The 57,059-nt window shown below is 73.6% G+C and carries 50 protein-coding genes (1 of these 50 running past the window's edge); 29 read left to right on the top strand and 21 right to left on the bottom strand.

All coding sequences use genetic code 11. The annotated features are described in order from the left end of the window. Together OG802_RS35335 and OG802_RS35330 are read left to right on the top strand one after the other, a co-directional pair. On the top strand, positions 1–1,405 hold the 3' portion of the coding sequence (locus OG802_RS35335; protein WP_329417822.1) for an FAD-dependent oxidoreductase. 98 nt of this gene lie to the left of the window's left edge; the window shows 1,405 of its 1,503 coding nt (coding positions 99–1,503); its start codon lies beyond the left edge, outside the window; its stop codon occupies positions 1,403–1,405. 110 nt (positions 1,406–1,515) lie between these two features. After that, positions 1,516–3,015, top strand: a complete 1,500-nt coding sequence (locus OG802_RS35330) for an FAD-dependent monooxygenase (protein ID WP_443055479.1) — start codon at positions 1,516–1,518, stop codon at positions 3,013–3,015. A 122-nt stretch (positions 3,016–3,137) separates the two neighbouring features. Here OG802_RS35330 and OG802_RS35325 read toward each other — a convergent pair whose 3' ends face one another. Then, entirely contained in the window at positions 3,138–4,220 is a 1,083-nt protein-coding gene (locus tag OG802_RS35325; RefSeq protein ID WP_329417817.1) for a methyltransferase, read from the bottom strand. A 566-nt stretch (positions 4,221–4,786) separates the two neighbouring features. Between OG802_RS35325 and OG802_RS35320 the strand changes: the two genes are divergently transcribed. The 8 genes from OG802_RS35320 to OG802_RS35285 all read left to right on the top strand — a co-directional run bounded on the left by OG802_RS35320 (position 4,787) and on the right by OG802_RS35285 (position 13,454). Then, positions 4,787–5,116, top strand: coding sequence for a 4Fe-4S ferredoxin (locus OG802_RS35320; protein WP_329417815.1), 330 nt, complete (start codon positions 4,787–4,789; stop codon positions 5,114–5,116). Beyond that, positions 5,113–7,071 carry a hypothetical protein gene (locus OG802_RS35315; protein ID WP_329417812.1) on the top strand — a complete coding sequence of 653 codons (1,959 nt, stop codon included), beginning with the start codon at positions 5,113–5,115 and terminating at the stop codon, positions 7,069–7,071. The genes OG802_RS35320 and OG802_RS35315 overlap by 4 nt, the downstream gene beginning before the upstream one ends. A gap of 11 nt (positions 7,072–7,082) precedes the next feature. Next, a complete protein-coding gene (locus tag OG802_RS35310) occupies positions 7,083–8,471 on the top strand; it encodes an amidase (RefSeq protein ID WP_329417809.1) in 1,389 nt (462 codons plus the stop codon). A gap of 27 nt (positions 8,472–8,498) precedes the next feature. After that, positions 8,499–9,992, top strand: coding sequence for a glutamine synthetase family protein (locus tag OG802_RS35305; RefSeq protein WP_329417806.1), 1,494 nt, complete (start codon positions 8,499–8,501; stop codon positions 9,990–9,992). Positions 9,993–10,043: 51 nt separating this feature from the next. Continuing rightward, positions 10,044–11,330 (top strand): adenylosuccinate lyase, encoded by a 1,287-nt coding sequence (gene purB / locus OG802_RS35300; protein WP_329417803.1) that lies wholly within the window; start codon positions 10,044–10,046, stop codon positions 11,328–11,330. After that, positions 11,314–11,718: a GNAT family N-acetyltransferase gene (locus OG802_RS35295; protein WP_329417800.1), complete on the top strand. Its 405-nt coding sequence runs from the start codon at positions 11,314–11,316 to the stop codon at positions 11,716–11,718. Before purB ends, OG802_RS35295 begins: the two co-directional genes overlap by 17 nt. Positions 11,719–11,973: 255 nt before the next feature. Then, entirely contained in the window at positions 11,974–12,639 is a 666-nt protein-coding gene (locus OG802_RS35290) for a response regulator transcription factor (RefSeq protein ID WP_329417911.1), read from the top strand. A gap of 398 nt (positions 12,640–13,037) precedes the next feature. Then, positions 13,038–13,454 (top strand): enediyne antibiotic chromoprotein, encoded by a 417-nt coding sequence (locus OG802_RS35285; protein ID WP_329417797.1) that lies wholly within the window; start codon positions 13,038–13,040, stop codon positions 13,452–13,454. Positions 13,455–13,580: 126 nt separating this feature from the next. Here OG802_RS35285 and OG802_RS35280 read toward each other — a convergent pair whose 3' ends face one another. Continuing rightward, on the bottom strand, positions 13,581–14,198 hold the full coding sequence (locus tag OG802_RS35280; protein WP_329417795.1) for a glyoxalase: 618 nt from the start codon (positions 14,196–14,198) through the stop codon (positions 13,581–13,583). A 490-nt stretch (positions 14,199–14,688) separates the two neighbouring features. Between OG802_RS35280 and OG802_RS35275 the strand changes: the two genes are divergently transcribed. Next, positions 14,689–15,621 carry an AraC family transcriptional regulator gene (locus OG802_RS35275; protein ID WP_329417793.1) on the top strand — a complete coding sequence of 311 codons (933 nt, stop codon included), beginning with the start codon at positions 14,689–14,691 and terminating at the stop codon, positions 15,619–15,621. Here OG802_RS35275 and OG802_RS35270 read toward each other — a convergent pair. The 3 genes from OG802_RS35270 to OG802_RS35260 form a co-directional block, all read right to left on the bottom strand. Continuing rightward, a complete protein-coding gene (locus tag OG802_RS35270; protein ID WP_443055478.1) occupies positions 15,582–16,769 on the bottom strand; it encodes a nuclease in 1,188 nt (395 codons plus the stop codon). The genes OG802_RS35275 and OG802_RS35270 overlap by 40 nt on opposite strands. Before the next feature lie 138 nt (positions 16,770–16,907). Beyond that, positions 16,908–17,747 carry an ABC transporter permease subunit gene (locus tag OG802_RS35265; protein WP_329417788.1) on the bottom strand — a complete coding sequence of 280 codons (840 nt, stop codon included), beginning with the start codon at positions 17,745–17,747 and terminating at the stop codon, positions 16,908–16,910. Then, positions 17,744–18,670 (bottom strand): ABC transporter ATP-binding protein, encoded by a 927-nt coding sequence (locus tag OG802_RS35260; RefSeq protein WP_329417909.1) that lies wholly within the window; start codon positions 18,668–18,670, stop codon positions 17,744–17,746. Before OG802_RS35260 ends, OG802_RS35265 begins: the two co-directional genes overlap by 4 nt. Positions 18,671–18,895: 225 nt before the next feature. On the opposite strand from OG802_RS35260, the gene OG802_RS35255 reads away from it, so the two are divergent. Then, positions 18,896–19,666 carry a gamma-glutamyl-gamma-aminobutyrate hydrolase family protein gene (locus tag OG802_RS35255; protein WP_329417785.1) on the top strand — a complete coding sequence of 257 codons (771 nt, stop codon included), beginning with the start codon at positions 18,896–18,898 and terminating at the stop codon, positions 19,664–19,666. A 54-nt stretch (positions 19,667–19,720) separates the two neighbouring features. Further along, the gene (locus tag OG802_RS35250; protein ID WP_329417783.1) at positions 19,721–20,227 is read left to right on the top strand and encodes a carboxymuconolactone decarboxylase family protein; all 507 of its coding nucleotides are present in this window, start codon (positions 19,721–19,723) and stop codon (positions 20,225–20,227) included. Between the two features lie 91 nt (positions 20,228–20,318). Here the strand turns inward: OG802_RS35250 and OG802_RS35245 are convergent, their stop codons facing one another. From OG802_RS35245 to OG802_RS35235, 3 genes are all read right to left on the bottom strand, one after another. Further along, positions 20,319–21,701, bottom strand: a complete 1,383-nt coding sequence (locus tag OG802_RS35245) for an NDP-hexose 2,3-dehydratase family protein (protein ID WP_329417781.1) — start codon at positions 21,699–21,701, stop codon at positions 20,319–20,321. Next, positions 21,698–22,678: a dTDP-glucose 4,6-dehydratase gene (gene rfbB / locus OG802_RS35240; RefSeq protein WP_329417778.1), complete on the bottom strand. Its 981-nt coding sequence runs from the start codon at positions 22,676–22,678 to the stop codon at positions 21,698–21,700. The genes OG802_RS35245 and rfbB overlap by 4 nt, the downstream gene beginning before the upstream one ends. A 208-nt stretch (positions 22,679–22,886) precedes the next feature. Further along, positions 22,887–23,240 (bottom strand): VOC family protein, encoded by a 354-nt coding sequence (locus OG802_RS35235; protein ID WP_329417777.1) that lies wholly within the window; start codon positions 23,238–23,240, stop codon positions 22,887–22,889. A 164-nt stretch (positions 23,241–23,404) separates the two neighbouring features. On the opposite strand from OG802_RS35235, the gene OG802_RS35230 reads away from it, so the two are divergent. Beyond that, a complete protein-coding gene (locus OG802_RS35230) occupies positions 23,405–24,949 on the top strand; it encodes an alpha/beta hydrolase (protein WP_329417775.1) in 1,545 nt (514 codons plus the stop codon). Between the two features lie 145 nt (positions 24,950–25,094). On the opposite strand, the gene OG802_RS35225 is transcribed toward OG802_RS35230, so the two are convergent. Further along, complete coding sequence (locus OG802_RS35225; RefSeq protein WP_329417772.1) at positions 25,095–26,411, bottom strand: nucleotide disphospho-sugar-binding domain-containing protein; 1,317 nt, start codon at positions 26,409–26,411, stop codon at positions 25,095–25,097. 392 nt (positions 26,412–26,803) lie between these two features. Between OG802_RS35225 and OG802_RS35220 the strand changes: the two genes are divergently transcribed. From OG802_RS35220 to OG802_RS35195, 6 genes are all read left to right on the top strand, one after another. After that, entirely contained in the window at positions 26,804–28,213 is a 1,410-nt protein-coding gene (locus OG802_RS35220) for a formylglycine-generating enzyme family protein (protein ID WP_329417770.1), read from the top strand. Next, positions 28,210–28,989, top strand: coding sequence for a phytanoyl-CoA dioxygenase family protein (locus tag OG802_RS35215; RefSeq protein ID WP_329417767.1), 780 nt, complete (start codon positions 28,210–28,212; stop codon positions 28,987–28,989). Before OG802_RS35220 ends, OG802_RS35215 begins: the two co-directional genes overlap by 4 nt. Beyond that, a complete protein-coding gene (locus OG802_RS35210; RefSeq protein WP_329417765.1) occupies positions 28,986–30,353 on the top strand; it encodes an SUMF1/EgtB/PvdO family nonheme iron enzyme in 1,368 nt (455 codons plus the stop codon). The genes OG802_RS35215 and OG802_RS35210 overlap by 4 nt, the downstream gene beginning before the upstream one ends. Then, the gene (locus OG802_RS35205; protein WP_329417763.1) at positions 30,350–31,621 is read left to right on the top strand and encodes an MFS transporter; all 1,272 of its coding nucleotides are present in this window, start codon (positions 30,350–30,352) and stop codon (positions 31,619–31,621) included. Before OG802_RS35210 ends, OG802_RS35205 begins: the two co-directional genes overlap by 4 nt. An 85-nt stretch (positions 31,622–31,706) precedes the next feature. After that, positions 31,707–32,201: a TIGR03668 family PPOX class F420-dependent oxidoreductase gene (locus tag OG802_RS35200; RefSeq protein WP_329417761.1), complete on the top strand. Its 495-nt coding sequence runs from the start codon at positions 31,707–31,709 to the stop codon at positions 32,199–32,201. 67 nt (positions 32,202–32,268) lie between these two features. Continuing rightward, positions 32,269–34,020 (top strand): FAD-dependent monooxygenase, encoded by a 1,752-nt coding sequence (locus OG802_RS35195; protein WP_329417759.1) that lies wholly within the window; start codon positions 32,269–32,271, stop codon positions 34,018–34,020. A 75-nt stretch (positions 34,021–34,095) separates the two neighbouring features. Here OG802_RS35195 and hemG read toward each other — a convergent pair whose 3' ends face one another. Genes hemG through OG802_RS35180 form a run of 3 tightly spaced genes read right to left on the bottom strand, consistent with a single transcriptional unit; the run spans position 34,096 to position 38,691 of the window. After that, the gene (gene hemG / locus OG802_RS35190) at positions 34,096–35,574 is read right to left on the bottom strand and encodes a protoporphyrinogen oxidase (RefSeq protein WP_329417757.1); all 1,479 of its coding nucleotides are present in this window, start codon (positions 35,572–35,574) and stop codon (positions 34,096–34,098) included. Between the two features lie 59 nt (positions 35,575–35,633). Continuing rightward, positions 35,634–37,163, bottom strand: coding sequence for an FAD-dependent monooxygenase (locus OG802_RS35185; protein ID WP_329417754.1), 1,530 nt, complete (start codon positions 37,161–37,163; stop codon positions 35,634–35,636). Positions 37,164–37,167: 4 nt separating this feature from the next. Beyond that, positions 37,168–38,691 carry an FAD-dependent monooxygenase gene (locus tag OG802_RS35180; RefSeq protein WP_329417752.1) on the bottom strand — a complete coding sequence of 508 codons (1,524 nt, stop codon included), beginning with the start codon at positions 38,689–38,691 and terminating at the stop codon, positions 37,168–37,170. A gap of 344 nt (positions 38,692–39,035) precedes the next feature. On the opposite strand from OG802_RS35180, the gene OG802_RS35175 reads away from it, so the two are divergent. After that, entirely contained in the window at positions 39,036–39,764 is a 729-nt protein-coding gene (locus OG802_RS35175) for an SDR family oxidoreductase (protein WP_329417750.1), read from the top strand. Between the two features lie 98 nt (positions 39,765–39,862). Then, positions 39,863–40,741: an NmrA/HSCARG family protein gene (locus tag OG802_RS35170; protein WP_329417748.1), complete on the top strand. Its 879-nt coding sequence runs from the start codon at positions 39,863–39,865 to the stop codon at positions 40,739–40,741. A 6-nt stretch (positions 40,742–40,747) separates the two neighbouring features. On the opposite strand, the gene OG802_RS35165 is transcribed toward OG802_RS35170, so the two are convergent. Beyond that, positions 40,748–41,365, bottom strand: coding sequence for a mycothiol-dependent nitroreductase Rv2466c family protein (locus OG802_RS35165; protein WP_329417746.1), 618 nt, complete (start codon positions 41,363–41,365; stop codon positions 40,748–40,750). Positions 41,366–41,572: 207 nt separating this feature from the next. Here OG802_RS35165 and OG802_RS35160 point away from each other — a divergent pair, with 207 nt between their 5' ends. The 4 genes from OG802_RS35160 to OG802_RS35145 are packed head-to-tail and all read left to right on the top strand — an operon-like array spanning position 41,573 to position 44,404. After that, complete coding sequence (locus OG802_RS35160; protein ID WP_329417744.1) at positions 41,573–42,601, top strand: methyltransferase; 1,029 nt, start codon at positions 41,573–41,575, stop codon at positions 42,599–42,601. 52 nt (positions 42,602–42,653) lie between these two features. Beyond that, positions 42,654–43,100, top strand: coding sequence for a carboxymuconolactone decarboxylase family protein (locus OG802_RS35155; RefSeq protein WP_329417742.1), 447 nt, complete (start codon positions 42,654–42,656; stop codon positions 43,098–43,100). Between the two features lie 17 nt (positions 43,101–43,117). After that, positions 43,118–43,777, top strand: a complete 660-nt coding sequence (locus tag OG802_RS35150; protein WP_329417740.1) for a sulfotransferase family protein — start codon at positions 43,118–43,120, stop codon at positions 43,775–43,777. A gap of 18 nt (positions 43,778–43,795) precedes the next feature. After that, positions 43,796–44,404: a dTDP-4-dehydrorhamnose 3,5-epimerase family protein gene (locus tag OG802_RS35145; RefSeq protein ID WP_329417738.1), complete on the top strand. Its 609-nt coding sequence runs from the start codon at positions 43,796–43,798 to the stop codon at positions 44,402–44,404. A 90-nt stretch (positions 44,405–44,494) separates the two neighbouring features. On the opposite strand, the gene OG802_RS35140 is transcribed toward OG802_RS35145, so the two are convergent. Continuing rightward, entirely contained in the window at positions 44,495–45,508 is a 1,014-nt protein-coding gene (locus OG802_RS35140; protein ID WP_329417736.1) for a Gfo/Idh/MocA family protein, read from the bottom strand. 195 nt (positions 45,509–45,703) lie between these two features. On the opposite strand from OG802_RS35140, the gene rfbA reads away from it, so the two are divergent. Together rfbA and OG802_RS35130 are read left to right on the top strand one after the other, a co-directional pair. After that, the gene (gene rfbA / locus OG802_RS35135; protein ID WP_329417733.1) at positions 45,704–46,573 is read left to right on the top strand and encodes a glucose-1-phosphate thymidylyltransferase RfbA; all 870 of its coding nucleotides are present in this window, start codon (positions 45,704–45,706) and stop codon (positions 46,571–46,573) included. A 59-nt stretch (positions 46,574–46,632) separates the two neighbouring features. Next, entirely contained in the window at positions 46,633–47,709 is a 1,077-nt protein-coding gene (locus OG802_RS35130) for a nucleotide disphospho-sugar-binding domain-containing protein (protein ID WP_329417731.1), read from the top strand. Positions 47,710–47,947: 238 nt separating this feature from the next. Here the strand turns inward: OG802_RS35130 and OG802_RS35125 are convergent, their stop codons facing one another. Next, positions 47,948–49,123, bottom strand: a complete 1,176-nt coding sequence (locus OG802_RS35125) for a glycosyltransferase (RefSeq protein ID WP_329417729.1) — start codon at positions 49,121–49,123, stop codon at positions 47,948–47,950. Positions 49,124–49,366: 243 nt separating this feature from the next. Between OG802_RS35125 and OG802_RS35120 the strand changes: the two genes are divergently transcribed. Beyond that, positions 49,367–49,630 carry a hypothetical protein gene (locus OG802_RS35120; protein WP_329417727.1) on the top strand — a complete coding sequence of 88 codons (264 nt, stop codon included), beginning with the start codon at positions 49,367–49,369 and terminating at the stop codon, positions 49,628–49,630. Positions 49,631–49,803: 173 nt separating this feature from the next. On the opposite strand, the gene OG802_RS35115 is transcribed toward OG802_RS35120, so the two are convergent. The 6 genes from OG802_RS35115 to OG802_RS35090 all read right to left on the bottom strand — a co-directional run bounded on the left by OG802_RS35115 (position 49,804) and on the right by OG802_RS35090 (position 56,919). After that, on the bottom strand, positions 49,804–51,768 hold the full coding sequence (locus OG802_RS35115) for a multicopper oxidase family protein (RefSeq protein ID WP_329417725.1): 1,965 nt from the start codon (positions 51,766–51,768) through the stop codon (positions 49,804–49,806). Positions 51,769–51,863: 95 nt separating this feature from the next. Next, positions 51,864–53,642, bottom strand: coding sequence for an ABC transporter ATP-binding protein (locus tag OG802_RS35110; RefSeq protein ID WP_329417723.1), 1,779 nt, complete (start codon positions 53,640–53,642; stop codon positions 51,864–51,866). Positions 53,643–53,706: 64 nt separating this feature from the next. After that, a complete protein-coding gene (locus OG802_RS35105; protein ID WP_329417721.1) occupies positions 53,707–53,844 on the bottom strand; it encodes a hypothetical protein in 138 nt (45 codons plus the stop codon). Positions 53,845–54,008: 164 nt separating this feature from the next. Then, positions 54,009–54,902, bottom strand: a complete 894-nt coding sequence (locus OG802_RS35100) for an ABC transporter permease (RefSeq protein ID WP_329417719.1) — start codon at positions 54,900–54,902, stop codon at positions 54,009–54,011. Next, on the bottom strand, positions 54,889–55,776 hold the full coding sequence (locus OG802_RS35095; RefSeq protein ID WP_443055477.1) for an ABC transporter ATP-binding protein: 888 nt from the start codon (positions 55,774–55,776) through the stop codon (positions 54,889–54,891). Before OG802_RS35095 ends, OG802_RS35100 begins: the two co-directional genes overlap by 14 nt. A 36-nt stretch (positions 55,777–55,812) precedes the next feature. Continuing rightward, entirely contained in the window at positions 55,813–56,919 is a 1,107-nt protein-coding gene (locus tag OG802_RS35090) for an aliphatic sulfonate ABC transporter substrate-binding protein (RefSeq protein WP_329417715.1), read from the bottom strand. Positions 56,920–57,059 lie beyond the last annotated feature (140 nt).

The following is a 57,059-nucleotide window of genomic DNA, read 5'->3' as shown; positions in this document are numbered from 1 at the left end:
TCTGCTCCTCGCCGGTGAACTGGCCCTGCGCGGCATCCAGGTGACGCTCGTCGAGCGACGCCACGGCCCGACCACGCAGTCCCGCGCCTCCACCCTGCACGCCCGCACCATGGAACTGCTCGACAGCCGCGGCCTGCTCGCCGACCTCGGCAGCCCGCCGCGCGAGCCGCGCGGCCACTTCGGCGGCATCCCCCTCGACCTGACGCTGCCCGGCCCCTACCCCGGCCAGTGGAAGGTGCCGCAGGCCAAAACCGAGTCCGTGCTGGAGGAGTGGGCCCTCGGTCTCGGCGCCGACCTGCGGTGCGGGCACACCCTGCACGCCGTGGACGACCGCGGCTCCCACGTCGAGGCGGCCGCCACCGACCGCCACGGCGCCCTCGTCACCCTGCGCGCCGGCCATCTCGTCGCCTGCGACGGCCAGGACTCCACCGTGCGCGCCCTGACCGGCGCCGCCTTCCCCGGCGTCCCGGCCGTCCGCGAGCTGCTGCGCGCCGACGTCGAGGGCATCGACATCCCCAACCGCCGCTTCGAGCGGCTGCCCGGCGGTCTCGCCGTCGCCGCCCGCAACCCGGCCGGCGTGACCCGGGTGATGGTCCACGAGTTCGGCGCCGCGGCCCGCGCCCGCACGGACGACCCGCACTTCGACGAGGTCGCCGCCGCCTGGAAGCGGGTGACCGGCGAGGACATCACCGGCGGCACGCCCCTGTGGGTGAACCACTTCGACGACGAGAACCGGCTGCTGACCCGCTACCGGCACGGCCGGGTGCTGTTCGCCGGGGACGCCGCCCACCGGCAGATGCCCATCGGCGGCCAGGCCCTCAACCTCGGCCTCCAGGACGCCTACAACCTGGGCTGGAAGCTCGCCGCCACCGTCGACGGCGCCGCCCCCGCCGCCCTCCTGGACAGCTACGACACCGAACGCGCCGCGGTGGGCGCGGCCGTCCTCGGCAACATCCGCGCCCAGGCCCTGCTGCTGCTCGGCGGCCCCGAGGCGGAGCCGCTGCGCACGGTCCTCGCCGAACTCGTCGCGGGCGAGGAGGCGCGCGCCCGCCTCGCCGGGATGATCAGCGGTCTCGACGTCCGCTACGACGTCGGCGGCCCCGCGCATCCGCTGCGCGGAGCCCGCCTGCCGTACGCCCGGCTGCGCACCGGCGACATCGTCTGCACCCCGGCCGACCTGCTGCGCTCCGGGCGCGGGCTGCTCCTGGGACTGGACGGGCCGCCGCCGCGCGTGGGCGTCCCCGCCGACCGCGTCGACACGGTGACCGCGCAGGCGGCGCCCGGCTCGCCGCTCGACGGCGCGTCCGCCGTCCTGGTGCGGCCCGACGGCCATGTCGCCTGGGCCGGCGGCCGGGACGGGGACGGGCTCGCCGAGGCCGTCGCCCGGTGGTTCGGGTCCCCCTGAGGCGCCGCCCCGGCCCGCGCCGCGGCCCGCTGCGACGTCGCCGCCCCCCGCCCGCACCGAGCACGGACCACAGTTGAGTGAGAGGGATCCACGACATGCAGGACACCACGATGGACGCCGACGTCATCGTCGTCGGGGCAGGTCCGACCGGGCTGATGCTCGCGGGCGAACTCCGCCTGGGCGGGGCCGAGGTGATCGTCCTCGACAAGCTGGCCGAGCCCACCGGCCAGTCCCGCGGTCTCGGCTTCACCGCCCGCGCCATGGAGGTGTTCGACCAGCGCGGCATCCTCCCCCGCTTCGGGCAGGGCGAGAGCCTGGAGGTCAGTGCCGTCGGCCACTTCGGCGGCGTGCAGTTCGACTTCACCTCCCTGGAGGGCGCGCACTTCGGCGCCCGCGGCATCCCGCAGAGCCAGACCGAGGCGGTCCTCGCCGGATGGGCCGCCGACCTGGGCGCCGTCGTCCACCACGGCCACGAGGTCCTCGCCCTCGCCGACGGCTTCCTGGACGGCGACCACGCCGAGGTCACCGTCGGCACCCCGGACGGCGTGCGGCGCATGCGCGCCCGCTATGTCGTCGGCTGCGACGGCGGCAAGAGCACGGTGCGCAAGCTCGCCGGGATCGGCTTCCCCGGCACCGAGGCGACCCGCGCCATGTTCCTCGCCGACATCACCGGCGTCGATCTCAAGCCCCGCTACCTGGGCGAGACCCTGCCCAACGGCATGGTGATGGCGGCCCCGCTCAAGGAGGGCGTGCACCGCATCATCGTGTGCCCGCACGGGGCCGCCGCGCGCAGCGCCGACGACACGGTCACCTTCGAGGAGGTCGCCAAGGCGTGGGAGCACATCACCGGCGAGGACATCAGCGGCGGCGGCGCCGAATGGGTCAGCTTCTTCAGCGACGCCACCCGCCAGGCCGCCGAGTACCGGCGCGGCCGGGTGCTGCTCGCCGGGGACGCCGCCCACATCCACCTGCCCGCCGGCGGACAGGGGCTGAGCACCGGCGTGCAGGACGCCGCCAACCTCGGCTGGAAGCTCGCCGCCGTCGTCACCGGCCGCGCCGGCGACGCGCTCCTCGACACGTACCACGCCGAGCGCCACCCGGTGGGCCGCCGTCTGCTGATGAACACCCGCGCGCAGGGCATGGTCTTCCTCGGCGGCGACCAGGCCGAGCCGCTGCGCAGCATCCTGACCGAACTCACCGGTCACGACGTGGTCCGCCGTCACCTGGCGGGCGTCGTCTCCCACCTCGACATCCGCTACGACCTCGGCGACGACGGCGACGGGGCGCACCCGCTGCTCGGCCGCCGCCTGGCCAGGACCGCGCTGACCGGGCCCGACGGCCCGACCGACACCTTCCGGCTGCTGCACGCCGGCCGCGGTCTGCTGCTGGACCTCGCCGACGACGCCGTGGTGCGCGAGGCGGCGGCGCCGTGGTCGGGCCGCGTCGACGTCGTCACGGCGACGGCCTCCGCGCCGGACGGCGCGGTGTTCGCGGGCGCCGGGGCGGTGCTGGTGCGCCCCGACGGGCACGTCGCCTGGACCGGGGCCGGGGGCGCCGACGGCCTCGACGCGGCCCTCGCCCGCTGGTTCGGCACGCCCGCCGGGCGCTGACCGGGCCACCGGCCGCACGCGTACGCGACGAGGGGCGCCGCCCGGACCACGGGCGGCGCCCCTCGTCGTCACGGCGGCCCCCTACCTGCGGACCGCTACCGGCGGCCGTTACCGGCGGACCGTTACCGGACGCTCGCCTCGACGACCGAGATCGCCCCCGCGGTCTCCACCACCCGCTCCAGCCGGAAGCCCGCGTCGGCCAGCAGCCCCTTGTACTGCGCGGCGGTGCGCTCCTTGCCGCCCACGAGCAGCATCAGCCACAGGTCGACCAGCTTCGAGGCGTGCGCGGAGTTCGCCTTGTCCGGCACGACCATCTCCATCAGCAGCAGCGTGCCGCCCGGCCGCATCGCGGCCCGGACGTTGCGCAGGATCTCCAGGGCCTTCTCCTCGGGCCAGTCGTGGACGATGTGCTTGAGGACGTAGACGTCCCCGCCCTCGGGCACCGGCCCGAACAGGTCGGCGGCGACCACCTCGCAGCGGTCGGCGACCTGCTGCTCGGCCAGGTACCGCGCCGCGCCGTTCTCCGCCACCCGCGGGTCGGCGAGGATCCCGCGGACGCCCGGCGACTTCCGGAGGATGCCCGCGAGCAGCTCGCCGCGCCCGGCGCAGAAGTCCACGACCGTGCCGAACCGGGAGAAGTCGTAGGCGGCCAGGAGCGGTTCGGTCTCGGTGGCGGACATGGCGCCCATGCCCTTCATGAACACCTCGCCGTACTCCGGCTTGGCCTCCAGGAACTCGAAGGCCGTCATGCCGCGCAGCTTGGGCAGGCTGGGCTCGCCGGAGCGCACCGCGTCGACGAAGTGCGACCAGTCCTCCCAGTGGACGGGGTGGCCCATGAGCACCGCGATGCCGCGCATCGACATCGGGGCGTCCTCCAGGAGCGCCTCCGCCATGGGCGTCAGCGCGAAGCTGCCGTCCTTGCGCTCGGCGAAGATCCCGTTGGAGGCGAGCAGCCGCAGCAGCCGGTGCAGTGTCTCCGGGTGGGCGCCGACCCGTCCGGCGAGCCGCGCGACGGGCAGCGGGCCGTCGCGCAGCGCCTCGGCCACGCGCAGTTCGGCGGCGGCGTAGATGGCCTGGCTGAGCATGGCGCCCTGGACCATTTCGAGCAGCGAGAACGGTGCGGGGGCGAGCTTGCGGGCCAGCCTCTGCAGGGCGGTGCGCACGGCTTCGACGGCTCGGACGACACGGGCGGGCGGCAGCGGCATGGGTTCCTCCGTGTGGTGGGCGGCGAGCGGCCGGGTGGTCCGCCCGCGGCGGGCAGGTCGGCGCGCCCGCGGCCGGGCACGCCCCGGACACGAGGGTCCGGTGGCACGGCCGGGCCACACTCGCGGACGCCTGGAGCCGCACCAGTGCCCTCCGCCGCACGGCGCCGGCGCCAGTGCGGGGGCGGGGCCCGTGCGGGGCTGGGGGCGGAGCCCGTGCCGTGCGGGCGGGGTGCGGGACCGTGGGCGGCGGCCCGCCGGGGCGCACGCCCGGCCGGACGGCCCACCGCGACAGGCGAGCCCGCGCGAACGGGCCACACCCGCCGACCGCCGCGTCGGCGCCCGTGTGCCCCAGGCCCGCGCCTTGCCGCCGCGCCGGCCGGAGGGCGGGCGGGCCGCGGACAGCGATGCCCGACCCGCGCGAGGCCGGGCACGAGCGGCGGAGCCGGGGGCGGGGCAGCTCCAGTCGGTCCCCACTCGCGCTCCGGGGGCAGTCGAGAGGGCGCGGTGACGATGGGCTCCGTCCGTCTCGGCCGTGGCCGAGAAGAGTCCCGGAGGGGGCCACTCCCGTGAAGAAGCTTGCCTCGTCTGCCGCGCTGTCGGAGCGCGCCGAGCGCATCGCCCGGCGTTCGCGCGCCGACAACTGGAAGAAGCCGCCGCGGCGCATCGAGCCGTCCGAGTGCATCACCTGCGACAGCTGCCTGCGCGGCTGTCCCGCGGAGTTCGGCGCCATCTTCGACCGCGGCCTGGACGTGGTGATCGTCCCCGAACTGTGCTCGGGCTGTCCCTCCTGCGTCCTGGAGTGCCCGGTCGACTGCATCTACGTCGACGAGGACTGGACCCCGACCGACGACGCGATGTGGAACCACGTCGAGCTGACCGCCGAGAGTGCCGCATGAAGGAGTCCGCAGGGCGCCCGGAGTCCCGCCGCGCGGTGCAGGCGAGGAAGCGGATCAGCCGCCGCCCCAGCCGGCTCGGCCTCCCGGCCGGGAGCACCGCCACCCCGGACCGCGTCACCGGCGCCGACGCGGGCTTTCCCGGACTGCTCCGGCGTGTCTGGCGGCGCGCGGCCGGGGCGGCCGATCTGCGGTCGGCCGTGGAGGTGCTGCTGACCCTCGACGGGCACGTTCCCGGTGACGTCCAGTTGCGCGCCCTGAACTCCGCCGAGGAGGCGGCCCTCACCGCGCTGTGCGGACTGAGCTGGCGCGACGGCGACGGCGACCGCGACAGTGACAGAGACGGCAGCGGCGGGGACGGCGGCAGCGGCGGGGACGGTGAACCGCCCGCGTTCCGTGGGGAGATCGGCCTCGCGGCCGGCGGCCGTATCGTCGTGCGCACTCCCGACGCCCGTCCCCTCGACCCCCGCGACCTGGTCGGCGGTGTGCGCCGGGTGCCGTGGAGCCGCGCCGTCCTCGCCGCCTACCGGCGGGAACTGGAGCGCGCCCGCGAGCGGCGCGAGGCCTCCGCCGCCGACTGCCGCGCCTGGCTCGCCGGGCAGGGCCCCGAGGGCCGTGACGCGCTCGTCGCGCAGGCCCGGGAGGCGGCCCTGCGCACCGCCCCGTTCGTCCTGTACCAGGAGGACACGCAGTACACGAACTTCCGCGGCCGCAACACGCTGACCGGCAAGACCCTGTGGCCCGGTCACCCCGACTGCGCCCTGAGCGCCCTGCACGGCCTCCCGCTCGACCTGTGGTCGGACCACGACGTCCAGCTCGTCGTCTGCCTCACCCTGCTCATCCGCTCGGCCGGCTTCGGCCGGGTCGAGGAGGCCAACGGCACCCAGCTGACCGTCGATCACGTCGCGTACACGCTGGAGCGGGTGCGTCGCGCCTACAACGCCGTGCCGGGGGGCGAGCCGGTGCCCGCGCCCGCCTCCCACCGCGTCGCCGACCTCGACCGGCTCGCCGTCGCCCTGCGCGAGCGCCGCGGGTCGGTGAGCCGCGACGCCCAGCTGTACCGGGAGATCCACGGGGCGCTCATGCACAAGGTGGAGCGGGTCGCCGGCCCGCCCGGTGCGGCCGCCCGCGCGCGCGAGTCGGCCGTCGTCGAGCATCTGCGCGCCCGGCTGCCGCTGGCCGGCGACACGCTCGCCGGCCTCGGCCGGGACCTGGCCGGCGACCCCGGATGGCTCGCCCGCCCGCACGGCGACTTCGGCACCGGCCTGGAGTCCCTGGTGTACGAGAGCGTGGCCGCGGCCGTCACGGCGTTCGGCGCCGACTTCGCGATGAGCCGCGGGATGCGCTCGCTGCCCGGCCTGGTGCGCGCGCTGCGCGGCGAGAGCTGGGCGGAGATCTGCGACTGGGACATCACCCACTTCTTCTGCTGTGTGGTGCCGCGCCCCGAGGCCGCCGCGCACTTCGGCGGCTCCGAGGCCGCGCTCGCCGACGCCGCCTGGGCGATGTCGTCGCGGATGCAGTACAACTCGTGGCACTTCGTCGCCGGCAACCTGCCCAAGGCGCCCGAGGTGACGGCCCGCGACCACTTCGTGCCGCCCGTCGTCCCGGACGTCGCGTTCTTCTCCGACCAGCACCATCACGGGCACGTCAACAACAACGTGCGGTTCTCGGTGCGTTCCCCGCAGGCCGTCGAGGTCGACGGGCGCCGCTTCGACGGCTTCATGGACCTCAGGCTGCTGCGCTGCGCCGGCGACCCGTTCGGCGAGCAGGACGTGCTCGCCGCGCACCGGGTGTCGGGCTTCGTCGCCCGCGCCACCTCGCTCGCCGCCCGGCTGGTCGCCGCCGGTTCCGGTCTGGAGGTCACCGCGTTCGACTCCGCCTGGCACTGGGCGACCGTCACGGGCCAGGGGCCCGCACGCTCGGACTCGCTGGCCGGCCAGGTCCGCCGAGCGTCCTGAGGGGAGAGCGAATGACCGCCCGCGGCGTCAGCCACACCAGGGAACTCCTGCGGCGGGGCGAGCTGTCCGCCGTCGAGCACACGAGCGCCGTCCTGACCGCCGCGCGCGAGCGGGACACGCTCGACGCGTACGTCGCCGTCGCGGGCGAGGAGGCGCTGCGGGCGGCGGAGCGCGCCGACGCGCGGATCCGCCGGCTCGGCGCCGCCGCCTGGCGGACGCTGCCGCTGCTCGGCGTCACCGTGTCGGTGAAGGACCTGCTCCAGACCCGTGACCTGCCCACCGTGCGGGGCTCGCTGCTGCCCAACGCCCGGCCCCGCGAGGACGCTCCCGCGGTGGCCCGGCTGCGCGCCGCCGGAGCCGTCGTCGTCGGCAAGACCGCCACCTCCGAGTACGGCTGGAGCGCCTCGACGGTCAGCCGGGTCGCCCCGCCCACCCGCAACCCCTACGATCCGCGCCTGACCGCGGGCGGCTCCAGCGGGGGCGCCGCCGCGGCGGTGGCCGCGGGCCTGTGCGACGCCGCCCTGGGCACCGACGGGGCCGGATCGATCCGGATCCCGGCCGCGTTCTGCGGCGTCGTCGGCTACAAGCCCACCCTGGGCCGCATCCCGTACGTCCCCAACAGCGCCGACCGGCTCGCCCACCAGGGCCCCCTGGCCCGTACCGTGGCCGACGCGGCGCTGCTCGGGCGGATCATGTCCGGCCCGCATCCGGCCGACCCCGACTCCGGCCTCGGCTCGCTCGACGCGCCGCGCGCCGACCGCCGCCTCAGGATCGGCTGGATCGACTACGACGGCACCGCCGACGAGGTGCGCCGGGTCGGCGGACAGGCCCGCCTGGCCCTGCTGGGGCAGGGGCATGCGGTCGAGGACGTCGAGGTGCGCTGCGACCGCCTGTACCCGGCGCTCGTCGACCTCCTGGCCGCGTCCGAGGCGGCCGGGGCGCGCCCCGAGGACGACGAGTGGGCCGACCCCGGCCGCCTGGAGGTCATCCGGTACGGGCGCACCCTCACCGGCGCCGACGTGATCCGCGCCGAGGAGGTCCGCCAGGGCCTGCGCGCCACCCTGCGCACCGTCATGGACCGCTACGACGTCCTCGCCATGGCCACCGTGCCCGTCGAGCCGTTCGCCGCCGACGCCGTCGGCCCGCCCTGGGCGGACGATCCGCGCGACCTGCGGTGGCTGGCCTGGGCGCCCGCCTCGTACCCCTTCAACATGACCGGCCAGCCCGCCCTGTCGCTGCCGGCCGGACTCACCCGCTCCGGCCTGCCGGTGGGCCTGCAACTGGTCGGCCCCGTCGGCGGGGACGACCTGGTCCTCTCGCTCGCCGGACGCCTGGAGTCGGATCTCGGCACGCTCGCGCCGCCCGCCGCGCGGGCCCTGGAACCCGCGGCCGCCCGGTAACTCACGCCCGTGGAAAGGACGTTCCCCATGCACGTCAGGTCATGGTCCTCGCCCGCCGCGCAGGACTGCGTCGGGCGGCCCTCGTTCGTGGCCGATCACGGGCTGTGGGACGAGGCCCGCACCGCCGCCGCCGAGCGGATCGAGGCGGGCCTCGGCGAGTTCGACTTCGTCCGCCTCGTCTTCGGCGACCCGCACGGACTGGCCCGCTCCAAGACCCTCACCGCCGCCGCGTTCCGCTCCGTGCTGCGCAACGGCATGAACTTCAGCCCCGGTCCGTTCGTCTTCGACACCGGGCACGCCGTCGCCGTCGACTTCCTCGGCGAGCACGGCATCGGCGTCGACGAGATCGCCGGCGCCGGCAACTTCGTCCTCGTCCCCGACCCGCTCACCTTCCAGCGGCTGCCCGGCGGCGGCGCGCGCACCGCCTGGGTGATCGGCGACGAGTACCTGCGCGACGGCAGTCCGCACCCGCTGTCCTCGCGGGCCGTGCTGCGCCGCGTCGTCGACCGGTACACCGAGCACGGCCTCGGCGCCGTCCTCGGCCTGGAAGTCGAGTGGTACCTGACCCGGCGTCTCGACGACGAGCCCGGCAACACCGGCAACGGCTTCGGGCTCCAGGGGCGGGCGCCGCGCGTGGCGGCCCTGAACGCCGGCTACCAGTTCAACCTCGACGCGCACTACGACACCGTCGCCCCCCTGACCGACCCGCTCGCCCTGCACCTGCTGGCCCTCGGTCTGCCGCTGCGGTCGATGGAGCACGAGTCCGGGCCCGGTCAGGTCGAGACGACGTTCAGCCCGATGTCCGCGCTGGACGCCGCCGACGCCATGCTGCTCTTCCGCACGGTCGCCAAGAGCTGGTGCGCCCGCCGCGGCCACCACGCCTCGTTCATGTCGCAGCCTCTCCTCGACGCCGCCGACCCCAGCGGCTGGCACCTCAACCAGTCGGTCACCGACCTCGCCACGGGCGGCAACCTGTTCGGCGCCGAGGGCCCCTCCGGCGGGCTGCCCCCGCAGGGCAAGGCGTACGCGGAGGGGCTGCTGTCCTGGGCGCGCGAGCTGTGCCTGCTGTCGGTGCCCACCGTCAACGGCTACCGGCGGCTCGCCGCCGAGCACGCCCTCGCGCCCACCCGGCTCGGCTGGAGCCAGGAGGACCGCAGCGCGATGCTGCGCGTCGTCGGCCACGGCGGCGGGGCGCACATCGAGAACCGCATCGGCGAGCCGTGCGCCAACCCGTACCTGAACATCGCCGCGCAGCTCTTCGCGGGACTGGAGGGCCTGACCGGCCAGGCCGCGCCCGCCCCCTCCGACGGCGCCGGTCTGGTGCCGCAGCACCTGGGCGAGGCCCTCGACGCGTTCCGCGCGGGACGGGCCGCCCGGCTGCTCGGCGAGCCGCTCGCCGCCTGCCTGGTCAAGCTGAAGGAGAGCGAGCTGCGCCGCTACGAGGCCTGGTGCGTGCAGGCGGCGCCCGCCTCCGGCCGGGTCACCGAGTGGGAGCAGCGTGAGTACTTCGGCGCCTACTGACCCGCGTCGAGCCCCTGTGCCGTGCCGTTCCACTCCCGACGGAGGCCTCGCATGATCGCCCGTTACACGCTGCCCGAGATGGCGGACCTCTTCAGCGACCGCACCCGCTACGCCACCTGGGTGCGGGTGGAGATCCTCGCCTCGCAGGCGCAGGCCGCCCTCGGCCGCGTCCCGCACGAGGCGGTCGAGGACATGCGCCGCGCCCGGGTCCCGGACCCGGAGCGGGTCGCCGAGATCGAGCGCGAGCGCGACCACGAGGTGCTGTCCTTCCTCGCCGCCTACTGCGAGGACATCCCCGCGTCCTCGGCGCGGTGGGTGCACCTCGGCATGACCAGCTACGACCTCGTCGACACCGCGCTCGGCCACACCCTGGCCCGCGCCGCCGACCTGCTCGCGGACGCGGCCCGGCGGCTGCGCCGGGTGCTGACCACGCGGGCCCTGGAGCACTGGGACACCGTGATGGTGGGCCGCACCCACGGCATGCACGCGGAGCCCACCACCTTCGGGCACAAGCTCGCCGGGCACGCCTTCGCCGTGGACCGCTCGCTGCGCCGGCTCGCCGCCGCCCGCGAGGCCGTCGCCGTCGGCACCGTCTCCGGCTCCGTCGGCACGTACGCGCTGATCGACCCGTACGTCGAGGAGTACGTCTGCGGGGCGCTCGGCCTCGGCGTGGAGCCCGCGCCGAGCCAGGTCGTCGCCCGCGACCGGCACGCCCAGCTCCTCCAGGCCGTGGCCGTCCTGGGCGCGTGCGTGGAGCAGATCGCCCTGGAGCTGCGGCTGTTGCAGCGCACCGAGGTGCGTGAGGTCGAGGAGGCGCGCACCGGCGCCTACCAGGGGTCCAGCGCCATGCCGCACAAGCGCAACCCCACCACGAGCGAGCGGCTGTGCGGGCTGGCCCGTCTGCTGCGCGGTTACGCCGACACCGCGATGGAGAACGTGGCGCTCTGGCACGAGCGCGACCTCGCCCACCAGAGCGTGGAGCGGGTGATCCTGCCGGACAGCCTGAGCGTCGGCCACTTCCAGGTGACCGGGGCCGCCGATCTGGTGGCGTCGCTGACCGTGGACGCCGACCGGATGCGGGCGCACGTCGACCAGACCGACGGCCTCGTCCACAGCTCCGCGGTCCTCGCCGAGCTCCTCGGCGACGGCATGGAGCGCGAGCGCGCGTACCGCAGCGTGCAGGCGGCGGCGAGCCACACCCTGGCGACGGGGGAGCACTTCGGCGCCTCCCTGGCCAAGCAGGGCATCGACCTGGCCGGGCTCGGCCCGGAGCGCTTCCTCACGCACCACGACGTGATCCGCACCCGATTGGAGAAGCTGCATGAGCTGGAAGATTGACCGCGTCGACGGCGCCGCGCTCGACCTGGACGAGGTCCTCGGCGTCTACCGGGCCTCCGGGCTCGGCGAGCGGCGGCCGGTCGGGGACCGGGACCGGTTCGCGGCCATGGTCGAGAACGCCAACCTCGTGCTGGTGGCCCGCGACGACGAGGGCACGCTGCTGGGCATCGTGCGCGCCGTCTCCGACTTCTCCTACGTCACCTACGTGTCCGACATCGCCGTCGTGCGGGACCGCCAGCGTTCCGGCGTCGGCCGCGCGCTGATCGACGCCACGCGCGGCGAGGCGCCCGACGCCAAGCTCGTGCTGCTGTCCGCGCCCGCGGCCGTCGACTACTACCCGCACATCGGCTTCACCCGCCACGACTCGGCCTGGGTCCTCAACCCGTAACACCCGCGCCCCCTGGGGGACCCTGCCCCGTGCGAGGCAGTCGGGGCTGTACCGGGGCTCGACCGCGCTTGCCTAGATTCGGGTCAGGGCGGGGCCCGGACCCGCGCACAGCACCGCACCCCCGGGGGAGGCACGACCGTGACATCGGCACAGGCGCTGCTCGACACCCGCCCGCCCGCCGGCCCCGCCGCGGCCGCCCCCCGGCCCACGGTCCCCCGCGGGCCCGCCGCCGCCGGGCACGGCGCGGCCGTGTCGATGCCCTCCGGCCGCCGCGTCCTCGTCGTCGACGCCGACAACTCCTGCGCCGAGTCCCTGGTCACCCAGTTGCGCCGGCACGGTCACGAGGCCTTCGGCGTGCGCCGCGGCGAGGCCGCGCTGCGCGCCCACGAGGACGCCGATCTCGTCCTGCTGGACCTCGAACTGCCCGACCTGGACGGGCTGGAGGTCTGCCGCGCCATCCGCGCCGTCAGCCGGGTGCCGGTCATCATCGTCACCGCCCGCGCCTCCGAGCTGGACTGCGTCCTCGGCCTCCAGGCGGGCGCGGACGACTACGTGGCCAAGCCGTACGGGCTGCGCGAGCTGATGGCCCGCATCGAGGCGGTGATGCGGCGCGCCGAGTGGCAGCCCGCCGCCGCCCGCGAGATCCGGCACGGCCGCCTGCACATCGACGTGGGCTCCCGCGAGGTCCTGGTCGGCGGCGAGGAAGTCGCCCTGACCCGCAAGGAGTTCGACCTCCTGTGCCTGCTGGCCTCGCACCCCGACACCGTCATCCCGCGCAAGCAGCTGCTCCAGCAGGTCTGGGGCGACTCCTGGTCCCGCCGTACCGTCGACACCCATGTCAGCAGCCTGCGCGGCAAGCTGGGCGACAGCGGCTGGATCGTGACGGTGCGCGGCGTCGGCTTCATGCTCGGCAACCCGTAGGGCCGCCCGGCCGCCCCCTCGGGAGCCGGAAGCCGGGAGCCGGGAGCCGGGAGGCTGAGGCAGGAGGCGGAGGGCAGGAGGCGGAGGCAGGAGGCGGTGCCGCGACGCGGCACGCTCCCCCCGCGAACCGAGCACGCACCTCACGGGGTCGAGCACGCTCCCCCGCGCATCGAGCACGCTCCCCCGCCGAATCGAGCCCGCTCCCCCGCGAACCGAGCACGCTCCCCGGCGGAATCGAGCCGGCTCCCTCGCGGGGTCGAGCACGCTCCCTCGTGGGGTCGAGCAGGTTTCGAGTGGGCTTCGAGCCGTTCTCATGCGGTGCGGTCGACTCTGGGTGAGGCGTGATCATCAGAACGCGCCGTTCCGGTTCCGTTTCCGCACTCATCGGGGAGAAGAACATGCAGATCCGCTCGCGTCTGACCAAGGCCGGCCTGCTGGGTTCCGCCGTCGTGGCCGCCTTCGCCGTCTCCGCCGCTCCGGCCTCCGCGGCCGCGGCGGTGGCCGTCTCGCCCGGCAGCGGTCTGGCGGACGGCCAGACCGTGACCGTCACCGGCACCGGCTTCCCGGCGGGCGCCCAGGTCGCCGTGTCGCAGTGCCGGGAGAACACCACCTGCACCGACGCGCTGACCACGGCCACCGTCGGCGCCGACGGCGTCTTCACCGCGTCCTACACGGTGCACAAGCAGTTCAAGGCCACCGACTGGAGCACCGGCGCCGGCACGTCCGTGACCGTCGACTGCGCCGCGCAGCAGTGCCAGCTGGTCGCCTACCAGGACGCCACCGGCGCGGTCGGCGCCGGGATCTCCTTCGGCTGAGCGACGCGCGCCCTCCTGGACGAGACCGCAGCCCACCGATCGGTGCCCGTGCGAATGGCACCGCTCGGTGGGCGCGTTCGTGTTCCCGCCGTCACCGGTCCGTCCCCGGTGCGGGACGGCTCGGGCCTACGCCTGCGCGGCCTCCCAGACGAAGCCGTCCGGGTCGGTGAAGGAGCCGGACGTGCTGCCGAGCACGAGGCGGTGCGAGCCGCCGCCCTCCTCGGCCACCCCGACGTCCTTGGCCAGGCCCTTCCGCTTGTAGAGCGCGAGCTTGACGGGGGCGGCGTCGTCGGAGGCGAACTCGACGTACTTGCCGCCGAAGCTCTTGCCGACGGACAGGCCGCGCTCGACGTAGAACTGCTTGCTCGCCTTGACGTCCTCGACGCCGAGCAGGAGCACGAGGTCGTCGACGGCGCGGGTGGCGGGGCCGGTGTTCTTCTTCGACGAGGTCGCCGTCTTCCAGATCGTGCCGTCCGGGGCCTGCACGACGCCGCCGTAGCCCCACAGGGACTTCGCGGCGGGCTTCAGGGTCGTGGCGCCGGCCTTGAGGGCGGACTCGATGAAGCTGTCGACGTCGGCGGGCTGGGAGACGGTGATCGACATCGTGAACCCGCGGAATCCGGTCGTCTGCGCGTCGGAGGCCCGCAGCCGCAGCCGCGGGCCCAGCCCGAAGGCGTCGGAGTAGAAGCTCTCGGCGGCCGCGAGATCGGCCACCTCCAGGGTGACGGATGCGAGGGAGGTCATGCCGGTCACTCTAGCCCCGCCCGTGCCAAGGGAGTTGGGGATCCGACGCCCGTGCGGCGGCCGGACGCGCCGCCCGGACGGCCGCCGAGGGACGGGCCGGCGCGCCGGTGCGCCCGGTCCTCGCGGGCTGTCGGGGAGCCGCGAACCCGCCGGGAGGCCGGGCGGGCGCGGCGGGCGGACGGCGGGCGCCGGGCCGCCCGGGGCCCGCCGGCGCTCGCCGTCGCCGCGGTCGCGGCAGGGTTTTCCGAGGTGGCGCGGGTTCCGCGGCGCCGATCCGCGACTGCCGCCGGACGGGTGACACCGCCCCGGCGCCGTCCCGGCCGGCACCGGATCCGGCTCCCCCGCGCCGGCCGCGGACGGCCCTGCGGGGGCTCCCGGCCCCCGGTCTCCTCCTCACCGCGGCCTGTAGTGGTTCTCGAGCGGTGTTCGAGCGGATCACGACACTCCCGAGCCACCCTGTTGAGGGGTTCGACACGTGGTGAGGTGAGCTATGGACGCAGCGGTGGAGAAGGCGGTCGCTTACATGCGCGAGCGATTCGGCGATCCGCTGACCGTCACGGACATCGCCCGGAGGACTCCGCTCGGCCGTTTCGATTTCTCGCGCGTTTTCCAGGAGGAGACCGGGACGAGTCCCCGGCGATTTCTCGAAGCGGTGCGGATTCACGAAGCGAAGAAACTGATCGAGGGCACCTCTTCGGCCATCGCGGAGATATCCGCGGCGGTCGGATTCCCGAGCGCGGACGCGTTCACGCGGTCCTTCACGGCCCTTGTCGGAATGTCTCCCGGCCGGTTCCGCCGGCTGTGCCGCGACGAGGGGGAGGTCCCGCCGGGTCCGGAGCCGGGCCCGCACGCGCCCCGCGGCTCGGTCGCGGGCACGGTCAGGCTGCCGCCGGGCCACGGCAACGCCCGCGTGTTCCTGGGGGCCTTCGCCACGGCCGTCGTCCAGTACCCGGCCGTCGCCTCGGCCGTCGTCGACGTGCCGTGCGACCGTCCGTCCTGCTACACCCTGCGGGACGTCCCCGAGGGGCGCTGGCATCTGCTCGCGGTGGCGGTGGCCGCCGGCGCCGGTCACGATCCGCGGGCCGTGCGGACCCCGCTCGTCGCGGGCGACCGCGCCACGACCGTGACCGTCACCGCGGGGGAGGTCACCAGCGCGGCGGTGCGGCTGCGGCCGGCCCTCCCGTCGGATCCGCCGGCGCTGCTCGCCCTGCCCGGCCTGGAGCCCCCGGCGGTCGTCGTGCCGCACCCCGGGTGCGCCGCGACCACCCCGGCCACGACCGCCCCGGCACAGGGCCGGGCCAGCGTGACCCGGCTGCGGGCGGTACCCGCCGAACCGGCCCCGGCGAGGGACCGAGCGGTCACGCCCGGCGGCGGACCGGGTCGTCAGGGGCCCGAGGGGGACAGTTTGCGGCACAGGTCCTGACGGGTCTTCAGGCGTTCGGCGAGCAGACACCATTCCTTGCCGATGTGCTCGGCGATGGGGGCGACGACGCCGAGCCAGTGCGGCGGGACGGCGTCGACGAGCCGTCGCCAGTCCTCGCCGGGCTCGGTGGCGTGGGCCTGCATCCAGCGCAGCAGTTCCCGGCCGTCCGCGGTGTAGCGGATGGCGGGGTCGGTGGCCATCTTGGCCGCCACCGCCGCCCAGGTGGGCGGGGCCTCGGTGTGGTTGCGGCGCTGCGGCGGCGGGGCCTCGGCGCCGGCCGCGACCCGCAGCGACGCCCGCCGGACGCCGTCGCCGGCCCCCTCGGCCGGTGCCGTCACGTCGTCGGGCGGGGGTACGGAGTGGACGGGCCGCACGTGCTGCGGGCGCGCGCCGTGGGTCCGGCGCCCGTTGCGTTCGGGCCCCTCGCCGCGCCGCAGCCGTGCGCTGACGTCGTGCACCGTGCCCAGCGACACGTCGGTGGCCCGCGCGACCTGGCGCAGCGGGGCCTCCGGATGGGCGGCGATGTACTCGGCGGCGCGCCGCCTGCCCTCGCCCGCGTCCACCGGGCGCCGCCTGCCGTCCTGGCCGATGCGCTTGCCGCCCTGGGGGGTGGCGATCGCGGAGCGGTCGCGCAGCGAGGCGATCGTCTTGGCGCTCAGTCCGGCGATGCCCGCGATGGCGCGGTCGGACCAGTCGGGGTGGGAGCCGAGGACGCGCTGCGCTCCGGCGACGCGGTCGGCCCGCGACAGCGGCAGGCCGTGCAGGCCGTTGGCCTTCATCGCGATGACGAGGGCCTCGGAGTTGGAGCAGTCGAGGAAGCGGGCGCGGATGCTCTCGTCGCCCATGAGGCGGGCGGCCTCCAGGCGGTGCAGTCCGTCGATGACCCGGCAGCCGTCCACCTGGACGAGAATGGGGGGCAGTTCCGCGGAATCCGCGGCGTCGACGAGAGTCCGGACATGAGCGGCGTCCGTTCCGCCCTGGCGCAGAGAAACCCCGGGAGAGAGAGCGGAGAGGGGAACTTCGCGTGCCGGGAGTTCGTCGAAGTTCCTCGGATCGAATTCGCTGTGCGCCGAGGATCCGGCGCCCTCCATCCGGACGACACTGAATGCACTCGTTATCGAGACGGCTTGCGCGTTCCTCTGAGACATTCCGCTGACTCCCTCTCTGCTGCCGCTGGCGAAGAGGGTCGCAGGGGGGTCTCCAGCCCCGGTGGAGGGCAGGTCGACGTTCTCTGGACGCACGGCACCGCGGGCGTCCGCCGAGGGGGGGACGGACGCCCGCGGGGATCAGGCGTCGCGGCGCCGCAGTTGCACCGCCGCGACGGTCAGCAGGGCGGCCGTCCAGAGCGCGAGCACGCCCAGGCCCTCCCACGGTCCCAGCAGGTCGCCGGCGCGCGGCGCCTGCTGGGTGATCATGAAGCCGGCCTGGGTGGGGAGCCAGGCGTGGATGTGCTCGCCCACGCTGCCGGGCAGCAGCGCCGCCATCGGGGTGATCACCAGGACGAAGCCGATGACGATGGTGATGCTGGCCGCGGTGTGCCGGATGATCGCGCCGGCGGCCAGGGCGAACAGGCCGAGCAGGGCGAGGTAGAGGCCGCAGCCGGCGACGGCGCGCAGGACGCCGGGATCGCCGAGGGCGACCGGCGCCTTGCCGTCCATGATGGGCGCGCCGATGAAGAACGAGCCGAACGCGGTCAGTTCGCCGACCGCGAGGACGAGCAGGGCGAACACCGTCGACTTGGCCGTCAGCACGGGCACCCGGCGGGGCACGGCGAGCAGGCTGGCGCGGATCATGCCGGTGGAGTACTCGGAGGCGATCGCCATGACGCCGAGCACGCACACCGCGAGCTGGCTGAGCAGGATGCCGCTGCCCAGGATGGTGCCCGTCGGGTCGAGGCGCATCTCGGCCTGCTGGGCGGGGTCGGTCTTGTCCCAGTTGGAGATGCCCATCTGCAGGAACAGCGCGGTGAACACCAGGGTGAGGACGACCAGGATGGCGAGCGACCAGACGGTGGAGCGCACGGAGCGGATCTTCGTCCACTCGGAGAGCATCAGGTTGCCGAAGCCCGGTCCGCGGCCGCGGGCGGCCGGGCCGGACCCGGTGAGGGGGGCGGTCGTGGCGCTCACTTCACACCTCCGGCGGTGGGCACGCCGGCGTCGTACTCGACGGCGTCCTTGGTCAGTTCCATGAAGGCCTCCTCCAGGGAGCCCCGGCGGGTCGACAGCTCGTGCAGCACCAGGCCGTCGGCGGCGGCGAGTTCGGCGATGCGCGGGGCCTCGAGGCCGCCGACGTCGAGGTCGCCCTCGTCGGTGCGGGCGACGGTGGCGCCGTGGCGCTCGAGCAGTTCGGCGAGCTGCGCGCCGTCGGGCGTCCTGACGAGCACGGACTGTTCCGTGCTGCGCTCGATGAACTCCTTGGTGGAGCAGTCGGCGACCAGCCGGCCGCGGCCGATGACGATGAGGTGATCGGCGGTGACGGCCATCTCGTTCATCAGATGGCTGGAGACGAAGACCGCGCGGCCCTCGGCCGCGAGCGACTTCATCAGGTTGCGGATCCAGAGGATGCCCTCGGGGTCGAGGCCGTTGACGGGCTCGTCCAGGACCAGTGCGGCGGGGTCGCCGAGCAGTGCGGCGGCGATGCCCAGGCGCTGTCCCATGCCGAGGGAGAAGCCGCCGGCCCTCTTGCGGGCCACCGACGCCAGCCCGACCTGTTCGATGACCTCCTCGACGCGGCGCCGGCCGATGCCCTGGGTCTGGGCGAGGCAGAGCAGGTGGTCGTGGGCGCTGCGGCCGGTGTGCACGGCGCGCGCTTCCAGCAGGGCCCCGACGACGCGCAGGGGGCGCGCCAGTTCGCGGTAGGGGACGCCGTTGACGGTGGCCTCGCCGGCGTCGGGCCGGTCGAGTCCCAGCAGCAGCCGCATGGTGGTGGACTTGCCCGCGCCGTTGGGGCCCAGGAAGCCGGTGACCCGGCCGGGCTCGACCGTGAACGACAGGCCGTTCACGGCGGTCTTGTCGCCGTAGCGTTTCGTGAGGTTCTTGGCCTCGATCATGGTCACCTCGGTTGAATGGCTGCGACAGTTTTCGCTGGGGCAAAATCCCCGGACCCCTGTGATAGCAGGATCGCTATCTGTTCAGTAGTCGCGGCCTCGAGCGGGCCGTGAACGATGGCCCGCGCATCACGCCCCCGATATTTTGGCGGTTCCGCCTGTCCGGGGAAGGGCGTGTTCCATCTGCTTACTTTCCTCGGTTGAACCCGGAAACCGACGGGGGTCGTCATGAATTCAGTCACGAACGGTCCGGCGCCCGACCGGCGGCGGCCGGTGGTGGGGATCTGCGCGCGGACGGCGCCGGTCACCCTCCAGGGCGGCGATCTGGTCGTCTCCCTGGCGTTGCAGTCGCACGTGGCGTTCCTGGCCGAGGCGGGCTGCACTCCCCTGCTGCTGCCGTTGGCGCCGGGGGCCGAGGAAATCGTCGGCCGGCTGGACGGGCTGCTGGTGCCGGGCGGCCCCGACCTGGACCCGGCGCTGTACGGCGCGCCGGCCCACCCGGCGACCCGGGCACCGGACCCGGACGCCGACCGGGCCGAACTGGCGCTGGTGGGCCGGGCGTTGGAGGCAGGTCTGCCGCTGCTGGCGATCTGCCGCGGGATGCAGCTGCTCAACGTGCTGCACGGCGGCACCCTCCATCAGCACCTGTCGGACGTCACCGGCCATGACGGCCACCGGCCGCGGACGGCCGACTTCACCCTCGGCCGCCAGCCGCTGAAGCTGGCGCCCGGCAGTCTGATCGCCGCCGTCCTCGACGAGGACGAGCCGGAGACGGCCTGCCACCACCACCAGGCGGTGGACCGGCTCGGCAGCGGCCTCACCGTCACCGGGCGGGCCGGTGACGGCACCGTCGAGGCCGTGGAAGTCATGGACCACCCCTTTGCGATCGGCGTGCAGTGGGAATCCGGTTACACGCCCGACAAACGACTTCACCAAGCCCTCGCACACGCCGCAAGGCGCCTGCGGAAAGAGACGTCCGCCGCATTTTCGATTCATTGAGAAAAGGCGGCCCCGAGGGCAAACTGATTTCCGATCCCCATGCGAAGGAGAATTATGTCGCCGCGGATGCCGAACCCCTCCCTGGTGGTTCCCGACGTTCTTCCGCCGATGCGCGCGCTGGTCAAGGCCGTCAACAGCGTCGGCGTTCCCCTGCAGACGCTCGTGCTCGTCCACCTGAGGGTGAGCCAGATCAACGGGCGCACGGTCCATCTGCCCCGCAAGCCCAAGGAGTTCGAGGACGCGGGGGAGGAGGACCGCCGTCTGCCGCTGGTGGAGACGTGGCGGGAGCAGACCTGCTTCACCGACGCCGAGCGCTCGCTGCTGGCGCTGTCCGAGGCCGCCACGCGGATCGACGGCCGCGAGGACCCCGTCTCGGACGAGGTCTGGGAGGAGGCCGCCAGGCACTGGACCGAGGTGCAGCTGGCCGCCGTGGTCCTGCACATCGGGCTGGTCAACCTCTGGAACCGGGTCAACGTCGTCACCAAGCAGGAGGCGGTGGACTGGCGCATCAACCCCAAGACGTGGACGCCGATGACCAGCAGGCTCACCGCGGCCCAGTAAGCCCCCGCGAACCCGTCAGGCCCTGTCCGGTGGCACTCCCCGGACAGGGCCTGACGTCATCTGCGCGCCCCCTCGGCGCGGTCCTCGCGGCTCAGGGCGCGCCGTCGCCGCCGAGCGCCGCGTCGAGGACGGCGAGCAGCGTCCTGGCCTGCACGTTGACGTAGCGGCTGTGCGCGGCGAGCCATCTGAGCTGGCCCGGCGTGACCCAGTGGTATCCGGGCGGCGGCTCGTCCGGCGTCGTCGCCTCGTCGGTCTCGACGATCAGGTAGCGGCTCTCGGCGTCGAGGAACCGGCCGCCCTCCTCGGAGTGCACGGTCGAGTAGCGGACGCGCTCGGGCGGGGCGTTCAGCACCGCGTCCAGGAAGAGCGGCCGCTCCCCGGCCGGCAGGGGCGCGTAGTTCGACGGGACGCACTGCACGGTCGGCGCGAGCTCGACGGTGTCGAGGAAGCCGCCTTCGACGCGCGCGTGCGCCAGGACGTGCGGGACGCCGTCGAAGACCCGGTGAGCGAAGCCGACGACACCGCGCTCGACCGGTTCGATGAGGGGCTGGGTCCAGCCGGCGACCTCGCGGCCCGCGCCCTCGACCGACACCGCGACGACCCGGAAGAACCTGCCGTCGGTCCGGCCGAGCGCGTGCTCGCCTCGCTGCCAGCCGGCGATGTCGCGCAGCGGCATGAGCCGGGCGCGGACGTCGTGCCGGGCCCGCTCCCCCGTGAACCAGGCCAGCAGGTCGGCGTCGGAGGACAGCGCCCGCGTCTCGGCCGGCACCGCGGGCGCGCTCGCCAGCACCGTGCGCGCGTCCATGTTCACGACGTTGTCCAGGCGCAGCAGCCGCAGGATCTGGCCCAGGGTGAGCCAGCGGAAGGAGTCGTGGACGGGGACGTCGCCGTCCACCTCGACGATCATGTTGCGGTTGCGTTTGCGGAAGAACCAGGCGCCGTGCTCGGACTGGAGGACGTCGGTGAGCACCTGCTCGCGCCGGGGGGCGAGGAAGTGCTCCAGGTACCGCACCCCGCTTCCCCCGTGCGCCTGCGTGTAGTTGCTGCGGGTGGCCTGCACGGTGGGCGAGAGCTGCACCAGGTCGGGGTTGCCGGGCTCCATCTTGGCCTGCATCAGGAAGTGCAGGACCCCGTCGAACTCCTTGGCCAGGATGCCGAGGATGCCGATCTCCGACTGCACGATGATCGGCTGCTGCCACTGCGTCTGCGGCCGGGTCACGTGCAGGCCCTCGACGGTGAAGAACCGTCCGCTGCCGTGCCGCAGGTTCCCGGTGTCCGGGGCGAAGGACCAGTTGTCGAGGGCGGCGAACGGGATGCGCCGCACCACCGTCCCGCACTCGCGCCGGTGCCGGTCCAGCCAGCCCGGCACCTCGGACGTCGCGGTGTGCACGCCCTCGGCGGTCGCGGCCGACAGCGCCAGGCGCTCGGCGACCGCCGCCCTGGTGCGCGGCACCAGCCGGGCCGGGGCGCTCACGGGCGGCCGCCGTTCTCCTTGAGCGGCTTCCACCACGTGGGGTTGTCCCGGTACCAGGCGACGGTCTCGGCGAGCCCGGTGTCGAACGCGGTCAGCGGCCGGTGGCCGAGTTCGCGCTCGATGCGGCCCTGGTCGAGGGCGTAGCGCCGGTCGTGGCCCTTGCGGTCGGTGATGTGCCGGATCATGTCCGGTCCGGCGCCGCACAGTTCGGCGAGCCGGTGGGCCAGCTCCAGGTTCGGCACGGGCGTGCCGGCGCCGATGTTGTAGGCCTCGCCCGCCCGGCCGTCGGTGAGGACCCGCTGCACGGCGCGGCAGTGGTCGTCCACGTGCAGCCACTCGCGGACCTGCCCGCCGTCGCCGTAGACGGGTATGGGGCGGCCTTCGAGCAGGTGGGTGACGGCGAGCGGGATGAACTTCTCCGGGTGCTGGTAGGGCCCGTAGTTGTTGGAGCACCGGGTGACCGAGACGTTCAGCCGGTGGGTGCGGAAGTAGGCCAGGGCGATGAGGTCGGAGGCGGCCTTGGACGCGGCGTAGGGCGAGTTGGGCAGCAGCGGGGACTCCTCGGTCCACTCGCCCTCCTCGATGGAGCCGTACACCTCGTCGGTCGAGATGTGCACGACGCGTTCGACGCCGGCCGCGAGGCTCGCTTCGAGCACGGCCTGGGTGCCCTCCACGTTGGTGCGCACGAACGCCGCGCCGCTGGCGATCGAGCGGTCGACGTGGCTCTCGGCCGCGAAGTGCACCACCGCGTCCTGGCCGTCGAGCAGGCCGCTCAGCAGCTCCCGGTCGAGGATGTTCCCGTGTGCGAAGGACAGCCGCGGGTGGGAGGCGGGGAGGTTGTCACGGTTCCCCGCGTACGTCAGCGCGTCCAGGACGGTGACGTGCGCGTCCTCGAAACCCGGATACCCCCCGTCGAGCATGGTCCGTACGTAATGCGAGCCGATGAATCCGGCCCCGCCGGTGACGAGGATTTTCATGAGATCACGTCGCAGTCGGAATTCCACGCTCGAAGCATGTCCTTTTCCCTTTTCCTTGAGGGGACGGAAGGGTGCGCCGCGGGCCCCGCCGGCCGCGACGGCGGCCCGGCGCCCACCCTGTCCGGTGAGGCTGGACGGCCGCCCTCGAAGCCCTCTCGAGACGGACTCGACGGGCCCGCGGCGTCCGGCGGGCCCGCCGGACGCCGCGTCAGCTGTCCTGGAGCAGCCCCAGCACGTTGCCGTCGAGGTCGGTGACCGTCGCCACCCGGCGGCCGCCGCCGACCTCCTTGGCGGGGCTGCTCACCGTGGCGCCCGCGGCGGTGACCTCGGTCAGCTTCGCGTCGAGGTCGCTCACGTGCCAGTAGGCGACCTGCGAGGTGACGCCCTGCGCCCCGGCCGGCACCAGCCCGATGTGCTGGCCCGCGACGTCGAACCCGACGTAGTACTCCGAGTCGGTCTGCGGCTCGGTGCCGAGCAGGGCGGCGTACAGCTTCCTGGCGGCCGCCATGTCCGCCACCGGGTGCAGCACGGTCTTGATTCCCTGGATGGCCGCGTCGGACATTCTCACTCCCGGGGGGTCGGAATTTCGTCGCCTCATGCTAGGGAAATCCGGGAGGCCGTAGCAGCGCCCCGCGTGCCGCCTCAAGGCGGTTTCCAGGCGTTCTTGAGTGTGAGCCGACAGGCCGGTGCCACGCTGCGAGCGCGCTGAAATAGGAGGGGAATCACGTGAGAAAGCTTGCGTTGGTCATACCGGTGATCGCGGCCGCGCTGGTGGGCTCGGCCGTCGCCCCGGTCGCGGTGGCGAACGATGCGGCCGTGCCGGCCGCCGGCACCGTCGACTGGGTGCCGTGTCCGGGCGGCGACCCGGTTCTCGGCGACATGCTCAAGAACCTGGAGTGCGGCACGGTGCAGGTGCCGCTCGACTACGACGCCCCGCAGGGCAGGAAGATCAGCCTGGCGCTGACCCGGGCCAGGCACACCGCCCCCGACAGCGAGTACAAGGGCGTCGTGATCCTCAACCGCGGCCAGTGGCCCGGCGGCATCGGCCGTGACCTGCCCACCCGGTACGCCCTGGGCACCACCGGACTGGCCAAGGACGTCGGCGCGGCCTACGACTGGATCGGCTTCGACCCGCGCGGCGTCGGCGCCAGCGAGCCGTCCGTCGTCTGCGACGTCGGCTACCTCGACCCCGGGCACGCGCAGCCGGACCCGGTGCCGGCCACGCCCGCCGCCGAGCGGCAGTGGGTCAAGCGCGCCCGCGCCTACGCGGACAGCTGCGGTGAGAAGTACGGCGACGTGCTCTCGCACCTCGGCACCGAGGAGGCGGCGCGCGACCTGGACCGGATGCGGATCGCGCTGGGCCAGGAGAAGATCACCTACTTCGGCACCGACTGGGGCACCTACCTCGGCTCGGTCTACGCCACCCTGTTCCCGCACCGGTTGCAGCGGATGGTGCTGGACAGCGTGGTGCGTCCCAGCGGCGTGGGATACCGCAACAGCCTGCGCAAGAACGTGCTGTCCGAGCGCAACGCGGAGATCTTCTTCGCCTGGGTCGCCAAGTACGACGCCGTCTACCACCTCGGCACGACCGAGGCGGCGGTCGAGGCGAACTACTACAGGGCGCAGGACGAGCTGACGGCGGCGCCCCTCGACGGCAAGATCGGCCCCGCGGAGTGGGCGGACATGTTCGAGCCGGTCGTCTACCGCAGCTGGACGTGGCTCTCGCGGGCGCAGGTGCTCTCCGACTTCGTGGTGCGCAAGGACCCGACGTCGCTGCGGACCGGCTACACCCCGCCGGGCTTCCCGCACCAGAACCGGCACGCGATGACCAACGCGGTGAACTGCCTCGACGGCCCGTGGCCGCAGAACTGGAACCGCTGGAGCAAGGACCGCGACCGCCAGTACCAGGCCGGCGCGCGCATCCTGACCTGGCCCAACGCCTGGTACGACGCGCCGTGCGCCTTCTGGCCGGAGCCGGCCCGCAAGCCGATGAAGATCGGCAACGCCCAGGTGGACGTGCTGCTGGTGCAGCCCCAGTTCGACAACGCGCACGGCGTCGCCGGCGCCGTCGAGACGCACGCGCTGTTCCCCAACTCCCGGCTGATACTGGAGAAGGGCGGGCACAACGTCGGTGCGGCGCTGTCGGCCAACAACAACACCTGCCTGAACAAGTACGTCGGCGACTTCTTCCGGGACGGCACCCGTCCGGCGTCGAAGAAGGGCAAGGACGCCGTCTGCCAGGCGGCGCCCGACCCGGTGCCCGCGTCCTGACGCACCGTCCGGCGGACCCCCGGCACACCTGGTGCGTCTGGCACCCCCGGCACATCTGAAGCACCCGAAGCACCCGAAGCACCCGCACACCTGACGGGACGGGCCCCGCGTGACGGTTCACGCGGGGCCCTCCCTGTCGCGCCCGTCAGCGCAGGGCGCCCACGGCGCCGGGCCGGCGGGCGGCGACCAGCGTCTCCAGGGTCCGCACCAGCTCGTTGGGCGTGGGCATGGCCAGCATCTGCTCGCGCAGCCGCCCGGCGTTCGCCCGGACCTGCGGGTCGTGCAGCAGCCGCACCAGCGCGGCGCGCACCCCGGGCCCGTCCACCTGCGCGGGCGTCATGGCGAACCCCGCGCCCGCGGCCTGGAGGCACCGGAACTTCAGCGGGGCGTCGAAGGCCCGGCCGATCAGCAGCTGGGGCACGCCCTGGCGCAGCGCGCAGCCGAACGACCAGGTGCCGCCGTGGTGCACCACCGCCGCGCACGTCGGCAGCACCTCGGCCAGGGGCGCCGACCGCACCGCGCGGGCGTTGGCCGGCACCTCGCGCAGCTCCCGCAGGGCGTCCGGCGGCAGCGCCAGCACCAGTTCCATCTCCAGGTCGGCCACCGAGTCGAGGATGTCCTGGACGCGTTCGACGGGCAGCGGGAGGCGGGCGGGCCCGTCGGCCGAGTCGCCGAACGTCATGAGCACGCGCGGCGCGGCGGGCGGTGCGGCGAGCCATTCGGGCACGACGGCCGGGCCGTTGTAGGGGACGAACTGCACGGGCAGGGTGGTCGGCCGCTCGTCGGGCCGGAACGCCTCGGGGAGCGGGGCGACGGTGAACTGGCCGTTGACCAGGTCCTCGGAGAAGCCGACGCCGTACCGGCCCGCCCAGCCCGTCAGCCAGTCCCGCATCGGGTCGGCGCGCCGGTCCGCGGGCTGCCGGTCCAGGGCGTGCAGGAAGTCCTCGCGCATACGGGTGTAGACGTCGACGGAGTACAGCACCCGGGCGTGCACCGCGCCCACGGCCTCGGCGGCGACCGCGCCCGCGAACGCCTTCGCGCCCCACAGCACCAGGTCGGGCCGCCAGGCGCGGGCCACGGCGACCAGGTCCTCCGTCATCGAGTCGTTGGACCGCCGCGCCTGGGGGAGCACCAGGTCGTCGAAGACGTGGCAGGCCTGCTCCCAGTTCAGCCGCTCGCGGTCGGGTTGCAGGTCGAACAGCGGGTCCACGTCCGGCCGCGCGGACCTCTCGGCGGCGGCGGCGCGGTCCGTCGTCTGGCGCCGGTCGCGCTGAAGGCGGACGTCGGCCGTCTCGCCCGGACCGACGCCCACGGCCGTCAGCCCGGCCGAGGTGACGGCGTCGAGCAGATCCGGCCAGACCGCCACGCGCACCTCGTGACCGGCCGTCTGCAACGACCACGCGAGCGGCACCAGATTGAACACATGGGTCTTCCAGGGGAACGGCACGACGAGAACTCGCACAACGCACTCCTTTCCACATCGGCTCCACATCGGGGGCTATGGAATTGTCGTCCCCGGTCTGCTTGTTCAACCGTGTCGGGTCGGCAGTTGAACAAGTCGTGCAGTGCGGCCGACAACGCGGAAAAACGGGGAACTTGACAGAGCCGAGCGCCCGACGGGATGGTCGATGCACTCGATTGCCGATTGTCCCGAGGAGGTGAATCAGATGAAGACGCTTCGTCAGTGGAACGCTCTGCGCTCGCAGCGGAAGGGCGGTGTCCGCCCGGCCGGTAAGTACTTCAAGTGGGCGGCCTGATCAGGCGGTCCGGTGGCCTGTGGAGGGTGTGTCACCCTCCACAGGCCAGGGGTTTCCGGCCAAGCGATATCTGACCGTGGCAATCGAGGTGGGATCAGTGCACAGGTGGAGTTACGAACGTTTTGCCGTCGAGCAGAAGAACGTGAACGGGCTGGTGGATCGTTTTCTGGCCCCGGAGGTATGGCAGAAATCGCGCGAACCCCTGACCGATGGGGAACGCGCCGAACTGCGTGAGTCGATCGCGGCGCTTCGGCACCCCAGAATCATCGAAGAACTCTGTGCGATAGCGGCGACCCACCCGCGCGCCGATGTCCGCCTGACGGTTCTCGAAGGCGTCGAGCCGTTTCTGTCCACGCTTCCCGCCGCGCGGGAATTCCTGGTCTGGCTGCTCGGCGACGACGAGGACTTCGTCGTGTTCTCCGCGGCGAGGATCGCCGGCCGCCACCGCATCGGCGAGGCCTACGAGGAACTGGTGCACATCACCGGGCCGGCCGAGGCCGGCCTGCTGCGCAGCACCAAGCCGGTGGGCATCGGCGCCGCCGTCGTGGCCAAGGCGATGGACGGGATCCTCGGCGCGCAGGACCGCGCGGCCCGGCTGGAGATCGAGCGGGAGCACGCGAGGACCGGTCAGCTGCCTCGGGAGACCGCCCTGGGCGAACACTGGGACTACGACCCGGAGAACCTGCCCCGTCCCGTGCCCGAGGGCATGGTCCTCGTCCCCGCGTCGGAGTTCGTCGCCGGGATCGGCATGGACGACGTCGTCCACCCGCTGTACGACGTGGACGACGCGGTGCCCCGGCAGACCCGCTGGCTGCCCGACTTCCTCATCGACCGGTACCCGGTGACCAACCGGGAGTACGACGCGTGGGCGGAGAGCGAGCAGGCGGCGGAGCACGCGCTCTGCCACCCCGACGAGCCCGAGGACAAGGACCACCGCCGCGGGATCGCCGGCGACGCCCGGTTCGGCCCCGACCACCCGGCGACCGGCGTCGACTGGTACGACGCCTACGCCTACCTCGCCCACCTCGGGAAGCGGCTGCCGACCGAACTGGAGTGGGAGAAGGCCGCACGCGGCGAGAACGGCTCCCTCTACCCGTGGGGCGACGAGTTCGACCCGGACGCCCTGCGGTGGTTCGGCGCCTCCTTCGGTGAAGCGCAGAGCCTGGAGCACTGGCGTGACACCCTGAGCACCTTCGACGACAGGACTCCCGCGGTCACCACCGTCCCGGTCGGCTCCCACCCCAGGAACGTCAGCGCCTACGGCGTCGCGGACCTGGTCGGGAACTGCTGGGAGTGGACGGACACCAACTTCTTCACCCGTGACCGCATGAAGCCGATGATCTCCGGCCGGCCCCGCACCGAATGGGCGACGGCCGAGGAGACCTCGGTGGTCATCCGGGGCGGCGCGTGGACCTCCATGCGGGAGCAGGTCACGGCGTACTTCCGCGGCAAGGACCTCTTCACGGACCGGCACAACGAGATCGGGTTCCGGGGGGTGATCCGGTGACTTCGCCGCAGCGCATTCCGCGGTTCCGCTACGACGGCACGGTGACGGCCGAACAACGCGCCTTCTACGAGCAGTACGGGTTCGTCGTCTACCGCGGTGTCCTCGACGCGCAGGACGTGCAGACCATCAAGCGCGACGCCGAACGGCTGGAACGCGACACGCTCGACGGGAAGGTGCCGGCCGAGCACCGCGACCAGGTCATCAAGCCGTCGTACGACGAGAACGGCCGGGCGACCCTGCACCGGCTGCCCTATTTCACCCTGCACTGCGCGGACACCCGGGAGCTGATCGAGCGCCGGAACCTGGACGCGCTCGGCCCCGGTCTGCTGGGACGGCCGACCTGGCGGTTCGAGGACGCCGTCGACGGGGCCGTGTGGCAGATGAAGCGGGGCAGGCGAAGCTCGTACAGTGCGCTGGACTGGCACCTCGACTTCCCGCACGACCTCCCCCTGACCCCCCTGGTGAACGTGGGCGTCTACCTGGACGACGCCACCGTCCGCAACGGCTGCCTGGTCCTCGTGCCCGGATCCCACCGGTATCCGCCGCGGCGGCTGGAGCCCGTCGGACTCCCGCTCGAAGCCGAGGCGGGCGACGTCATCTGCCACACCTTCAACATCCTCCACCACTCCGGCCCGGTGCTCGACGACACCAGCCGGGCGACGCTGTACGTGTACTACTCCGCGGGGCAGAAGCCCACGGCGGGCACGGCGTACAGCCACCGTGCGGGTGAGGATTTCGCCAAGATGATCACCGGAGCGGAGGCCGGCGCGCGATGACCACCACCACCCCGGACGTGCCGTCCGAAGTCCTGCGCGTCGCCGCCTGGGCCGACGGGCCGGCGGCGGAACGCGACGCCCTGCTCGACGGCTACCTGCGCGCCCTGGAACAACTGCCCGAACCACGGCTCGGGGAATGCCTGGCGGTCGGCCTGCTGCACGACGCGCCCGAGATCCGGCGCCAGGCCCTCGCGGCCGCCGTACGGCTCGCCCCGGAACTGGCGGCGGAGGCCGTCGGGTGGGCGCTGGCCGACCCGGACGAGACCGTGCGCGGATCCGCGCTCGCGTCGCTGGCCGCGACGCCGGACCTGCGGTCCGAAGGCGGCCCGTCGGCGCTCCACGCCCTGCTGGCCGTGCTCGGCCGGTCACCGGACCAGATCGCCGCCGGTGTCGGGAACTACGTGACGGTGGCGGACGTGCACGCGCTCGCCTCGGCACGCACCCTGCTCGCCGACACCCGACTGGCCGGTGCGGTCCTGGAGGACCTCCCCGTCCCGCTGTCGGCCGACCGGCTGCCCAGCCGGCTCTCCCTGGACGGGATGCGGCACATCCCGGCCGGACGGCTGCGCCGTGGGACGCGCCCCGGCCAGGAACGCTCCTGGGGCGACCTGGGCGAGCCCGCGGTGGACGAGGTCGCCGTCGAGGGCTTCCACCTGGACATCCGCCCGGTCACCAATGACGAGTACGACGCGTTCGTCGCCGACGTCGGTGTGCAGGGCCACCTGTGGTGCCACCCGGACGAGCCGAGGAACACCGACCACACGCGCTCCACCGCCGACGACCCCCGCTGCGCCGGCGACCACCCGGCGACCGGCGTCAGCTGGTACGACGCGGTGGCCTACGCCGCCTGGTGCGGCAAGCGGCTGCCCACCGAGGACGAGTGGGAACGGGCCGCGCGGGGCGACGACCACCGGCGGTACCCGTGGGGCGCCGAGTTCCGGCCCGAGTCGGTGCGAGGCCTGCACTCGGTGCTCGGGCGGGACGGCCGGACCGGACCGGACCGCGACGCGTGGCTGCGCCGGCTGGCGGACCTGTCCGTCGCCGAACTGCCCGCCCTGACCGGCCCGGTGAACCTGCCGGGCGGCGAATCCCCCTTCGGCGTCCACGACATGTGCGGCAACGTGTGGGAGTGGACGTCCACCCGGTTCCTGGACGGCCTCCCGCTCCAGCCGCGCTTCGGCACCATGGACCCGGGCGACCTGTGGGGCGAGTGGTCGGCCGAGGTCAGCGTCCGCGGCGGGGCGTGGAGTTCGCCCCCCGCGCTGCTCACCGCGGTCAGCCGGGCGGGCAAGGTGCTGGTGGCCCGGAGCCCGGAGATCGGCTTCCGCTGCGCGGTGAGCGAATCCGAGGTGCCCGGTCGATGACCCGAGCACGGCGAATGCGGCGGGTGCTGCCCGAGGGCTACACCCGCTGTCTCGCCAACCCCGACTTCCGTCGGCTGCAACCCGGATTCCTGGTCTCTTTCCTCGGCGACGGCATGAGCTTCGTCGGTGTGGCGTGGCTGGCCGTCGAACTGGCCGCCCCGGCCGACCGGGCCCTCGTGGTGGGGCTCGCCGTCGCCGCCTACAGCCTGCCCGCCGCGCTCGGCTCCCTCACGCTGGGACGCTGGCTGAGCGGGCGCAACGCCAGGAGCCTGATCCTGGTCAACGCGCTCCTGCGCGGGGCCCTGTTCGCCCTGATCCCGGCGCTGTACTGGGCGGGGCTGCTGAACGCGGCGACCTACATCGCCCTGCTCGCGGTCTCCTCGGTCCTGCACGCCTGGGGGATCGCCGGCCGTCAGACGTTCGTCGCCGAGACCCTGCCCGCCGAGGACCGGCTGGCCGGCCACGCGCTGGTGGGCAGTCAGGAGCAGCTGTCGTTCATCGCCGGACCGCCGCTGGCCGGTCTGGTGTCGGTCGCGTTCGGGCCGGCCGCGGTGCTGGCCTGCGACGCGGTCAGCTACGCCTACCTCGCCCTCGTGACGGCCCGGGTGCGCGGCGACGGCACGCTCGACCGCCGTCCCGCGGTGCCGCTGCGGCGCAGCGGCAGGACCCTCGCCCGGCACCCGGAGCTGATGGGCCTGCTCGCGCTCTCGTTCGTCTTCTACCTGCTGTACGGGCCGATCGAGGTGGCGGTCCCGGTCGTCGTGGCCGAGCGCATGGGCGGGGACCCGGCGGCCCTCGGGTGGATCTGGGGCGCGTTCGGCGTCGGCGCGGTGGCCGGGACCTGGGCCACCGGAACGCTGCGGCGGCTGCCGCTGTGGCCGACCGTGCTGGGCATCGTGGCCGGCTGGGGGCTGGCGATCCTCCCCTTCGCCCAGTTCGGCACCCTCGCCGCGGGCATCGCGGGCTTCGGCCTCGGCGGGCTGATCTACGCGCCGTACGGGCCGGTGACCATCACCCTGCTACAGCAGAAGGCGCCCATCGAGGAGCTGGTGAGCCTCAGCGCCTTCCGCAGCGCGATCCTGGTGGTCGCGACCCCGCTGGGCGCGGTGCTCGGCGGCCCCCTGGTCGACGCGCTCGGCGCGGCGGACACCATCGAACTGTCCGGCCGGACCACCGTCGGCCTCGCCGTCGTCGGCACGGCCCTGATCCTGCTGGTACGGCGGCGCCGGGAGCGGCGGGAACCGCTCGTGAGCAGCTCGCGGCGGTGAGCCCTGCCGGCCCGCGCGACAGACCGGCGCCGTGACGTCCACGTCGTCATGCCCGGCGCCGGGGACCCGGAGACAAGGAGCGGTGATGAAACTCGGGCAGGAAGAGATGCGCGGCCGGTTCGAGCAGGAGCGGGCCGTGCGGCTGGCCACGGTCGACGAACGCGGGCGCGCCCATGTCGTGCCGATCATCTTCGTGGTCGACGGCGACGTCTTCTACTCGCCGACCGACAGGCCGAAGAGCGGCAACCCGCGGCCCAAGCGGCTGCGCAACCTCGACCGCGACCCGAGGGTCACGGTCCTGGCCGACTGCTACGACGAGGACTGGCTGAAGGCGTGGTGGGTGCGGCTGCGCGGCACCGCCCGGGTGATCGACGACGGCCCGGAGCGCACGCGTGCGCTCGGCCTGCTGGACCGCAAGTACGAGCAGTTCGACGGCGCCCGCTACCTCCAAGACGGCGGACCCGTCGTGGCGGTCGACATCGAGGACTGGCTCGGCTGGGCCTACAGCGAGCGGTCGGCGCAGGACGGCCGGCGGCGCCCGTGGCGCGAGAGGTCGTGGCTGCGGTCCAGCCGTGCTTGACCGGAGTTGAAGACGGCTTTGCCAGGCTGCGACTGGCAAGGCATCGGTCGATCCTTAAGGGGCGAATATGGGAGCCATCGAGGTTCCGGTTCTGATCGTGGGCGGTGGCGGATGCGGCTTGTCCGCCTCCGTCTTCCTGTCCGACCAGGGCGTCGATCATCTGCTGGTGGAACGGCACGCGGACACCTCGAGGGTTCCGAAGGCCCACTACCTCAACCAGCGCACGATGGAGATCTTCCGGCAGCACGGCGTCGCCGACGACGTGCTCGCCGAGGCGGCGCCGCTGGAGAAGTTCGGCAAGGTGCGCTGGCAGACCACGCTCGCCGGCGACGGGCCGCTGGAGCGGCGCCTGATCCACGAGATGGACGCCTTCGGCGGCGGCGAACTGCGCGAGACCTACGCGGCGGCCGGACCCCTGCTGCCCGCCAAGCTGCCGCAGATGTGGCTGGAGCCGATCCTGCGCAGGCACGCCGAGGAGCGCAATCCCGGGCGGATCCTGTTCCACCACGAGCTGCTGTCGTTCTCCGACGAGGGCGACCACGTCGTCGCCGAGGTGCGCGACCTGGAGAGCGGGGAGACCACCACCGTCACGGCGCAGTACCTCATCGGCGCCGACGGCGGCCGCATGGTCGGGGCCGGGGTCGGCATCGAGATGCAGGGCCCGCCCGGACTGGTCAACACCACCACCGTCTACTTCTCCGCCGACCTGTCCCCGTGGTGGGAGGAGGGCACGCTCATCACGCACTTCCTCAGCCCGGAGGACCCCGACCTGTCCTGCAACCTCATCGAGATGGGGCCGCGCTGGGGCAAGGAGTGCGAGCAGTGGGGGCTGCACTTCGCCCCCGGCCCGCCCGGACGCTGGGACGACGAGACCGTCGTGCCGAGGATCCGGGAGCTGCTGCGCATCCCGGACCTGGAGGTGACGGTCCACAAGGTGACGGACTGGATCGTGCACGCGCACCTCGCCGACCGCTACCGGGTCGGCCGGGTGCTGATCGCCGGCGACGCCGCGCACCGCCAGCCCCCCGCCGTCGGCCTCGGACTGAACACCGGCATCCAGGACGCGCACAACATCGCCTGGAAGCTGGCCGCGGTGCTCGGCGGCCGCGCGAGCGCCGGCCTGATCGACACCTACGAGTCCGAGCGCCGGCCCGTGGGACGGGAGAACGTCGACTGGGCGGTCTCCGCCGCAGTCCACCACCAGGCGGTCATCGACGCCGTCGGCGCCGGCCACAACATCCCGGCGGGGCGCCGCAGGCAGCGCCTGGAGGCGTACTTCGACCCCTCGCCGCTCGGCGACACCGTGCGCCAGCGCGCCCTGGAGATCTTCCACACCCACCGCGGGGGCTGCCAGTCGCTCGACATGGAGGTCGGCTTCCACTACGAGGACGGCGCACTGGTCGCGGACGGCAGCGAGGCGCCGGCCCGCGTCCCCATGCGCAACGAGCACCGGCCGACGTCCCGCCCCGGGCACCGTCTGCCGCACGCCTGGATCACCGCCGGCGACCGGCGTCTGTCGACGCTCGACCTCACCGGCAGGACCGACTTCACGCTGATCACCGGCCCGCAGGGCGCGCCCTGGTGCGAGGCGGCCGCCCGCGTGGCGGAGAAGTTCTCCGTCCGCGTCACCACGGTCCGCATCGGCGACGGCGGCGACTACGCGGACGTCGACGGCGGCTGGGCGGCCGTCCGGGAGATCGGCGACGCCGGCGCGCTCCTGGTCCGTCCCGACCAGCACATCGCCTGGCGCAGCGCGGACGGCGCCGGGGACCCGGAGCAGCACCTGGCCCGGGCGTTCGCCGCGGTGCTGGAGCGCTGACCGCGGCGGCGCACACACAGCAGCGGCCGTGCCCGGCGTCGGGCACGGCCGCTGCTGTGTCGCGCGGGGGCCGGTTCAGGCCCCGACCGCCGCCGGGCGGGCGGCGGCGTTCTGCCGCACATGGGCCAGGACCTGCTCGGTGGCCTGCCGCGCGGAGGCCATGCACACGCCGACGCCCACGCCGTCGTACAGGGCGCCGCACACGGCGAGGCCGGGCTGGGCGGCGACCGTCTCGCGGATGCGCCGCACCCGGTCGAAGTGGCCGACGGTGTACTGCGGCAGGGCGTCCTGCCAGCGGCTGACGCGGCGGGCCACCGGGGCGCCCCGCACTCCCGTGGCCTCGGCCAGTTCCGCGGTGGCCAGGGCCACCAGGTCGGCGTCGTCGCGCCGCAGCAGGTCCTCCTCGCCGAACCGGCCGATGGAGCAGCGCACGATCTCCACCTCGCCGGCCAGGTGCGGCCACTTCACGGTGGTGAACGTGACCTCCTTGACGGCCTTGCCCTCGCTCGCGGGCACCCGGTAGGCGGCGTACCCGCGGCCGGAGAGGCCGCCGGGGAACGCGGCGCGCGGGTAGGCGAGGGTGACGACCGCGACGCTCGAGTAGGGCACCTCGGCGAACGCCGAGACGGCCCGTGAGGTTCCGGGGACCTGGGCGAGCAGGCTGCCGGCGGGTCCTGCCGGGACGGCTATGACGACGGCGTCCGCGTCGATGTGCTCCGGGGCGCCGGCCGTGCCCACGGTCACCCGCCAGCCGTCGGCGCGGCGGGCCAGTTCGCGCACCGGGGCGTCGGTGCGCACCGTCGCGTCGGGCGCCGCGGCGAGCACCTCGCGCACGAGCACGGCGGGCAGCGAGCCGAACCCGCCGTCGAGGGTCGCCACCCGCACGGGCGGCGGCTTCTCCCCCTCGGCGAGCACGGGGGTCAGCGAGGCCGCCGCGTCCGCCAGCGAGACGTGCGAGCGGGCGGCCTTCGCCAGCGGCGTGAGGGTGGCCTCGAACGACAGGTCCGTCGCGCGGCCGGCGAACACGCCGGCGAGGAACGGTTCGACCAGGCGGTCCACGACCTCCTGGCCGAAGCGTCCGCCGACGTGGTCCGCGACCGAGACGTCGCCCTCGCGGTCGAACGAGGGGAGCACCAGGTCCTGCCGGGCCCGCTCGACGCCCGCCGCGGAGACCACGCCGGACCTGGCGAGGTCGTCCAGGTCGCAGGGGACGCCCATGAACTGACGGTCCGGCTGGTGCCGTACCGCTCCTGCGGTCCAGATCGCCGACGCGGTGACGCCGGCCGACATGATCTTCTCGCCGAGTCCCGCGTCCGCGATGAGGCCGGTCGTCCGGCGCCGGTTGGCGTACAGCGACTCGGCCCCCTCGTCGACGGGGACGCCCGCCACCTCGGAGACGGACAGCTTCCCGCCGAGCCGGGAGGACGCCTCCAGGACCGTCACCCGCACCGGCTCGTCGCGGAGCTGGAACGCCGCCGCCAGTCCCGCGATGCCACCCCCGATGACGACCACATGGGGCTTTCCACTCACCTGATCCTGTTCGGTGCCAGCCATTCCACCAGATCCTTCGTGGTTAGTGTCGTGAGAGGCCGTCTCGGCGCCGGCGTCCGGCGTCAAGACAGGTCCTGGCAGTCTGGCCGGGGCTCTTGGCCCGTCGGTCGAGGGCTGCTGGAGAGCCGGTGGCCGCCGCCGAACCAGCGCTCGAGCGCCTCGGCGAGGTCGTCGGCGGTGCCGGGGGAGGTCCAGGCGACGTAGCCGTCGGGGCGCACGAGGACGGCGTCGAGCGGGGCGCCGGGCGCGGTGGCCCAGGCGCCGGTGACGACCTCGACCCGGTCGGCGAGCCCGTCGGCCGCACGGGCGACGCGGGCGTCGGCGTCATGGGTGGTCAGCAGCAGACCGCGTCCGGTGCGCAGGAGTTCGGCGACGCAGACGCCGGCGCCGTCGGCGAGGGTGAGCGCGGTCCCGGGCGGCATGCGCCGGCCGAGCAGGGGGTGGTCGCCCTTGGCCAGGTCGTAGCGGATGCCGAGGTTGCTCAGCATGCCCGCCGCGTACTCGGCGGCGTCCTTGTGGGCCAGCAGTTCGCCCACCACCTCGCGCACCGGGTCCATGTCCTCGCCGGTGAGCCGCAGTTCGATCGCCGCGCGGGCGTTGCGCGCCAACTGCTCGCCGACGGGGTGGCGTTCGGCGTGGTAGGTGTCCAGCAGGCCCTCGGGGGCCCCGCCCCGCACCGTCGCCGCCAGCTTCCAGCCGAGGTTCACCGCGTCCTGCACGCCCACGCTCAGCCCCTGCGCCATCGCCGGGGGCTGCACGTGCGCGGCGTCGCCCGCCAGGAACACCCGGCCGCGCCGGTACTCGGCGGCGGCCCGTGAGGCGTCGGTGAAGCAGCTGATCCAGCGGCACCGCCCGTGGTGGATGGACTCGCCGGTGAGCCGCTGCCAGGCGTCGGCGAGGTCGGCGAAGGCGATCGCCTCGCGGTCGGCCGGCGGTCGGGTGCCCGCCTCGTGGACGACGACCCGGGTGACGCCGTTCTCCAGGTCCATCGCCATGACCATGCTGCCGCCGGGCAGGTCCTCGCCGATGCGCCGTCGGCGGGTGTCGATCCCGGTGACGTCGGCCGTGAGGAATCCGCGCCGGCCGTCCGTGCCGGGGAAGCCGATCCCGGCCAGTCTGCGCACGGTGCTGCGGCCGCCGTCGCAGCCGACGAGGTACGCGGCGCGGTCCTCGGCCGGCCCGTCGGGGCCGTCGACGTCCACCACGACCTCGTCGTCGTCCTGCCGCAGCGCGGTCACCTCCCGGCCGCGCAGGACGGGCACGCCGAGTTCGCCCACCCACTCCTCCAGCATCCGCTCGGTGCGGAACTGGGAGACCCCGCGGTGCCCGTAGTGGTCCTCGTCCAGCATGCCGAGGTCGATGGGCAGCCCGCCGAAGTGGCTGTCGGCGGGTTCGGTGGCGCCGAGCCGGCCGAGCAGGCCGCGCTGGTCGAAGCACTCGGCGGTGCGCCTGGTGAAGCTCGCGCCGCGCGACTGGCGCGTCGGGGCGGACAGCCGCTCGTAGACGACGACGTCCACGCCGCGGAGCCTGAGTTCGCCCGCCGTCATCAGTCCGACGGGGCCGGCCCCGACGACGATCACATCCCTGGCCATGCGTTCACTCCTTCACGAGGGGCGCCGCCGGCGTTCCCCGGCCGGCGGACTGCGGGGCGCGGCCCGCGCCGAACCAGCGCTCGAGCGCCTCGGCGAGGTCGTCGGCGGTGCCGGGGGAGGTCCAGGCGACGTAGCCGTCGGGGCGCACGAGGACGGCGTCGAGCGGGGCGCCGGGCGCGGTGGCCCAGGCGCCGGTGACGACCTCGACCCGGTCGGCGAGCCCGTCGGCCGCACGGGCGACGCGGGCGTCGGCGTCATGGGTGGTCAGCAGCAGGCCGCGTCCGGTGCGCAGGAGTTCGGCGACGCGGACGCCGGCGCCGTCGGCGAGGGTGAGCGCGGTCCCGGGCGGCATGCGCCGGCCGAGCAGGGGGTGGTCGCCCTTGGCCAGGTCGTAGCGGATGCCGAGGCCGCTCACGACCCCGGCGACCTGCTCGGCGGCGTCCTTGTGGGCCAGCAGTTCGCCCACCACCTCGCGCACCGGGTCCATGGCCTCGTCGCCGAGGTAGAGCTTGGCGGCCGCGCGGGCGTCGCGGATCAACTGCCGTCCGACGGGGTGGCGTTCGGCGTGGTAGGTGTCCAGCAGGCCCTCGGGGGCCCGGCCCCGCACCGTCGCCGCCAGCTTCCAGCCGAGGTTGGCCGCGTCCTGAAGTCCGGCGCTCAGCCCCCAGGCGGCGAGCGGGGGGATCTCGTGGGCGGCGTCGCCCGCCAGCAGCACCCGGCCGCGCCGGTACTCCTGGGCCAGCGCGGAGGAGTTGCCGGAGGCCCACAGCCACAGGCACCGGGCGCCGTGGATCGACTCGCCCGTCAGCCGCCGCCACGCGTCGGCGACCTCGGTGAACGTGAGCGCGCCCGGCTCCGGGCGGGCGGGCAGGTCCGGGTCGTGGACGACGACCCGGCAGCGGCCCTCGCCCAGCGGGGTGCACACCACCATGCGGCCGCCGGGCAGCCGTTCGCCGATCGGCCGGGGGCGGGGGGTGACGCCGGTGATCTCCGCGGTGTACATGCCGCGGGTGGGCTCCCAGCCCGTGGCGGGGATGCCGGCCAGCGCGCGCACCGTGCTGCCCGCGCCGTCGCAGCCCACCACGTAGCGGGCCGCCTCGTCGCGGTGGCCGTCGGGACCGGTCAGGGACACCACGACGCCGTCGGCCGTCTCGCGCAGCGCGCTCACCTCGTGAGCGCGGCGCACCGGCACGCCGAGTTCGTCCAGCCAGGCGCCGAGGGCCTGTTCCGTCCTGGTCTGGGACAGGCCCAGCACCCCGCTGTGGTCCTCGTCGAGCAGGCCGAGGTCGAAGCGGACCCCGCCGAAGTGGCCCATCGGGCCCCATCGGAACGCGCCCAGGCGCGGCAGCAGCCCGCGCTGGTCCAGCGACTCGGCGGTGCGCCGGTTGAAGCCGAGTGCCCGGGACTCCTCGGTCGGGGCGGGCAGCCTGTCGTAGACGGCCACGTCGGCCCCGCCCAGGCGCAGTTCTCCGGCCAGCATCAGGCCGACCGGCCCCGCACCGACCACTATGACGTCAGTTGTCTTCATTCTTTGAGGCCCTCTGCGCTGTGGCAATGGTTGGCCATGGTGAAGCTACTCAGGGCGATCTCGGGTCGCAACGATTCCGAATTCCGCGGGCGCGGTGCGGTGTTCGACCGTGGAGTCGGCGCAATTGAACACGGCGGTGAACAGCGGCGGTGATCAGCCGCGACGAACGGGCGGCGGTGAACGCTTGAGTGCGCGGTCCGCGCCGCAGCAATATCGTCGGGCGCCTTCGGGTTTTCTTCTTCCCGGGCCTTCCCGGGCCTTCCCGGGTTTCCCCGGGTTTCCCCGGGTTTCCGGATCTTCCCGGAGTGAATGCGCAGATTACCGGCCGCTGAAAGGAAGCTGACGTGACAGACGAGAAGATCGCCCTCGTCACCGGCGCCAACAAGGGCATCGGGTTCGCCGTGGCCCGCCGGCTCGGCGAGCGGGGGATCGTCGTCGTCGTCGGCGCCCGCGACGAGACGCTCGGCAAGCAGGCCGCCGACGCGCTGGCCGCGGACGGCATCGCCGCGACGGCGCTGCGGCTCGACGTGACGGACCCGGAGGGCGTGGCCGAGGCGGCCCGCGAGATCGAACGGCGGCACGGCCGGCTCGACATCCTGGTGAACAACGCCGGCACCGCGGGCGGCTTCACCGGCGCGCCGAGCGCGGCGACCGCGGCCGACCTGCGGGAGGTCTACGAGACCAACGTCCTCGGCGTGGTCACCGTGACCCACGCGATGCTGCCGCTGCTGCGCCGCTCCCCGGCCGGCCGGATCGTCAACCTGTCCAGCCACGTGGGGTCGCTGACCCTGAACTCGGACCCGGACTCCCCGCTGGCGGGGGTCAACATGATCGCCTACCAGTCGTCGAAGACCGCCCTGAACGCGGTCACCGTCGCCTACGCCAAGGAGCTGCGGGGAACCCCGGTCAAGGTCAACGCGGCCCTGCCCGGAGTGGTGGCCACGGACATCAACCACCACCGCGGCCCCCGCACCCCCGCCGAAGGGGCCGCCGTCGTGGTCCGGCTCGCCCTGCTGGACGAGTCCGGCCCGTCGGGCGTGTGCCTGGCGGACGAGGGGCCCGTCCCCTGGTAGCGGACGGCCCCGACGCGCGGCGGCCGCCCCACGGCCCGCCGCATCCGAACCGCACCGCCGGACCAGTCCCCGGCGGGCACGAGACATGGAGACAGACTGTGGCGCTTGACGGAACGATCCTGGTGCTGGGCGGGACCGGCCGGCAGGGCGGGGCGGTGGCCCGCGAACTGCTGCGGCGCGGGCACACCGTGCACGCCCTGGTCCGCGACCCGGCCAAGGCGGAGGCGGAGGCGCTGCGGGAGGCGGGCGCGGTCCTGGTCCGCGGCGACATGGACGACGAGGCGTCGCTGGCGGCGGCGATGCGGGGCGTCCACGGCGTGTTCAGCGTCCAGACGTTCCGCCAGCCCGGCGGCGTCGAGGCCGAGGAGCGGCAGGGCCGTGCGGTGGCGGACGCCGCGGTGCGCGCCGGGGTGCGGCACTTCGTGTACAGCTCGGTCGGCGGCGCGGACCGCGACACCCGGGTGCCGCACTTCGAGAGCAAGCACCGGGTGGAGCGGTACCTGCGCACCCTGGACCTGCCGACGACGGTGCTGCGGCCGGTCATGTTCCACGACATCCTGCTCGACATCGCCCCGCGCCCGGCGGGGGACGGGCTGGTGCTGGCCATGTGGCTGGACCCGCGGATCCCGGTGCAGCTCATCGCGACCGACGACATCGGCGTGTTCGCCGCGGACGCCTTCGAGAACCGGGACGCCTGGCTGGGCCGGGTGGTCGAGATCGCCGGCGACTCCCTGACGGGCCCGCAGATGGCCGCGGCCTTCGAGGCGGCCTCCGGCGTCCCGACGCGCTACCGGCAGCTGCCGATCGAGCCGCTGCGCGACGCCCGCCCGGACCTCGCCAACATGTTCGACTGGTTCGAGCGCGACGGTTACCGCGCCGACCTGGAGGAACTGCGCCGCTCGCGGCCCGGCCTGGTCACGCTGGAGCGCTGGCTGACCGAGAACTGGACGGCGCCCGTGGCCGCGGCGGCCCGCTGAGGCCGCTCAGGTGAAGACCGGCTGCCGGGTGCGGGTGCGCTTGAGCTCGAAGAACCCCTCGGTCGCGGCGACGGCGAGCACCCCGTCCCACAGCCGCGTCGCGGCCTCCCCGCGCGGGGAGGGCGTCACGACGGGCCCGAAGAACGCCACGTCCCCGACCGCGACGACGGGGGTGCCGACGTCCGCGCCGACCCGGCCGATGCCGTCGTGGTGCGAGGCGCGCACCGCGCCGTCGTACGCGTCGCTGCCGGCCGCGTCGGCGAGGGCGGGGTCGAGGCCCGCGGCGGTCAGCGCCGCCGCGTACGTGGCCCGCTCCCGGGGCGCGCGCTCCAGGTGGAAGCGGGTGCCCAGCTCGGTGTACAGAGCGCCCAGCACCCGCGCGCCGTGGGCCTGTTCGGCGGCGGCGCACACCCGCACCGGCTCCAGCCGGGCGGCGAGGTCGCGGTGCCAGCGCTCGGGCAGGTCGGCGCGCCCCTCGTTGAGGACCGTCAGGCTCATCAGGTGCCAGCGCACGTCGAGGGGCCGCTGCCGGGCGACCTCCAGGATCCAGCGGGACGTCAGCCACGCCCAGGGGCAGGTCGGGTCGAACCAGAAATCCACCGGGGTGGGAATGTCGTGCTCCAACGGGTCCTCCTCGACGTAGCCGGGCCGGAACAATTTGGCAAGCAGGGCCGGAATTTCACTGGAGTGGCGCTGGACGGCCCCTGTTCAACCGCTCAAATTCCCCGGTTGAACACGTGAAGGTCATTGCGGGAGTACGGAAGTTGCGGTTTCGAGAATCGCCGACCTATTGTCTGGAATCCGCGAAGAATGCACTCCGAAAGGAAAGGCATGTCCGTGCTGCCCGAGGTTCGTGACCAGTCAGACTCGTATGCGCTGCTCCATCTCGTCCAGGGCGCGGTGATCACCCAGGCGATATCGGTCGCGGCCCGGCTCGGCGTCGCGGACGTGCTGGCCGGCGGTCCGCTGTCCGCCGGGGACATCGCGGCGCGCGTCGGCTCGCACCCGGAGGCGACCCACCGCCTCCTGCGGGCGCTCGCCGGTCACGGGGTGTTCGCGGTCCGCGCCGACGGCCGGTACGAGAACAGCGCGCTGTCCGAGCCGCTGCGCGAGGACGCCCCGGACTCGATGCGCGGCTTCGCCCTGCTGATGAACCACCCCACGCTGTGGGAGGAGTGGGGGCACCTCTTCGACACCGTGGAGACCGGCGAGGCCAACCTGCCCAAGCTGCGCGGCATGGGCGCGCTGGACTTCTTCCACGCCCACCCCGACTACGCGCGGGTGTTCTTCCAGGCGTTCGGCGAACTGTCCGCCTCGGAGACCGACCCGATCCTGGCCGCCTACGACTTCTCCGGCTTCGGCACGGTCGTCGACGTCATCGCCGGCCGCGGCAACCTCCTGGCGGGCATCCTGAAGCAGGCGCCGGACGTCAAGGGGGTGCTGTACGACTCCGAGATCGCCACCGTCGACTCCCCGGCGCTCTTCGAGGCGGCCGGAGTGGCCGACCGGTTCACCATCGAGCACGGCGGCTATCTCGGCACGCTGCCCTCGGGCGGCGACGCCTACGTCTTCAAGCACATCATCCACGACTTCTCCGAGGCCGACGCCGTCACCGCGCTGCGCAACGCGCGCGAGGCGATCGCGCCCGGCGGGAAGCTGCTCGTCGTCGAGTACGTGATCCCGGAGAACAACGACAAGCACCTCGGCAAGACCATCGACCTCTGGCTGATGCTGATGCTCGGCGCCCGCGAGCGCACGCTCGCCGAGTACCGCGAGCTGTTCGCGAAGGCCGGCTTCGAACTCACCAGGGCCGTTCCCACCAGCGCGCCGATCTCGGTCATCGAGGGCATCCCCGTCTGAGGCCGCCGCGAGCAACCGACTCATTCCCGCATACCGCACAGGAGAAGACCCGATGACCCCACGGATGGACAACCCCTCCCTGGTCGTTCCCGGCGCCCTGCAGCCCCTGCTCGACCTGACCGAGGTCATCGGCAAGGTGGGCGTGCCGCAGACCACCCTCGACCTCGTCCGGCTGCGCGTCAGCGAGATCAACGGCCGCGTCTACACGTTCTCCGACGACCCGCAGCAGGCGAAGAAGACGGACGAGCGGCTGAAGCGGGTGGCCGACTGGCGCACCGAGACCTGCTTCGACGAGGCCGAGCGCTGCGCGCTGGAGATGGCGGAGGCCGTCACGCTGATGACCGACCCGCAGGACATGGCCTCGGACGACGTCTGGGAGAAGTCCTCCCGGTACTACACCGACGAGCAGCTCGGCGCGCTGGTCATGCACATCGGCCTGGTCAATTTCTGGAACCGGGTGAACGTCGCCACCCGCCAGGAAGACGCGGCCTGGCGCTGAGAAGGGAAGACGGCACCGTGCTGAAACTCATCAACGCCGGTCTGGGCAGGACCGGTACGACCTCGCTGAAGGCGGCCCTGGACCGGCTCGGCCTGGGCCCGTCCTTCCACATGTTCGACATCGTCGGCGACGCCGGGCGGCTGCGGCAGTGGGAGAAGATCGTCTGCGACGGCGAGCGCCCCGACTGGGCGGCCGCCTTCGACGGCTACCGCTCCGCCGTGGACGGCCCCTGCGCCGTCTACTACCGGCAGATCAGCGAGGCGTTCCCCGACGCCAAGGTGCTCCTCACGGTGCGCGACGCCGACAGCTGGTACCGCAGCACCCACGACACCCTGTACCAGTTCGCCCTGCGCAGCGCGGCGAACCCGCCGGAGCCCGGCAGCGCGCAGGCCCGGCTGTTCCGCGTCACCAGCGCCCTGGTCTGGGACGGGCTGTTCGGCGGCCGGTTCTCCGACAAGGACCACGCCGTCGAGGTGTACCACCGGCACAACGAGGAGGTGGTGCGCGTCATGGGCGCCGACAACGTCCTCGTCTACGACGTGCGCGAGGGCTGGGAGCCGCTGTGCGCCTTCCTCGGCGTCGACGTCCCGCGCGAGGAGTTCCCGCGCACCAACGACACCGCGTCCATGCGGCAGCGGATCGCCGCGGCGGCCGGCGCCGCGGCCGCCACCGGCTGAGCGTGTGAGGAGCCTTCGGTGCTGATAACGGAAATGACGGTCCCGGGCGCCTACCGGCTCGAGCCGGAGCCGCTGAGCGACCGCCGCGGCCACTTCTTCGAGTCGGTGCGGGCCAGCGCCCTGCTGGCGGAGAGCGGCTGGGAGTTCACGGTGCGCCAGGTCAACTACTCGGTGTCCCGGCGCAACACCCTGCGGGGCATCCACGGCACCACGGTGCCGCCCGGCCAGGACAAGTTCGTCACCTGCGTGCGCGGCAGGGCCCTCGACATAGCCGTCGACCTGCGGGTGGGCTCGCCGACGTTCGGCTGTTACGACGTCACCCTCCAGAGCCCCGAGACGGGGACGGCCGTGTACCTGCCGGACGGGGTCGGGCACGCCTTCCTCGCCCTCACCGACGACACCTGCATGAGCTACCTCTGCTCGCAGGAGTACGTGCCGGGGACGATGATCGACGTCGACGCGCTCGACCCGGCCCTCGCCCTGCCGTGGGACCTGAAGGAGCCGCCGATCCGCTCGGACAAGGACGCCGCGGCGCCCACCCTGGCCGAGGCGGCGGCGGCCGGTCGGCTGCCCACCTGGGAGCAGTGCCCGCCGCGTCCGCTCACCGCGGCGGCGGACGGACGGTAGCGCGGGAGGACGCGTACGGCGGCCGGCGTCCCTGGGACGCCGGCCGCCGTACGCGTCCTCCCGCACGCGGGGGGCCTCACCGGCCCTCGCTCACCGGGTCCGCCCGCCGAGGGCCTGCGCGCGGACGTCCTCCATCAGCCGCGCCTGCCGCACCAGTTCGCGGTGGTGGCGCGCCCGGGCCGCCGGGTCCCGCACGGCGTCGTGGAACGTGGTGAACACGCCGACGAACTGGTCCGAGGCCGGGGCGAGGATCTGCGTCTCGCGGTCCTTCTGCTGAAGCCGCAGCACCGGGCGGGCGCCGACCGAGGGCGTGAACGCCCACTCCAGGACCAGCCGCCCCTCGCTCCCCCACAGCTCGTAGGCCGACCGGTAGCCGTGCGACAGGCCGAAGGAACAGCTCGCGCTGACGCCGTCGTCGTCGCCCAGCAGCGCCGCACCGGAGACGTCCACGCCCAGCTCCGGATCCCACTTCAGGCCGGCGCCCAGGACCCGCGCCGACGGCCCGAGGTACTCCTGGGCCGCGCGCACCGGGTAGCAGCCGACCTCCCACAGCGCCCCGCCGCCCAGGTCGGCCTGGTACTTGATCCCGCGCGGATCGGTCGGCGGAATGCCGAACACGCCGTGGTACGAGCGCAGCCGGCCGATCGCGCCGTCGTCCACCAGGGCCCGCGCCTGCGCGTGCTGGGGGTGCCGCAGGAACGCGAAGTTCTCCATGACGACCAGCCCGCGCTCCTCGGCGAGCGCGACGAGTTCGCGGGCCGTCCCCTCGGCGGGCACCGCAGGCTTCTCCAGCAGGACGTGCTTGCCCGCCTCCAGCGCCCGGTGCGCCCACTTGGCGTGCTCGCTGTTCGGCAGCGGGATGTAGACCGCGTCGACGCCGGGCAGCTCCAGGAGCCGCTCGTAGCCCTCGACGGCCGCGCAGCCGGCGGCGGCCGCCGCGGTCCGGGCCTTCTCACGGGAACGGCTCGCGAGCGCCACCAGCCGGAACGGCGAGCGGCCGATCGCGGGGAGGGCTCGGCGCACGGCGATGTCGGCGCATCCGATGATGCCGATACCGGCCCTCTGCTCGGATTCGAGAACGGGCGTCAGATCTTCGATTTCCACAGGTCCACCTAAACGACGACAGTAAATGCGCATGCCTGAACCGGTATGCCGTCAGCCTGAGTAAGCAGAGCCATGCCTGTCAACAAGGACGCTATTCGAAGGGGAGAGCGCCGGGGAGCCTTTCGGCCGGATGGCCGACGCCGATAAAGTGCGAGCACTGCCTAATTGGCACGAAGGTACTGAGGAGGCGCCACGGTGAAGGGCATCATCCTGGCCGGCGGCAATGGCACGAGGCTCCATCCGATCACTCTCGGGGTCTCCAAGCAAATGCTCCCGGTCTACGACAAGCCGATGATTTACTACCCGCTTTCTGCACTGATGCTGGCGGGGATCACCGAAATCGAGATCATCACCACGCCCGAGGACTCGGAGATGTTCCGGCGGCTGCTGGGCGACGGCTCCTGGCTGGGCATCACCCTGACCTACGCGGAGCAGGACAAGCCCCGGGGGCTCGCCGACGCGTTCCTGGTCTCCGAGGACCACATCGGGGACGACTCCGTCGCCCTGGTGCTGGGCGACAACATCTTCCACGGCTACGAGTTCGGGCCCATGCTCCAGCGGGCCGCGCAGGACATCAAGGGATGCGTCCTGTTCGGCTACCCGGTGCGCGACCCCGAGCGCTACGGCGTCGGCACCCTCGACGAGCAGGGCAGACTCATCGCCCTGGAGGAGAAGCCCACCGATCCGCAGACCAACATGGCGATCACGGGGCTGTACCTCTACGACAACCAGGTCGTCGACATCGCCCGGCGGCTGCGGCCCTCCGAACGCGGCGAGCTGGAGATCACCGACCTCAACCGCGTCTACCTGGAGCGCGGCGAGGCCCAGCTGATCCCGCTGGGCCGCGGTTTCGTCTGGCTGGACACCGGGACCCACGACGCGCTCATGGAGGCCGGGGACTACGTCCAGGTGCTGGAACACCGCCAGGGCGTGCGCATCGCCTGTCTGGAGGAGATCGCCTGGCGGATGGGCTACATCGACCGGGAGTCCTGCTACCGGCTCGGCAGCCGCCTCGCCCACTCCTCCTACGGCCGGTACGTCATGGAGATGGCCCAGGCCGGCTGACCGGCCCCGCACCGCGTACCGCAGCCCCCGCGATCCCCAACGGAAGAAGTGCGACAGCCATGAAAATACTGTTCACCGTCGGTGGCAGCCAGGCGGCCGTCTTCGGCGTCGCCCCCCTCGCCGCCGCCGCCCGCAACGCCGGCCACGAGATCCTGCTGGCCGCCGACGAGCCGCTGATGGCGGCCGCACAGTCCGTCGGGCTTCCCGCGGTCTGCATCACTCCCGAGCGGATGCGCTACGGCCAGGACGGCATGACGGCCGCCGCCCGCATCGACGCGCTGCTCGACCTGACCCGGCAGTGGAGCCCCGACCTGGTCGTCGGCGGCCTGTCCCACGTCCCCCGGGTGCTCGCCGCCCGGCTCAAGGTGCCCTACGTCCGCCACATCTGGCACATCGCCCCGATGGCGCGCCGGGACCGCACGGCGGTGGCGGAGCTCCAGCCGCAGCTGGAGCGCCTCGGACTGACCGAGCTGCCGCCGCCCGACCTCTTCATCGACCTGTGCCCGCCGGCGCTGCGCCCGCCCGGCGCCCCCGCCGCGCGGGCGATGCGCTGGGTCCCCCGGGTGAGCCAGCGCCGGGTCGAGCCGTGGATGTACACCCGCCCCGAGGGCCGCCGCCGGGCGCTGATCACCGCCGGCACCCGCAACCTGCTGCTGGACACCCCCGGCGCCTCGCTGAGCCGCCTGGTGGACGAGCTGACCGGGGCCGGGGTGGAGGTGCTGATCGCGGCGCTCCCCGAGGCCGCCGAGCGCTACGGCCCGCAACTGGGCGACGTGCGCATCGGCTGGATCCCGCTGGACGTCGTCGCCCCCACCTGCGACCTGGCGGTCCACCACGGCGGCGCGACGACGGCCATGACGCTGATCAACGCGGGGGTGCCCCAGCTGATCGTCCCCGACAACGGCTACGGCAAGGCCGTCGCGGAGGCCGTCAGCGGCTTCGGCGCCGCCGTGCTCGTGGACCCGCACCGGCCGCAGGAGGGACGCGGCCAGGACGAGGTGATCGTCGCCGGCTGCCGCGAGATCCTCGAGGACCCGCGGTACGCGGAGCGGGCCCGTGCCGCGGCCGCGGAGGCCGCGGCGCTGCCGACCCCGGACGAGGTGCTGCGCGAGATCGAGGCCCTCGCCGCCCGCTGACCGCACACGCACACCCGCACCCACACGCACGCCCCCACACGACAGGGACGGCCGGGCCGAAGCCCGGCCGTCCCTGTCGTCCCTGCGCGGGTCCTTTCCCGCGCGCGCGTTCCCGCCCGCCACCGCGCCCCCGCAGACGACACGCACGACACGCACGACGCCGGTCGCCCCGGGATCCGCGGAGAGGTCCTCCGCGGTCCCGGGGCGACCGGCGTCGCCGGGGCCGGCATGCCGGCCGTCAGACCAGCGCCTCCAGCTTGGGCACGATCTCGGCGGGCGTGGGCAGCGTCGAGATCTCCTTGGCGATGAACTGCGTGCGCTCCGTGTAGCTCGGGTTCTCCAGCAGCTCGCGGCACGCCGCGGCGATGACCTCGCCGGGCGCCTTGTCGGGCTCCTGCGCCTGCGGCCACAGCGTGCGGCCGGCGCCGAAGTCGGTGATGGCCTTGGCGATGGCCTCCCGATGGTAGTTCGGCGGGAACTCCGGCGGGTTCTCCGGGATGACCAGCTGCGGCACGCCGTTGGCCATCAGCGTCGTCGCGGTGGTCGCGCCGCCGTGGTGGACCGCCAGATCACAGGTGGCGGCGGTGACGTCGATCGGGATCCAGCCGACGCGCGCGTCGCCCAGCTCGGCGCCGAACCGCTCGACCGCGCCCGGGTTCGCCGCGATCAGCGCCTCGGCGCCCAGCTTGTTCAGCTCCTTGACCAGCAGCGGCATCGACCAGCCCGGGTCGCGGAACATCAGGCTGCGGAACCCGGAGGTGATCACCACGCGCTTGCGGCCCTCGGGGCGGGTGTACATCCAGCGCTCCAGCCGGCGCTGCGGGTTGCTGGGGATCCAGCGCATCGGCTGCGCGTCCGGGTCGTGGGACGGCCGCATCGACGGCGGAGTGGAGTCCAGGAGCAGATCGGGCTTGAGCAGCCCGTCCACGCCGAGGCGCTCCAGCTCCGGCCGCAGCTCCGCCTCGGCGCCCGGGTCGATACCGGTGAGCGGGATGCCCAGGTACTCGATGTGACGCACGTAGGGGACCTTCAGATGGGCGGCGAGCAGCATCGCGGCGTAGCTCTGCGAGCTGCCCACGACCACGTCCGGGGTCCAGTCCTTGGCCAGCTCCAGCAGGGACTTCACCCCGGCCAGCCCCATCTGCGCGAAGCCGCGGCCCTGCCCGAACATCTCCTCGTCGCCCAGCTCCCGGGGGAAGCGCAGCCCCTTGCCCGGGTTGCTGATCCGCATGAAGTGCCGGATCGGGTCGACGGTGAAACAGAAGGTGGGAAGGCCGATGGCCTCCGCGGTCTCCACCCACGGCTCGTGGGCGGCCAGCACGACTTGGTGGCCCGCGTTGCGCGCGGCCGTCGCCAGCGGGGCAGCGGCATAGTAGGTGGCCTGACTGCCCGTGGTGATGAACAGGATTTTCATGGCACTCCGGATGCTTTTCGTGGGATGCGGGCCTGCGGCAATTGCGAACAGTTCCGATGGTCCGCAGCACTGCCTTTCCCTGTCAATCACCGGCAATTGGCAACCCCGTTCAATCGCGGATTTCCCGCAGTTGAACGCGGTATTCTCCGGACTTCATTGCGCACTCTCCGGCCGCTGACCATCATGAGGTCGGTACGTGTGGCCAGGAAGCCTCAGAAACCGGATAGCGAAAGTCGGTGGCACATGAACAGCCTGATCTACGAAGCCCGGATGGCTCTCCGTGACGTCATGGAAGTGAACATCTACAGCCAGGGCAACGACAAGGTCTATCTGACCGTTTTCCCGGAGCTGGTCTGGGAGGGCACCGAGAAGACGCAGCCGGAGAAGGTCGTGCAGAACGTCATCGGCCGTCTGCACGACATGGACCTGGACGTCGCCGACGGCGACGCCTCCGTGCGGACGCTGCTGGACGCCGGCGCCGTGGAGATCGTCCGCAAGGCCGCCTGACCGCCCCGGCGGCCGGCGCCCCCAGGCTTTCGCCGCGCACGGCGCCCCGCGCGCCCGGCCCCACCCCCGCCCGGCCCCCCGAGTGCCCGCGCCGACCACCGCCGCGGGCACTCGTCGTGCCGCCCTTCGTGACCGCCCTTCGTGACCGCCCGCGGGCCCGTCCGCGGCGGCCGTCAGTGGTGGCCTTCCGCATGGCCTTCCGCGTGGCCGCCCGCGTGGCCGGGGCCGGCGGGGGCGACCACGAGCGGGCGCGTCATGTGCTGTTCGTGCTCCAGCATGTGGCAGTGGTGGACCCCCCGGCCGACGACCGGGAAGCGGACCGCCACGGTGACCAGCTCGCCCGGGGTGCCGTTCGGGCCGGGCCGGATCTGGCCCGCCGTGCCCACCCGGACGACGTCCTTCACCCCGCGCTCGTGCGGCTCCAGCTCCGCCGCCCCCAGGTACGCGACGGGCCTGGCCGAGCCGCGGACCGTCCGGTCGAACCCGGTCACGTCGTAGGTCTCGCGGGACAGCACGTGGAAGTGGGCCAGGTGGATGTGCATGGGGTGCGGGGAGGCGGCGAGGTTGAGGTACTTCCAGATCTCCGTGCCGCCGTGCGCCACGGTGAACGCGCGGCCGTCGTCGTAGCCCATGGCCGTCCGGCGCAGCGTGGTGACGCTCCCCGCGGCGTCCTCGACCTGGACGATCCCGGCGGCGGGCAGCGTGAGGCCCGCCGCCTCGCTCTCGGGCACCTCCTCCATCTCCCACAGCTCGGGCATGTTCGCCGATCCCGGCCCGGCCAGCACCACCCACCGCGGGGCGCTGTCGTGCGGCAGGTCGTGGTGGGTGGGCCGCTCGAAGGTGGAGGACAGGACGGCGGGCGGCGTGAACCGCCCGGCGGACCCGCGCCCGGCGACGCGGAACTGCATGACGTCGGGTTCCAGCAGGTCGTTGCGGGGGCTGGACGCGCCGGGCGGCACGCCGTCCATCGTGTTGACGAGCTTCAGGGACCGGCCGCGGAACGCGCTGAAGTCGACCAGGACGTCGGCGCGCTCGCCGGAGGAGAGGTTGAGCGCCCCGTCGACCGGCAGCGGCTTGTCGATGAGGCCCTGGTCGGTGCCGATGACGTGGAAGGCGCCGGGGACGGGCCGGCCGTCGGCCAGCAGCATCAGCCGGTAGATGCGGGAGTTGGCCGTGTTGACGATCCGGAACCGGTACCAGCGCGGCTCGACCTCCAGATAGGGCCAGATCACGCCGTTGACCAGGGTGTAGGGGGCGGCGTGGACGCGCATGAGCTTGGTGCCGACCATCTCCACCTTGTGCACGAGGCGGCCGGTGAGGGCGCCCGAGTCGTCCAGGGCGAAGTTGCGGTCGGCGAGGACCAGCGGCACCTCGTGCCGGCCCCTGGGCAGGCCCAGCGCCCGCTCCTCCTCGTCGCGGCAGACGAACAGTCCGGCGAGTCCCGCGTACACGCTGAAGCGGCTCACGTGGTGCGTGTGGTCGTGGTACCAGAGCGTCGTGGCGGGCTGGTCGTTCGGGTAGGCCGACAGCTGCACGTCGCCGGGGCCCGTCAGGTTCTCCATCCAGCCGTCGTTGCCGCCGCCGGTCAGCATGCCGTGCAGGTGCACCGCGGCCCACGGCTGGAGGCCGGCCACGCCGGGGACCTCCTGGCAGCCCTCGGTGCCGGGGTAGTTGGTCAGCGGGTCGGGTGAGGGGCCGCCGGGCCGGCCGAAGTCGACGGCGGTGACCGGGATGCTGCCCGTCAGGTGGTTCTCCCAGGCGACCCGCAGCCGGCGGCCGCGGACCGCCTCGACGGTGGGGCCCGGGTGGCTTCCCTCGTACGTCCACATCGGTACCGGGGGCAGCTCCGAGTGCACCCGGACGTCGGCGGTGCGCATACGCACGGTCAGCTCGTCGTGGCCGCCGCGGGCGACGGGCCGCAGCACCGGCGGGATGCGCAGCGGGTCCTTGAACTTCGTCAGCATCAGCCCGTCCGCCGACGGTTCGGCGCCGCCGGTGCCGGCGCCCGGTGCGTCCGGCGCGGCGAGGACGGTGTAGGCGGGCACGAGCGCGCCCAGGCCCGCCAGGGCGCCGCCGCGCAGCAGGGTGCGCCGCTTGAGGAAGGATGGGTCCGGTGTTCCGGCAGACGCGGTCTCCATGCGCCGGATGGTAGGCAATGGGCGCTGCACAGCCGCTCGAAGTCCCGTCCAGGCAAGGGATCTTGGCGCTCCGTGCGCCGGTCGCGGGCCGTGCCCTACACGGCCGCCATCTCGGTGTCCCGGCGGACGAGCGCCGCGTAGTGGCCGCCGAGGGCGAGCAGCTCGTCGTGCGTGCCGCGTTCGGCGACGCGCCCGCGCTCCAGCACGATGATCTCGTCGGCGTTGCGGACCGTCGACAGCCGGTGCGCGACGGTGATGGTGGTGCGGCCCTCGCTCGCCGCGTCGATGGCCTGCTGGACGGAGCGCTCGGTCTGGGTGTCCAGCGCGCTGGTGGCCTCGTCGAGGACGAGGACCGGCGGGTCGCGCAGAATGGCGCGGGCGATCGCCAGCCGCTGCTTCTCGCCGCCGGAGAACCGATATCCGCGCTCGCCGACCACCGTGTCGTAGCCGTCGGGCAGGGACGTCAGGTAGTCGTGGATGTGCGCCACCCGCGCCGCCGCGACCAGTTCCTCGTCCGTGGCGTCGGGCTTGGCGAACCGCAGGTTGTCGGCGACCGTGGCGTGGAAGAGGTACGACTCCTGGGAGACGACGCCGACCGCGGCGGCGAGCGTGTCGAAGGACAGGTCGCGCACGTCGACGCCGTCGATGGTGACGGCGCCCGAGGTGGCGTCGTACAGGCGCGGGATGAGGTAGCTCAGCGTCGTCTTGCCCGAGCCGGTCTCCCCGACGACGGCGAGGCTGCGCCCGACGGGCACGGTGACGTCGATGCCGTCCAGCGTGGGCCGTTCGGCGCCCGCGTAGCGGAAGCCGACGCCGCGCAGCCGCACCTCGCCGCGCAGCCGCGCCGGTGTCACCGGCCGCTCCGGTTCGGCGACGTCGACGGGCAGGTCGAGGTATTCGAAGATGCGGCCGAACAGCTCGAGGGAGCTCTGGATGTCCAGGCCGATGGTCAGCAGCCGCTGCGCGGGCCGGAACAGGATCTGCTGGAGGGTCGCGAAGGCGACCAGCTCGCCGATGGAGACGGCCATCCGGCCGCCGCTCGCGGTCAGTCCCGCCACCCAGTAGATCACCGCGGGCATGGCCGCCATGACGACCCAGATGGTCGACTGGTACCACAGGCCGGCCGTGCTCGCGCGCACCTCGGTCTCGGTGAGCTTGCGGGACTGCGCGGCGAACGCGTCGCTGAGCGAGCGCGAACGGCCCATGGTGTGGCCGAGCATGATGCCGCTGACCGACAGCGACTCCTGCACGTTGGACGACAGGTCGGCGAACTGGCGCTGCCGCGAGCGGGTCAGGACGCGCAGTTCGTCGCCGACGCGGCGGCTCACCCAGACGAAGCCCGGCAGGACGACCAGCGACGCCAGCGTCAGCCGCCAGTCGAGCAGGGCCATGGCGGTGACGGTCGCCAGGACCGTCGTCACGTCCGACACCAGGGCGGTCGCGGTGGTCGTCACGGTCACCTGCATGCCGCCGATGTCGTTGGCGATGCGGGACTGGACCTCGCCGGTGCGGGTCCGGGTGAAGAAGGCCAGCGACATGCGTTGCAGGTGGGAGTAGACGGCGGTGCGCAGGTCGTGCATGACCAGCTGGCCGACCCGGGCGGACAGGTACGTCTGCCACACGTTGAACGAGCTGTTCGCGGCCGCGACGACGATCATGCCCAGGGCCAGCAGGGACAGCAGTCCGGTCCGGCCCTGCGGCAGCGCCACGTCGATGATCTCGCGGATCAGGAAGGGGTTGACGAGGGAGACCAGCGACGAGGCCGCGACCAGGAGCGCGACGGACAGCAGGCTTCTGCGGTACGGGCGGAACAGCTTGAGGATGCGCCGCTTCTGCACGGGGGCGTGGGCAGTGGCCGACCCGGTGGTGGTCACCCTGGTCTCCTTGTCTTCGGTCGGGTCCGGACGAGGGGCGCGCGACGGGAGGCGCGGTGACGTCTCACAGGTCGTCGGCCAGCGCGGCCCACCGGACGAACTCCTCCTCCGACACCGGGGGCGGGAAGGGCAGTTCGGCCGGCGGGAGCACGTAGTCGGGCCAGGGGTCGGGCAGGTGCGCTCCGTACCATCCGAGTCCCATCCACATGACGCCCTCGCCGAGGCTCCTGCCGATCGCCCTGAGAGCGGATGAACGCCGTGCCCGCATGTCGGTCTCCGTTTCGCCGGCCAACCCTTCACCGCCACCTTGGGCGACGCCTCTCAAGAAGCGGCGGGCAATCGGTCGAGCCCCGCTCGAGGCCGGTCTCAGGTGCGCACGAGCAGTCCGCGGCTGCGCAGCACCCAGCGTTCCAGCGGGCTGAAGAGCAGCAGGTCGATGGCGATGCCGACGACGAGGATGAGCACGATGGCCTCGAAGACCATGGCCGTGTCGCTGGCGTTGCGGCCGTTCTCCAGCAACTGGCCGAGGCCGACGCCGAGATCGGGGAAGGACGCGATGATCTCGGCGGCCATGAGCGACCGCCAGGAGAACGCCCAGCCCTGCTGGAGCCCCGCGACGTATCCGGGCAGCGCGGCGGGCAGGGTGACGTGCCAGGTGCCCCTCAGTCCGGTGGCGCCCATGGTGCGGCCGGCGCGCAGGAAGAGCGGCGGCACCTGGTCGACGCCGGAGACCAGGCCGTTGGCGATGGAGGGGACGGCGCCGAGCAGGACGACGGCGTACATCATTCGGTTGTTCAGGCCCAGCCAGATCACCGCGGGCGGCACCCACGCCACCGACGGCAGCGACTGGAGTCCGGACAGCAGGGGGCTGATCGCGGCGCGGACGAACCTCACCCGGGCCACCAGCAGTCCCAGCGGGGTGCCGATGGCGAGGGCGAGCAGGAAGCCGAGCAGGCCGCGGGAGGCGGACGTCCAGATGTAGCCGAGGAGTTCGCCCTTCAGCCAGGCGTCCCGCAGGACGTGCCACACGTCGGCGGGGGCGGGCAGCTTGGCGGGGTCGTCGACGATCCCGAAGGAGACGAGGCCCTGCCAGAGGGCCAGCACCAGCGTGACGGCGACGACGGGCGGCAGGACCGTGCCGGTGAGGACCCGCCGGATCGGCGTGCGCGTCCTGGGCGCGGTCTCCAGTGCGTCCAGGCCCGCCTCCAGGCCGGCGAGGTCGCCGCCCGCGTCCTTGGCGAAGGTGTCAGTGCCGGGCATGGCGGCGGATCTCCTCCCGCAGTTCCCCGGTGATCTCGACGGACAGTTCCGCCACGGCGGCGTCCTCGATGCGGCGCGGCTGCGGGATGTCCACCGTCCACTGGCGCACGACGCGTCCCGGCCGGGACGACAGCAGCACCACGCGCTCGGCGAGGCGGACGGCCTCGCGCACGTTGTGCGTGACGAACAGGACGGACAGGCGGGTCTCGCGCCAGATGCGGGTCAGTTCGTCGTGCAGGACGTCCCGGGTGATGGCGTCGAGGGCCGCGAACGGCTCGTCCATCAGCAGCAGCCGGCTCTCCTGTGCGAGCGCGCGGGCCATCGCCACGCGCTGGCGCATGCCGCCGGACAGCTCGTGCACCCGCTTGCCGTGCGCGCCCTTGAGCCGGACCAGCTCCAGCAGCTCCTCGGCGCGTTCGCGGCGCTCGGCCCTGGGCACGCCCCGCAGGCGCAGGGCGAGTTCGACGTTCTTGCCCGCGGTCAGCCACGGGAACAGGGCGTGTTCCTGGAACATCAGCGCGGGACGCCCGTCGGTGTCGATGCGTCCGCTGCCCGGCCGGTCCAGCCCGGCCACCAGGTTCAGCAGGGTGGACTTCCCGCAGCCCGAGGCGCCCAGCAGGGTGACGAACTCGCCGGGGGCGATGTCGAGGCTGATGTCGTCCAGCACGAGCTGGTCCCCGGCGGGGCCCTGGAACGACTTCGAGACGTGCGAGATCCGTACGGCGGGCTCGGCGGCCCCGGCGTTCGCGGCGGTCCTGCCGTCCCCGTCGGCCCCGGTGGTCGCGGTGGTCGCGGTGATCGCGGCGGCCCCGGCGGCCTCGGCGGCTCTGGTGGTCGCGGCGGCCTCGGCGGCCTCGGCGAGGGTGGTGGTCATGGTCGTCACCTCCTGGTCAGTGGTCGTGGTCCGGGCTCACCGGCGCACGCCGAGCCCGGCGTCGTCGACGGCGGCCTCGCCCTCGGCCGCGAGGACCTTGTCGAGCAGCGTGAGGTCGTAGATGCCCCGCAGGTCGGGGCGCTCCAGCAGACCGGCCCGGACGGCGTGGTCGGCCTGCGCGGCGAGGGTGGCGGCGAGCGGGTCGTCGGTCACCTGCAACGACTTCCAGGCCGGGCCCATGACCTCGGCGGGCAGCGCCTTGCCGGTGTCGCGGCCGATCTGCTCGTTGGCGGCGGCCATGGCCTGCGCGGGGTGGGCCCTGATCCACCGGTTGGTCTCCACGGACGCCCTCAGCACGGCCTCGACGGCCTTGGGGTGCGCCTTCAGGAACTTCTGCGACACGACGATGTTGGTGGTGGCGAACCGCCCGTGCGGCCACAGCGACGCCTCGTCGAGCAGCACCCTGCCGCCCTCGGCGACCAGCTTCGACGCGGTCGGCTCCGGCACCCACGCGCCGTCGATCGCCCCCGCCCTGAAGGCGTCCGGGGTGACCTTGTTGTCGCTGCGGACGAGGGTGACGTCGCCCCTGCCGGTCATCGGGGAGATCTTCCAGCCCTGTCCGGCGGCCCAGTGGAGGAAGGCCACGTCCTGGGTGTTGCCGAGCTGCGGGGTGGCGATCCGCTTGCCCTCGACGTCCCGCACGGACGTGATCCTGTCGGGGTTCACGACCAGTCTCACGCCGCCGGACGCCGACCCGCCGACGATGCGCAGGCTCGTGCCGCCGGACTTGGTGTAACCGTTGATCGCCGGGGACGGGCCGATCCAGCCGATGTCGACGGAGCCGGCGTTCAGCGCCTCGATCTCCGAGGGACCCGCGTTGAACACCGCGTACTTGGCCTCGGTGGCGCCCAGCTCCTTCTGGAAGAAGCCCTTGCGGTTGCCGACCAGCGCGGTGGCGTGGGTGACGTTGCCGAAGTAGCCGATCATCACGGAGTCCAGGCCGTCGGTCTTGTGCGCCTGGGGGGCGATCTTCGCGGCGCTCTCGTCCGTGGCGCGGGACCCGTAGCCGCAGCCGGCGAGGAGCAGCAGCGGCAGCGCGGCCAGGGCCGCGAGGACGCGGCGCGGGGCGGTGGTGGCAGACACGGGGAGGGATCCTCTCGGTGGCCCCGGCGGTCACGGCCGCCCCGGCGCGGGGTCCGCGCCGGTCGGGCCCGGGCCGGGAGGCGGTCGGCGGGCGAGTGCACGAAGCGGTGCGACGTCCCGTCAGCCCTGGTCGGGGTGGT

It is taken from the genome of Streptomyces sp. NBC_00704 (assembly GCF_036226605.1).
In the GTDB taxonomy this organism is placed as follows: domain Bacteria; phylum Actinomycetota; class Actinomycetes; order Streptomycetales; family Streptomycetaceae; genus Streptomyces.
Note: the sequence above shows the minus strand (reverse complement) of the source record. Positions and strands in the feature narration are given on the sequence as shown.

Bases quoted from the DNA above. Each gene is read 5' to 3' on its own strand.
- OG802_RS35160 (WP_329417744.1), top strand. From the start codon at position 41,573: ATGTCCGTGCTGCCCGAGGTTCGTGACCAGTCAGACTCGTATGCGCTG.
- OG802_RS35100 (WP_329417719.1), bottom strand. From the start codon at position 54,902: ATGCCCGGCACTGACACCTTCGCCAAGGACGCGGGCGGCGACCTCGCC.
- OG802_RS35180 (WP_329417752.1), bottom strand. From the start codon at position 38,691: ATGAAGACAACTGACGTCATAGTGGTCGGTGCGGGGCCGGTCGGCCTG.
- OG802_RS35250 (WP_329417783.1), top strand. From the start codon at position 19,721: ATGTCGCCGCGGATGCCGAACCCCTCCCTGGTGGTTCCCGACGTTCTT.
- OG802_RS35205 (WP_329417763.1), top strand. From the start codon at position 30,350: ATGACCCGAGCACGGCGAATGCGGCGGGTGCTGCCCGAGGGCTACACC.
- OG802_RS35115 (WP_329417725.1), bottom strand. From the start codon at position 51,768: ATGGAGACCGCGTCTGCCGGAACACCGGACCCATCCTTCCTCAAGCGG.
- purB (WP_329417803.1), top strand. From the start codon at position 10,044: ATGATCGCCCGTTACACGCTGCCCGAGATGGCGGACCTCTTCAGCGAC.
- OG802_RS35210 (WP_329417765.1), top strand. From the start codon at position 28,986: ATGACCACCACCACCCCGGACGTGCCGTCCGAAGTCCTGCGCGTCGCC.
- OG802_RS35285 (WP_329417797.1), top strand. From the start codon at position 13,038: ATGCAGATCCGCTCGCGTCTGACCAAGGCCGGCCTGCTGGGTTCCGCC.
- OG802_RS35235 (WP_329417777.1), bottom strand. From the start codon at position 23,240: ATGTCCGACGCGGCCATCCAGGGAATCAAGACCGTGCTGCACCCGGTG.
- OG802_RS35280 (WP_329417795.1), bottom strand. From the start codon at position 14,198: ATGACCTCCCTCGCATCCGTCACCCTGGAGGTGGCCGATCTCGCGGCC.
- OG802_RS35120 (WP_329417727.1), top strand. From the start codon at position 49,367: ATGAACAGCCTGATCTACGAAGCCCGGATGGCTCTCCGTGACGTCATG.
- OG802_RS35200 (WP_329417761.1), top strand. From the start codon at position 31,707: ATGAAACTCGGGCAGGAAGAGATGCGCGGCCGGTTCGAGCAGGAGCGG.
- OG802_RS35315 (WP_329417812.1), top strand. From the start codon at position 5,113: ATGAAGGAGTCCGCAGGGCGCCCGGAGTCCCGCCGCGCGGTGCAGGCG.
- hemG (WP_329417757.1), bottom strand. From the start codon at position 35,574: ATGGCTGGCACCGAACAGGATCAGGTGAGTGGAAAGCCCCATGTGGTC.
- OG802_RS35325 (WP_329417817.1), bottom strand. From the start codon at position 4,220: ATGCCGCTGCCGCCCGCCCGTGTCGTCCGAGCCGTCGAAGCCGTGCGC.
- rfbB (WP_329417778.1), bottom strand. From the start codon at position 22,678: ATGAAAATCCTCGTCACCGGCGGGGCCGGATTCATCGGCTCGCATTAC.
- OG802_RS35125 (WP_329417729.1), bottom strand. From the start codon at position 49,123: ATGAAAATCCTGTTCATCACCACGGGCAGTCAGGCCACCTACTATGCC.
- OG802_RS35185 (WP_329417754.1), bottom strand. From the start codon at position 37,163: ATGGCCAGGGATGTGATCGTCGTCGGGGCCGGCCCCGTCGGACTGATG.
- OG802_RS35310 (WP_329417809.1), top strand. From the start codon at position 7,083: ATGACCGCCCGCGGCGTCAGCCACACCAGGGAACTCCTGCGGCGGGGC.
- OG802_RS35305 (WP_329417806.1), top strand. From the start codon at position 8,499: ATGCACGTCAGGTCATGGTCCTCGCCCGCCGCGCAGGACTGCGTCGGG.
- OG802_RS35290 (WP_329417911.1), top strand. From the start codon at position 11,974: ATGCCCTCCGGCCGCCGCGTCCTCGTCGTCGACGCCGACAACTCCTGC.
- OG802_RS35330 (WP_443055479.1), top strand. From the start codon at position 1,516: ATGGACGCCGACGTCATCGTCGTCGGGGCAGGTCCGACCGGGCTGATG.
- OG802_RS35295 (WP_329417800.1), top strand. From the start codon at position 11,314: ATGAGCTGGAAGATTGACCGCGTCGACGGCGCCGCGCTCGACCTGGAC.
- OG802_RS35270 (WP_443055478.1), bottom strand. From the start codon at position 16,769: ATGTCTCAGAGGAACGCGCAAGCCGTCTCGATAACGAGTGCATTCAGT.
- OG802_RS35260 (WP_329417909.1), bottom strand. From the start codon at position 18,670: ATGATCGAGGCCAAGAACCTCACGAAACGCTACGGCGACAAGACCGCC.
- OG802_RS35255 (WP_329417785.1), top strand. From the start codon at position 18,896: ATGAATTCAGTCACGAACGGTCCGGCGCCCGACCGGCGGCGGCCGGTG.
- OG802_RS35275 (WP_329417793.1), top strand. From the start codon at position 14,689: ATGGACGCAGCGGTGGAGAAGGCGGTCGCTTACATGCGCGAGCGATTC.
- OG802_RS35195 (WP_329417759.1), top strand. From the start codon at position 32,269: ATGGGAGCCATCGAGGTTCCGGTTCTGATCGTGGGCGGTGGCGGATGC.
- OG802_RS35130 (WP_329417731.1), top strand. From the start codon at position 46,633: ATGAAAATACTGTTCACCGTCGGTGGCAGCCAGGCGGCCGTCTTCGGC.
- OG802_RS35105 (WP_329417721.1), bottom strand. From the start codon at position 53,844: ATGGGACTCGGATGGTACGGAGCGCACCTGCCCGACCCCTGGCCCGAC.
- OG802_RS35155 (WP_329417742.1), top strand. From the start codon at position 42,654: ATGACCCCACGGATGGACAACCCCTCCCTGGTCGTTCCCGGCGCCCTG.
- OG802_RS35095 (WP_443055477.1), bottom strand. From the start codon at position 55,776: ATGACCACCACCCTCGCCGAGGCCGCCGAGGCCGCCGCGACCACCAGA.